The 57,671-nt window shown below is 35.7% G+C and carries 53 protein-coding genes (1 of these 53 running past the window's edge); 26 read left to right on the top strand and 27 right to left on the bottom strand.

All coding sequences use genetic code 11. From position 1 onward, the window contains the following. The coding region (locus J7604_RS18705) for a hypothetical protein (RefSeq protein WP_293899000.1) at window positions 1–307 on the top strand (307 nt) is incomplete at its 5' end. A gap of 48 nt (window positions 308–355) precedes the next feature. Here J7604_RS18705 and J7604_RS18710 read toward each other — a convergent pair. From J7604_RS18710 to J7604_RS18725, 4 genes are all read right to left on the bottom strand, one after another. Then, the gene (locus J7604_RS18710) at window positions 356–1,240 is read right to left on the bottom strand and encodes a hypothetical protein (RefSeq protein ID WP_293899003.1); all 885 of its coding nucleotides are present in this window, start codon (window positions 1,238–1,240) and stop codon (window positions 356–358) included. After that, window positions 1,228–3,471, bottom strand: coding sequence for a Piwi domain-containing protein (locus J7604_RS18715; protein ID WP_293899006.1), 2,244 nt, complete (start codon window positions 3,469–3,471; stop codon window positions 1,228–1,230). Before J7604_RS18715 ends, J7604_RS18710 begins: the two co-directional genes overlap by 13 nt. Window positions 3,472–3,530: 59 nt before the next feature. Then, entirely contained in the window at window positions 3,531–3,710 is a 180-nt protein-coding gene (locus J7604_RS18720) for a DUF3606 domain-containing protein (RefSeq protein WP_293899009.1), read from the bottom strand. 187 nt (window positions 3,711–3,897) lie between these two features. After that, window positions 3,898–4,410: a hypothetical protein gene (locus J7604_RS18725; RefSeq protein ID WP_293899012.1), complete on the bottom strand. Its 513-nt coding sequence runs from the start codon at window positions 4,408–4,410 to the stop codon at window positions 3,898–3,900. A gap of 84 nt (window positions 4,411–4,494) precedes the next feature. Between J7604_RS18725 and J7604_RS18730 the strand changes: the two genes are divergently transcribed. After that, entirely contained in the window at window positions 4,495–4,695 is a 201-nt protein-coding gene (locus tag J7604_RS18730; protein ID WP_293899015.1) for a hypothetical protein, read from the top strand. A 37-nt stretch (window positions 4,696–4,732) separates the two neighbouring features. Here the strand turns inward: J7604_RS18730 and J7604_RS18735 are convergent, their stop codons facing one another. From J7604_RS18735 to J7604_RS18805, 16 genes are all read right to left on the bottom strand, one after another. Beyond that, a complete protein-coding gene (locus J7604_RS18735; RefSeq protein WP_293899017.1) occupies window positions 4,733–6,226 on the bottom strand; it encodes a DUF2779 domain-containing protein in 1,494 nt (497 codons plus the stop codon). Then, the gene (locus J7604_RS18740) at window positions 6,223–6,966 is read right to left on the bottom strand and encodes an IS1595 family transposase (RefSeq protein ID WP_293899019.1); all 744 of its coding nucleotides are present in this window, start codon (window positions 6,964–6,966) and stop codon (window positions 6,223–6,225) included. Before J7604_RS18740 ends, J7604_RS18735 begins: the two co-directional genes overlap by 4 nt. 463 nt (window positions 6,967–7,429) lie before the next feature. Continuing rightward, window positions 7,430–7,921, bottom strand: coding sequence for a hypothetical protein (locus J7604_RS18745; RefSeq protein WP_293899021.1), 492 nt, complete (start codon window positions 7,919–7,921; stop codon window positions 7,430–7,432). Window positions 7,922–8,317: 396 nt separating this feature from the next. Continuing rightward, window positions 8,318–8,623 (bottom strand): hypothetical protein, encoded by a 306-nt coding sequence (locus tag J7604_RS18750; protein ID WP_293899023.1) that lies wholly within the window; start codon window positions 8,621–8,623, stop codon window positions 8,318–8,320. 127 nt (window positions 8,624–8,750) lie between these two features. Then, a complete protein-coding gene (locus J7604_RS18755; protein WP_293899026.1) occupies window positions 8,751–9,197 on the bottom strand; it encodes a hypothetical protein in 447 nt (148 codons plus the stop codon). A gap of 147 nt (window positions 9,198–9,344) precedes the next feature. Continuing rightward, window positions 9,345–9,842 carry a GNAT family protein gene (locus J7604_RS18760; RefSeq protein WP_293899029.1) on the bottom strand — a complete coding sequence of 166 codons (498 nt, stop codon included), beginning with the start codon at window positions 9,840–9,842 and terminating at the stop codon, window positions 9,345–9,347. A gap of 87 nt (window positions 9,843–9,929) precedes the next feature. Then, window positions 9,930–11,747, bottom strand: a complete 1,818-nt coding sequence (locus J7604_RS18765; RefSeq protein ID WP_293899031.1) for an SH3 domain-containing protein — start codon at window positions 11,745–11,747, stop codon at window positions 9,930–9,932. A 193-nt stretch (window positions 11,748–11,940) separates the two neighbouring features. Continuing rightward, the gene (locus J7604_RS18770) at window positions 11,941–12,534 is read right to left on the bottom strand and encodes a hypothetical protein (RefSeq protein ID WP_293899034.1); all 594 of its coding nucleotides are present in this window, start codon (window positions 12,532–12,534) and stop codon (window positions 11,941–11,943) included. An 18-nt stretch (window positions 12,535–12,552) separates the two neighbouring features. Next, window positions 12,553–12,699: a helix-turn-helix transcriptional regulator gene (locus J7604_RS27075; protein WP_367113589.1), complete on the bottom strand. Its 147-nt coding sequence runs from the start codon at window positions 12,697–12,699 to the stop codon at window positions 12,553–12,555. A gap of 179 nt (window positions 12,700–12,878) precedes the next feature. After that, window positions 12,879–15,911 carry a M4 family metallopeptidase gene (locus J7604_RS18775; RefSeq protein ID WP_293899036.1) on the bottom strand — a complete coding sequence of 1,011 codons (3,033 nt, stop codon included), beginning with the start codon at window positions 15,909–15,911 and terminating at the stop codon, window positions 12,879–12,881. A 770-nt stretch (window positions 15,912–16,681) separates the two neighbouring features. Further along, on the bottom strand, window positions 16,682–17,308 hold the full coding sequence (locus tag J7604_RS18780; protein WP_293899038.1) for a hypothetical protein: 627 nt from the start codon (window positions 17,306–17,308) through the stop codon (window positions 16,682–16,684). A 160-nt stretch (window positions 17,309–17,468) separates the two neighbouring features. Further along, window positions 17,469–18,254, bottom strand: coding sequence for a nucleotidyltransferase domain-containing protein (locus J7604_RS18785; protein WP_293899041.1), 786 nt, complete (start codon window positions 18,252–18,254; stop codon window positions 17,469–17,471). 199 nt (window positions 18,255–18,453) lie between these two features. Further along, the gene (locus J7604_RS18790) at window positions 18,454–19,032 is read right to left on the bottom strand and encodes a hypothetical protein (RefSeq protein WP_293899044.1); all 579 of its coding nucleotides are present in this window, start codon (window positions 19,030–19,032) and stop codon (window positions 18,454–18,456) included. A 45-nt stretch (window positions 19,033–19,077) separates the two neighbouring features. After that, window positions 19,078–19,626 carry a hypothetical protein gene (locus J7604_RS18795; protein ID WP_293899047.1) on the bottom strand — a complete coding sequence of 183 codons (549 nt, stop codon included), beginning with the start codon at window positions 19,624–19,626 and terminating at the stop codon, window positions 19,078–19,080. A gap of 27 nt (window positions 19,627–19,653) precedes the next feature. Continuing rightward, entirely contained in the window at window positions 19,654–20,724 is a 1,071-nt protein-coding gene (locus J7604_RS18800) for a M42 family metallopeptidase (protein WP_293899050.1), read from the bottom strand. A 170-nt stretch (window positions 20,725–20,894) separates the two neighbouring features. Then, window positions 20,895–22,445: an acyl-CoA carboxylase subunit beta gene (locus J7604_RS18805; RefSeq protein ID WP_293899053.1), complete on the bottom strand. Its 1,551-nt coding sequence runs from the start codon at window positions 22,443–22,445 to the stop codon at window positions 20,895–20,897. Window positions 22,446–22,679: 234 nt separating this feature from the next. Here J7604_RS18805 and J7604_RS18810 point away from each other — a divergent pair, with 234 nt between their 5' ends. Together J7604_RS18810 and J7604_RS18815 are read left to right on the top strand one after the other, a co-directional pair. After that, the gene (locus tag J7604_RS18810; RefSeq protein ID WP_293899056.1) at window positions 22,680–23,621 is read left to right on the top strand and encodes a phosphatase; all 942 of its coding nucleotides are present in this window, start codon (window positions 22,680–22,682) and stop codon (window positions 23,619–23,621) included. Window positions 23,622–23,979: 358 nt separating this feature from the next. Further along, a complete protein-coding gene (locus tag J7604_RS18815) occupies window positions 23,980–25,683 on the top strand; it encodes a hypothetical protein (RefSeq protein WP_293899059.1) in 1,704 nt (567 codons plus the stop codon). A 63-nt stretch (window positions 25,684–25,746) separates the two neighbouring features. Here J7604_RS18815 and J7604_RS18820 read toward each other — a convergent pair whose 3' ends face one another. Beyond that, a complete protein-coding gene (locus J7604_RS18820; protein ID WP_293899062.1) occupies window positions 25,747–27,369 on the bottom strand; it encodes a DUF4139 domain-containing protein in 1,623 nt (540 codons plus the stop codon). Between the two features lie 69 nt (window positions 27,370–27,438). Next, entirely contained in the window at window positions 27,439–29,097 is a 1,659-nt protein-coding gene (locus J7604_RS18825) for a DUF4139 domain-containing protein (protein WP_293899065.1), read from the bottom strand. 227 nt (window positions 29,098–29,324) lie between these two features. On the opposite strand from J7604_RS18825, the gene J7604_RS18830 reads away from it, so the two are divergent. Continuing rightward, a complete protein-coding gene (locus tag J7604_RS18830) occupies window positions 29,325–30,389 on the top strand; it encodes an Ldh family oxidoreductase (protein WP_293899068.1) in 1,065 nt (354 codons plus the stop codon). Window positions 30,390–30,475: 86 nt separating this feature from the next. On the opposite strand, the gene J7604_RS18835 is transcribed toward J7604_RS18830, so the two are convergent. The 3 genes from J7604_RS18835 to hemA all read right to left on the bottom strand — a co-directional run bounded on the left by J7604_RS18835 (window position 30,476) and on the right by hemA (window position 35,980). After that, a complete protein-coding gene (locus J7604_RS18835) occupies window positions 30,476–32,470 on the bottom strand; it encodes a WG repeat-containing protein (RefSeq protein WP_293899071.1) in 1,995 nt (664 codons plus the stop codon). An 18-nt stretch (window positions 32,471–32,488) separates the two neighbouring features. Then, window positions 32,489–34,621, bottom strand: coding sequence for a WG repeat-containing protein (locus tag J7604_RS18840; protein WP_293899074.1), 2,133 nt, complete (start codon window positions 34,619–34,621; stop codon window positions 32,489–32,491). Window positions 34,622–34,693: 72 nt separating this feature from the next. Further along, complete coding sequence (gene hemA / locus J7604_RS18845; RefSeq protein ID WP_293899077.1) at window positions 34,694–35,980, bottom strand: glutamyl-tRNA reductase; 1,287 nt, start codon at window positions 35,978–35,980, stop codon at window positions 34,694–34,696. A 144-nt stretch (window positions 35,981–36,124) separates the two neighbouring features. Between hemA and J7604_RS18850 the strand changes: the two genes are divergently transcribed. The 5 genes from J7604_RS18850 (at window position 36,125) to J7604_RS18870 (ending at window position 40,666) form a co-directional block, all read left to right on the top strand. Next, entirely contained in the window at window positions 36,125–37,321 is a 1,197-nt protein-coding gene (locus J7604_RS18850; protein ID WP_293899080.1) for a HAMP domain-containing sensor histidine kinase, read from the top strand. A gap of 214 nt (window positions 37,322–37,535) precedes the next feature. After that, a complete protein-coding gene (gene atpD / locus J7604_RS18855; RefSeq protein WP_028979883.1) occupies window positions 37,536–39,041 on the top strand; it encodes a F0F1 ATP synthase subunit beta in 1,506 nt (501 codons plus the stop codon). Window positions 39,042–39,130: 89 nt separating this feature from the next. Then, on the top strand, window positions 39,131–39,379 hold the full coding sequence (gene atpC / locus J7604_RS18860) for an ATP synthase F1 subunit epsilon (RefSeq protein ID WP_293899272.1): 249 nt from the start codon (window positions 39,131–39,133) through the stop codon (window positions 39,377–39,379). Window positions 39,380–39,615: 236 nt separating this feature from the next. After that, window positions 39,616–40,257, top strand: a complete 642-nt coding sequence (locus J7604_RS18865) for a hypothetical protein (protein ID WP_293899087.1) — start codon at window positions 39,616–39,618, stop codon at window positions 40,255–40,257. A gap of 13 nt (window positions 40,258–40,270) precedes the next feature. Further along, window positions 40,271–40,666 (top strand): hypothetical protein, encoded by a 396-nt coding sequence (locus tag J7604_RS18870; protein ID WP_293899090.1) that lies wholly within the window; start codon window positions 40,271–40,273, stop codon window positions 40,664–40,666. Between the two features lie 97 nt (window positions 40,667–40,763). Here J7604_RS18870 and J7604_RS18875 read toward each other — a convergent pair whose 3' ends face one another. Next, entirely contained in the window at window positions 40,764–41,417 is a 654-nt protein-coding gene (locus J7604_RS18875) for a DUF3575 domain-containing protein (protein WP_293899093.1), read from the bottom strand. A gap of 121 nt (window positions 41,418–41,538) precedes the next feature. On the opposite strand from J7604_RS18875, the gene J7604_RS18880 reads away from it, so the two are divergent. The 15 genes from J7604_RS18880 to rodA all read left to right on the top strand — a co-directional run bounded on the left by J7604_RS18880 (window position 41,539) and on the right by rodA (window position 56,136). Beyond that, on the top strand, window positions 41,539–42,204 hold the full coding sequence (locus J7604_RS18880) for a heme exporter protein CcmB (RefSeq protein ID WP_293899096.1): 666 nt from the start codon (window positions 41,539–41,541) through the stop codon (window positions 42,202–42,204). A 28-nt stretch (window positions 42,205–42,232) separates the two neighbouring features. After that, window positions 42,233–42,919: a cytochrome c biogenesis protein CcsA gene (gene ccsA / locus J7604_RS18885; protein WP_293899099.1), complete on the top strand. Its 687-nt coding sequence runs from the start codon at window positions 42,233–42,235 to the stop codon at window positions 42,917–42,919. A gap of 3 nt (window positions 42,920–42,922) precedes the next feature. Next, window positions 42,923–43,162: a CcmD family protein gene (locus J7604_RS18890; protein WP_293899102.1), complete on the top strand. Its 240-nt coding sequence runs from the start codon at window positions 42,923–42,925 to the stop codon at window positions 43,160–43,162. A 2-nt stretch (window positions 43,163–43,164) separates the two neighbouring features. Then, window positions 43,165–43,578 (top strand): cytochrome c maturation protein CcmE, encoded by a 414-nt coding sequence (locus tag J7604_RS18895; protein WP_293899105.1) that lies wholly within the window; start codon window positions 43,165–43,167, stop codon window positions 43,576–43,578. A 16-nt stretch (window positions 43,579–43,594) separates the two neighbouring features. Then, window positions 43,595–46,150: a cytochrome c biogenesis protein CcsA gene (ccsA, locus tag J7604_RS18900; protein WP_293899108.1), complete on the top strand. Its 2,556-nt coding sequence runs from the start codon at window positions 43,595–43,597 to the stop codon at window positions 46,148–46,150. A gap of 17 nt (window positions 46,151–46,167) precedes the next feature. After that, the gene (locus tag J7604_RS18905; protein ID WP_293899111.1) at window positions 46,168–46,947 is read left to right on the top strand and encodes a Rossmann-like and DUF2520 domain-containing protein; all 780 of its coding nucleotides are present in this window, start codon (window positions 46,168–46,170) and stop codon (window positions 46,945–46,947) included. A 4-nt stretch (window positions 46,948–46,951) separates the two neighbouring features. Further along, window positions 46,952–47,464 (top strand): HAD family hydrolase, encoded by a 513-nt coding sequence (locus tag J7604_RS18910; protein WP_293899114.1) that lies wholly within the window; start codon window positions 46,952–46,954, stop codon window positions 47,462–47,464. Between the two features lie 10 nt (window positions 47,465–47,474). Further along, complete coding sequence (locus tag J7604_RS18915; protein ID WP_293899116.1) at window positions 47,475–48,353, top strand: geranylgeranylglycerol-phosphate geranylgeranyltransferase; 879 nt, start codon at window positions 47,475–47,477, stop codon at window positions 48,351–48,353. Window positions 48,354–48,393: 40 nt separating this feature from the next. After that, window positions 48,394–48,984, top strand: coding sequence for a phosphoribosylglycinamide formyltransferase (purN, locus tag J7604_RS18920; protein ID WP_293899119.1), 591 nt, complete (start codon window positions 48,394–48,396; stop codon window positions 48,982–48,984). Between the two features lie 18 nt (window positions 48,985–49,002). After that, window positions 49,003–50,529, top strand: coding sequence for a bifunctional phosphoribosylaminoimidazolecarboxamide formyltransferase/IMP cyclohydrolase (gene purH, locus J7604_RS18925; protein WP_293899122.1), 1,527 nt, complete (start codon window positions 49,003–49,005; stop codon window positions 50,527–50,529). Between the two features lie 89 nt (window positions 50,530–50,618). Continuing rightward, window positions 50,619–51,644: a rod shape-determining protein gene (locus J7604_RS18930; RefSeq protein WP_028979898.1), complete on the top strand. Its 1,026-nt coding sequence runs from the start codon at window positions 50,619–50,621 to the stop codon at window positions 51,642–51,644. A 7-nt stretch (window positions 51,645–51,651) separates the two neighbouring features. Next, window positions 51,652–52,491 (top strand): rod shape-determining protein MreC, encoded by an 840-nt coding sequence (mreC, locus tag J7604_RS18935; RefSeq protein ID WP_293899127.1) that lies wholly within the window; start codon window positions 51,652–51,654, stop codon window positions 52,489–52,491. Continuing rightward, complete coding sequence (locus J7604_RS18940) at window positions 52,488–53,003, top strand: Rod shape-determining protein MreD (protein ID WP_293899130.1); 516 nt, start codon at window positions 52,488–52,490, stop codon at window positions 53,001–53,003. Before mreC ends, J7604_RS18940 begins: the two co-directional genes overlap by 4 nt. Next, on the top strand, window positions 53,004–54,836 hold the full coding sequence (mrdA, locus tag J7604_RS18945) for a penicillin-binding protein 2 (protein WP_293899133.1): 1,833 nt from the start codon (window positions 53,004–53,006) through the stop codon (window positions 54,834–54,836). Between the two features lies 1 nt (window position 54,837). Further along, window positions 54,838–56,136 carry a rod shape-determining protein RodA gene (gene rodA, locus J7604_RS18950; protein WP_293899136.1) on the top strand — a complete coding sequence of 433 codons (1,299 nt, stop codon included), beginning with the start codon at window positions 54,838–54,840 and terminating at the stop codon, window positions 56,134–56,136. Here rodA and J7604_RS18955 read toward each other — a convergent pair. Further along, window positions 56,133–57,188, bottom strand: a complete 1,056-nt coding sequence (locus tag J7604_RS18955; RefSeq protein ID WP_293899139.1) for a hypothetical protein — start codon at window positions 57,186–57,188, stop codon at window positions 56,133–56,135. The genes rodA and J7604_RS18955 overlap by 4 nt on opposite strands. Window positions 57,189–57,344: 156 nt before the next feature. Here J7604_RS18955 and J7604_RS18960 point away from each other — a divergent pair, with 156 nt between their 5' ends. Then, on the top strand, window positions 57,345–57,671 hold the beginning of the coding sequence (locus tag J7604_RS18960) for a two-component regulator propeller domain-containing protein (protein WP_293899142.1). Its footprint extends 1,959 nt past the window's final position; 327 of the gene's 2,286 nt are visible here — the first part of the coding sequence; the start codon lies at window positions 57,345–57,347; its stop codon lies off the right edge, out of view.

Consider the following 57,671-nt stretch of genomic DNA (forward strand, 5'->3'; position numbering starts at 1 on the left):
TCATTCAATCTATCCTAATAATTTACTTTACCAAGAATTTATAAAAGAATTAGAGGTAGCATTAAAGGAAGTAGATACTGGGTTCGAATTATATAATCATTCGGTGGATGATACTGTAGAGGTTAAAAATTGCTGGCATCCGATTCATATAAGAAAACCGATGTTAGAGGTTTTCAGAGGAACACAAACAGCAGAAGAACAAGATAAAATTTTTATCAAGAATGTAATGATGATTTTACCCATGATTACAGACTCGGTAACTTTTCAAAAGTTAAGAAAAGAATTTGAAAAGAAACTAATTGGTTAACATTTTGAAATCATTTATATCATGCAACTTGATAAAGAAACCGTTAAATTAATATCCCCATAATGATCTAAGTCTTATCATGATCCATTCTATGAGTTTTTTCCTATTGTCAAAGACAGTCATAAGGGACGTTCCAGCAAAAGACAGAACAGAGAAAGATAAGTCAAACCACTTCTTATTGTCCTCAGAAGCATTATTGTATTTGTAGAAGAAGTAAATTGCTAAACAAACTGTAGATAGTAATAAAATATTTACTATCCACTTAGCTGTTTTTTCTGTTCTTTGTAGAAATTTTCCGTGAAATGATTCTAATTTTTTAGTCACTTCAGGGTTTGATAAATCCTTTTTAAGAATAATAATATCAATAGCTTTTAATCCAATGATATTTAAAAAGTCAATATTAGAAAAGGGAAACAATTTTTGATTTAAGCTTTGATATGTATTGTTAGAATGGACTTGTTTAAGATCTGATATTCCTGTTATATGAAGAAAGACTACCACAATGGAACCAATATTATCTGGACTATCATAGTTCCCATTTAAAATATTTATAAATGTTGTTCTAATTTTAGAACTTTCATCTTGTCCCAAATTGGTGGGAATTAGAAGGACTTTTTTAAGCCAAAATACTTCCAAAGAAAATTTCTTAACTGCACAAATCAGCAAGAATAAAAAAACATTATCGTAAATCCAGTTTGTTTGATTGTCAGGATTCCTTCTCTCAAAGGCTGAATAAAAGGATTTAAAGTTTAATGAATCATTATTGATTAAACTTAAGATTGTCTGTTTCTTAATGTCTGGAACATTATTCGGAGAGTGAACTTGTTCAATTTTCAAATCATACTCAAAAAGAAATTTTACAAATTCAGAAATTTCATCCTTCACAATCAGATCCTTTAAATAGTCTGATTTTAATTCTATTAAAGAAACCATTTCTTATACTTTAAATCAGTATTAATAACTTCAGGTTGCCAACCATTTATTTTTCTTAACCTTGATAACAGCTTGGCAATTATATCAGAATAATATATTGTTACTGGCATCTGGATGGACAAGAAACTCCTCCATGAAAGATTTGTAAAACTGTAAATTTGCTGAGTTAAGTAATTTAGATCTTGAAATGTAGATTTTTCGTTTAGCTTTATTAGAATGGGTTTGCTTAGACCTTGTTTAACTGTTTTAATATCTTTAGGTCCTTTCATCTGTAAAAGACAGTTAAAATTATCTAATATGAGATTAGTACCTCTTTCAGGAATGTATTGACCTTTTGTATTAATACCTGTTTGAAGACTGTCAAAAAGTATATAGGGATGAGCTTCAGAAATTGTCAAGAATGCATAGACAATATGATATTGAGAGAATTCTTTAATCAATTTATCCACGACAGTAGCTTCAATATCTTTAATTGGTTTGAAAATATGGAATATAATTCTCACAGTATCTCCAGGATTCCAACCATCTTTAGATGAAAGATAGTGAATTGAAGTTCTTAGATTTTGCAGCATTTCTTCAAAGTATTCATCATAGTTTACATCTCTGCACTTATTCCCAAATAAATAACGTCCATCTGCATTAAAAAAAGTTGTAATACCAACGATCTTTGTTTGTGTTGCTCCTACATATCTATTCTTTCTAATCATACTACTTCCAATACCAACAATAATTTCCCGGTCTATATTTTGATTCGAAGGTAATATCCATGGTGTTCCTCCCATTTTAGCATAGATCTGGAGAGTCATGGCATTTAGCACAGAATCAAGATAATTATCAGACTTCCTTACATTCTGATTTGTAATAAACTGGACAGGAATATTTAAAGAAAGAAGATGAGCTTTAATTTGATAATAAGGATTGCTTTCAATGGAAAGAGTTTTGAATTCATTTTTCGTTTCCACGATTGCTAAATCGAAAGGCCTTCCTAAATTATTTTTAACATACTTATTTATTGTAGACAGATAAGAGCTTATGCTATAATTTTCAACTTCATCAATAATAAACTCTGTTTTGTGGATGTGATACTTTGTTAAAAAACCTTTGGAAAAGTAGGTAGAATTAGGAATTCCGTCTTTTAGTTTAGCCAGAAAGCTTGCGAAACCTCCTCGATTATTTTTATGGCAAATAACTAAGATCTTTGGTTCTTTTGCTGAAAAAAATTGAGAATCGTAAGGCCCATATTCATTTAAACCTTTAAAGTCTGAATTTTTACTTGTCTTTATCGAGCTTGGATCGAAAATATAAGTTGGATTATTTAATTTATAATGGTTATCTGGAAGGATAGATGTATTTGAAACTTTAAATGTAAAGCCATCTTGATTCTGAAAATCAATCTTTGATATCAATTTTCCTGTGCTTGATATGTCATCATAATATTTCTTAGCATTAAATCTTTCTATGTTTTTACTGCTAATTTCCTCAAATATCTTATTTGTCTTTTCTTCGCCTAATTTAAACCTCAAGTAGTTCTCAATATTATATTTGGATTTATTTATAAACAATTCTTCCAGTGGCAGTGATATATCTCCACGGTTTGTATCAATTATTGCGTTCTTCCCATCAGTAGATTTGAAAGTGCCTATTAAAGATTCATCAGGTGCAATTATATTTTTGAGTCCGTCGATCGGAATAGAATGAATAATACTTAAATCACTTAAGTTAAATTTTTCTTTATATAGATCTAAGCAACTTCTGGTGAAGGACCATTTATAAAAAGAATTAATAACAAAAGCATGGGAACGTTTATCGTTGATGGTAATTACCCTTGTTTGAATTTCCGTTTGTTTTTTATAACCTATAACTCCTCTTAAATTCTCAGGTAAAAGGTCATGAACAAAATCGTGTTTGCTCTGCCTTGACATAAAACTAAAAGGGTAAAATTCCAATGGAATTATTTCAGGAAAATTAGCTTTAAAACTCCTAAAAAATATATGCTTTATCAAAGAGCTTATGATTTCTTCACTTTCGTCAACCTTTAGTGTAACAACATTACCGATATTCAGATCATCCCCTTCATTTCGTGAAATATAAATGTAGTTTTGATTTTTAAAAAATGAATGAGTTTGGTTATAGTCCTTTCGCAGTTTCTGTAAAAGGCCATCTTCATAGGGGATTCTTGAGATTTGAAATGAATCGAAATCAATTTCAATCGGAAATATATTAGTGATCATTGTGGAGAAGTTTAAATCAATCTTTAAAAATATAGGAGGGTTGTGCCCTCCTACAAGTCTCATTTTTTTCCTAAATGCTTTTTTACAGCAGCTACAGATGTTCCTGCTTCAACAACAGCTGTAATCAGCTCGGTTTTGGAAACACCTAATTCTTCTGCCCAAAAATTAAGTTCCCAGGCCTCATGTATATTAATCCTGGTTGCATCTTGGGGTCTTTTTTTCTTTAAATTGTCTGGCATCTTTTTTTATTAGCTTGATATACAAGTCTTAAGCCAGGTGTTAAAAATAAGACAATTTGTCCTGTTGGATTTGATTTTGTTTGTAGAGTATGTCAATTGGTCAGTTCCATGAAATACTAAAGGACATTCTATCAGCTTATCTTTGACCAAAATCTACTGTAAAGCAATGATAATTAATAGGTTTTAGTTAATTTAGGTATTGTTTTATTCTCCTCGTGAATTCCGACAAATTCAGGAAGCTTTTATTGTTTTTCTTTATTACTGGGGCCTCTTCCTCCATAAATGATTCAGCAATTTCTAATACATCAGAATATTCAGGAATCACAATTGTATTAAGCTCCCCAATTATCGCATTAATCACTTCTCCAGGAAGATTTATCTTATTGTCCCTAATCATTACCTCTGCACTTCTTAGCCAGTATTCGATATTTACTCGCTTTACACTCTTCCATTTTCTCATAAGATGGTTAACTGCTTCCTTATTCTCGTCTACGTCCGGAATATAACAGTGCTTAGTATAGTAAGATCTTCTACTTGTATCTTGATTCGTAGGACAGTTATTGAAGCTAAGAATTAATGTGGAATAAACAGCATCAATTATCTCTTGATCCTCTGCCTTGCCTTCATGAGCAAGCATTCTGACTTTACATATGTAAGCTGACAGCTGACGGTTATTAGAAATAAGACTTTTAAGTTCCATAATTAAAAAGGTTTTGGTTGATAAAATTTACTTGGAAAAAACACAGTTTGTGATATAGCTAAATATATGTAAAAACTGTGAGTAATGAAATATTTCAAAACTTATGAAAGCTTTTTTTATCCGAATAAGAAAACGAAGAAAAAGAAAAAACAAAAGGCTATACTTTCATACGAAGATAAATTGAAAAAAGAGGAGGAGGAGTATAATACATCTCAACAAATGGCATCAAGAGCAACCGATTTATTAGGCATAACTCCTCAACCTAATTCTGGTCCTCCTCAATAATAGCTTTACTCTGAATAGGTAAGGTTATTTAAGTAAGCTATGCCTCCTTACTACCATCAATAACAATGGTCTCCAATATCTTCAATAATTTAGCGAGTCCATAAGTATTCAGTCTACCATATTCTGATAAATCCATTTTAATATTACTCCTTTCTGTATTCCCGATTTTGGTTGTTAGTAACTTTTCGTAAGCTCTGCTTGCAGTGGCTGAATCTGGAATAGTTAAACTTTTAAATGATACTTCAGGTAGCCAGGCAGCTATTAAACTCTTTAATTCGTGACTTCCATTCTGATTGTAATGATAAAGATATCTATTTTCAAAAGGCTCTTTTAAATCCTTCAATCTATCAATAACCTTAAAAATTTGTGCTTCATATTTTGGGTAAATTCTACCGAGTTCTCTTAATCTTGCTTCTGTATATTTTTTCTCATAAACTATAATTGTCCCATTGTCTCCTAAATCTTTCAATAAGCTTTTAATAAATCCATCTCGTGGATCCTTTGAACTGACCGAAATAAAGTCTTTATGCTTTAAGCAAGATGAATGAGATGCTACTTCATATAAGCTATATTGAAATGGTATATATGTATAAGGCGAAGTTTTTTTGAATAATGGAATCGGAAATTGAAGAGTCTTAATTTGCAAGAAAAATATTGGAAAGCATATATCTCCCATATATCCTTCAATTGCTCTCTTATTAATTACATATCTTTTCTGAACAAGGCAATCGATTTCCAACCATAGTTTCTCCGTTAATTTTACTTGATGAGGAACGTTTCCCAATTTTACCCCTTGGTCATTTAGCATATACATTTTAATTTCCCAAGATTTAACCAAATTCAAGGGCGAATCTTCTGGAAGATCTTTCCAACAATAACTTTTAAATTCACAGTTAAAGGGATTTGTGCAAAATATTCCAGGAGATACATTAGGAATTTTATTTGAATTTAAAACCTTATGTGAAGCCATTAAGATCCTTTTTACCAAAGGCAGTGCATGTCTTGCTTTATTAGAAAGGTTTACTATTTTAAACAATTTAGATATATTCAAAACTTCTTCAAGGACATATTTCTTGTCTATGTGAATTAGGAAGCAATGCAGTTTTAGATGAGGATATTTTGTGTGTATTATTTGTGATTGAAAAGCCAAGTCTAAAATATGCTCTGCTACACATTTTGTTGAAAGTTTTATTTCATACAACTCCCAAACAGTATCTGACTTAATAATTAGAATGTCGGAAAAACACTTCTCACTATTATGCTCAAAGCAAGCATTGTATATTACCTTTATTCCTTTTTGGATTCTATACTCGGTATTTTGCACCAAGTCTCCTTGGCATTCTTCTTTGACATTAAATCCATTATCAAATAACTGTCTTGCTAAGTTTTTAACAAGCTCCGACCTATGTAAAATAGTATCAGAATATGCACCCTGATACTTATACTCAGGGTGATAATATTCTAAATATGCAGCCTTACTACATCTTCTTGTTTTAAGAAAAACATTCTTAGTTATTTCCTTCCTATTCATGCTGCTTCCTCATTACTTAATAATTGACGGTCTCTTTCAAATAATGGAGGTAATGAGTTTAGTAATTTGTCAAATTTTTCCTCCACAGATAAACCACAGTTGGTATACCTGAAACAATGTTCGTGTGCATACAATGATGAATAGGGTTCTGTAATTTGTCTATATGTACCTTTAATATTGGGTTTAATATGCCCAAAAAATCCTTCAATTCGGTTAGTGGTTATATTACCCTTGCTATATTCATGTTTAGAGTGGTTAACGACAAAGTGATTATATCCAAGACTTTTCAAGTTAGAATAACCTCTCCATTCATCTGTGTATATCGTCGTGCCAAGTTCAACATTTTCCATTATAGTTGATAACAATGTTTCTTCATCTCTATCAGTCAGCATAAACATTCTACATCTTAGGGTTCCTCTTTCTAACAAACCTAAGAATGGGGTAATGGCATCAGAACCGAATCCTCTCTTTTTCTTGATGTGTCTCCCAAGTCCTTTGGTTCCAGTAGGTATAGCTACCTCATCTATTTCTACTTCGCCTTTAAACAGGTCTTTTGACTGACTCAAGCCCATTAACTCTCTCACCACTCTTAATATCCGTACGCCCGTTTGTTGACTTAATTTATACTGTTGGCAGATTTTGTTTCCAGAGAATCCTGAATTATGAAATATCTTATCAATAGCAATTCTAAATACTATTCGTAAATTTAAGTGTGTCCTTTCAAATACAGTATTGCTCATCACAGCCACTTGTTTCTTACATTTGTTGCATTGATATTTCGATCGACCAGATATTTTTTTGTAATGTGTAAGTATATCTGCTTGACATCTTATACAACCTCCAGTCTCTTTGATAGCCCTGGCCATAAAAATTGCCTCTAAACATTTCTCATGTGTTGAGTATTTTTCTGTTAATAGTTCATAAGGACTTAAAGATGTTTTCTTAATTTTATTTGTATTCATTGTTATTACATGATTTAGAAATTTTTTCAAGAAATTTTAAACCCTTTGTCTACTTATCAGTTAATAGGTACACAAAGGCTAAGGGCCAATGTTTAAACAAAAAAGTCCCTGCCTGTATGCAAATACAGGATAAATGAGCTGAACACTTAAAGGGATTCTAAAAATTCAGGCGTAATTGGTCTCAACAATTACGCTTTTTTTATTCCCTTTAGAATAATCTATTTAATGTCTTCCTTATCTATTAAAGCTTATAAATAACACCTCCTTTTCTCTCTGTTCTTTCCATTTTTTCAATTGTTCCATTTTTGGCCAGAGCACTCGCAGATACATTTAACCACTGCTTTAATGTTTGGTCTTTTACCCTACGCCTAACAAAGTCTAAGTCTAAATTTTCAACTTCTGAAAAGACCTCGGCAATTGTAGCTTCACCACCGAGCTTTTTGAGTCCCCAAAGAAATAAATCATAGCCATTAGCACTCTTTAATTTCTCAATGTCATTATGCTTGCTCTTTTTCTCTACTAAAAGTTTGGGAGAATGAGAAGAAGATTGAAGCATTGTCTCATCGTCTTCATGACTTATTTCAGTCGGATCAAGCATTTCATATGCTTCTTTGATTAGTTTTATTGCTGAAAGGAGATACTGATTTCTCTTTTCAAGTGAGCTGAGTGCTTCCTTTAAATGCCTTCGAGCTTCTTTATTCCCATGTTGAGGATCTTTAAGAATGTTGTTCATATAGATTTTCTATTGTTGAAGAACAACTATTACAAAGAGGAATTGTTTGGGGTGTATATTGAAAAAGTTATATATTAAAATATTCTAAAGTTTTGGCTATATACTTAATTAACAGATTATTATACATGTATTTAAAAATATCAAATATTCAAATTATTATAAATTTACCGACACTAAACTATGGTAACTAATTCTAATACAACGTTTTTGACAACTTACCTGAGATTGTAATAATGAATTTTCTATATGGAAGATTAATTTGGAGAATATTATTACAAAGGCCTTCCTTAATGAAATGATATAAAAAGAATTATAAAAATAGATTTAGGTAATGTTATACATGCCTAAAGTGATATAAAAAATGTTTAAGCATCCATATCAATATTATATATAGATTTATGCTTTAAGTAGAGAATTGACATATATTATATACAATGAAAGGACTGAAGCACAGATGCGAAGAATTGTCATCATAATATTTACAAACAGATTTTCTTTCTTTTCATAAGAACTATAGAAAAAATATATTGAGGTAAGAACTGACAGGGATATGATGGATAAGAAAATAACAAAATATTCATCCCGGTCAGCATTCTGCCTATTAACAATCCAATGAAGCGTTACAAGTGCTCCTAGTCCAATGAATCCAGTAACAAACTTTATAAATTCTTTAAATTTATTTCTGAGATCATATAATAACATATTGCAAAATGATAAGATATATCAGTAAAAATTTTACAGTAATTATATAAAAATAAACAAAAAAGTGTAGGTTTTAAAGAGCTGAGCAGCAATTATTAGCATTAACTTGCAACTAATTAACCTATTGTTATTTGTGATTAAAATTATTTGCGTCCTTTATCGGAAACATAATCATATTATCGAACTGAATTTCTTTATTACCTAACTTGATAATATTATGAGATTTAAGATCCTTGTTAATGAGGCAAATGTACAATCTGTCTCCATCCTTTATATTTTTAAATATGGATGTGTCGAAACGCTCATTAAACTCAGAAAGATCGTAAGCAACAATCTTATTCAATATTTTACCTCTCCTTGTTATGAATATTCTTATATCCAAATTTTCCAGTGTGTCGTTTCCTGTAGGCTGTATTTCTAATATAACCTCAGCATTCAGATGTATTGTATCCTGAGGATCAGGCTTAACACCATTAATAAATACTTCAGAGCTTATATTATATTTATCCTGTGATTGTACATGGATAGTAGCACAAAGCAAAAGTGGAATTAGCAAAAACTTATTTTTTTTCATTGTATTTAAATTCTCATACAATATGGGTTATTGTCGCATAGAAGTCTTCAAGTGCTTTTCTATCAACACGAATAGAGAGAGACTTAAAAGCACACACCTAGTTTTTTATATCACCCTACACTGGAAATCCTAATGTGATTTATCTTTTTATTCTTTATTACTCAGCTCCAGATACATTGAGACTGCTCTCCATTGCTTATTATTAATTGAAATGATATCCTCCCAATTGTCACGAATATAAAATCCAGCTTTTTTATAGCAATTAATCGCATTTACATTCCAATCATAAACGATCAATTCAATAACATTACTTTCTGATGCTTGACTTATTTGCTCTATCATTCCTTTAACTATATTAAGTCCTATTCCCTTATTCCGACTTTCTTTTTGCCCAATCAGAATTCGGCTTAGTCTTGGAATTTTATTAGTATAGTTTAATTCGCAATGTCCTATATATTCACCAGACTCAGTTAATTTTATTTTTAGTGGTTTCCTATCTTTTGAATTAACATATTCATCTAATTGAGACTTTGTAAGAGGGTAAGAAAAATATGGACCTGCAAATTGCATTAAATCTTCTTCGTTTTCTATCCAGGATATTAAACGGTCAAAATCATCTGATGTAAATGGTTCGAATGTAATCATATCTTTAATTAAATATAATGGAAAGTATCTAGAGATGTGTTTTTTTTAATGCATTACACTATACTCATGATTGATTTAATGGGAGATTTAATACTCTTCATTTTCGTATTCTGTAAATTTCCATGTATTTTCAAAAAGAACTTTTTTACTCTTAAATGTTAGTTTCTGAGGCCCTTTGTCAAAAATCGTAGAAACAGAGTCCCAGTAAATCTTTTGATCTGTTGGGTTATAAACAAAATGATAACTTTTTCTACCATATATACTTTGCCTCCATTCACCATTTTTAAATGCTGAATAAGAAGTAATCAAAATACCAGAATCATCTAGCAAAATGCTTACTCTCGGTTCATCATCACCTATAAAATGATCATTAACTTTAAATAGCTGAAGAGAGTCTTTGCTAGTACCCAAAGCCACTCCGATTTTAGTTTTATAAATATACTGATCATATCCATCAGAGTCTTTTTTGGTCCTATCCATTCTTGCCTGAAAGACGACATCCTCAATATTGTCCTTATTTATATCACCGAATTTATATTGGATAAGTTTGTATTTAGGAAACTCACGTTCAATTATTTTCTTTAAATCCAAATGTTTAGATGGCACCTCGACGAGCTTATCTCCATTATAACTCATTATGGAAATAAGATAATAATCAAGTGCATCAACATAATTTTGTTCACAATCATCTGCGGGCATAATATCAATCATTTCGGATGAATAGGAATGCTTAATTACTTTGCCCGGAATTCCATGTTGGTATGAAGGAAAAATATGCTCTACCCCTTCGCTTAGCGGACCATCACCAACACCGCCATCAGAACAGAAAAGCTTAAGCTCTTTACCATTCCAAAGATAGTATACATCTCCTCCCCACTCTCCGCAACCATGTGCTATAGATTCTATTGCCACAAAATCATTTCCTTGCCCAAATCCTAAATCGCCAAAAGAATGAAGTGTTTCATCATAGATATCGTAATTTAACATTACATGATTAACTATGCTTCCCTTATTTAAAACAAACAAAGCATTATGACATAAAAGATAGGAGGTATTCTCATCATCATTGTCTTGGATTTGTTGTTTAGGACTGGAGATTGAACTTCCCCAAACGTATCCTACTTTTCCTTTCCATTTTATTTTGAACCAGTAGTTTTCCTCCTTATTAACTGTATCTAACTTTGCCAGTTTTTCAATTTGTTCTACTAGTGTATATTTCGATAGTTGTCCTATTGTTTTAGAAGATACACTTGGTAAGACTCTTAGATTCACCTTATCACGGTTGATTATAGAGCCTAAGGAATCTTTTAACTCTTTTCGGGAAGATAGATGATTAGCATTAATATTTTCTTTATCGCATCGACCTGCTTTGTTCACCTTTACCCCATCAAATGAATACATTAAATCTGAATCACTTAACTTAAAGTAAAGATTGTTTTTTTCTGAAGAAAGAGGCTGTATTGGGTAGATATGAGAATATAGGTTATATGGCTTATCGGGATATGTCCCCGATATAATCAAGCTGTCACCTGCAAATATTTTATATGCTAATCCTTTAGAATCATTTTTAACCAGTAATCTATTTCCGTTTATATGACCAAAAGTATTAATAGCAAGATTTATACCCCAAATATATCCGGAAGTGCCATTATAAAGAATCGGCATCCAGTACGCAATAACGCCACTGATCGTATCGATTTTATAAGTTTTACTGCAAATAATTACTTCTGTTCCTTGCTTTAAGGTTGCTATTATTTTAGCATTTGGTGAAGGACTTTCTCTCACATTAGCTTCTCCTGAATACACAACTTTTCTATCATTTCTTGAATAAAGTTGACCGTAAATGGATGAATGAAAGAATAGAATAATTAAAATGATAAAAGTTTTTCTATATAGTATCCGCATTTTGCAAGAGACGTAATTATTAATTTGTAAAAAAGCAATTATTGAAATTCAGTTATTGGCCATAACGTTTAGAGTATGGCATTGACTGATTTTATAAATGCTACAATGACCAATCTTATGAAAGATAACAATTTTGGATCAAACCAAACCTAAAAATGACTTAAAGCTTTTGTTAAAAGCTGGACTTTTTCTTTCATCTTTTTTTATAAAAAATTGCTAAAGCACTGTCTCGTAGAACAACTTCATGTGTAATAGGAACATCATTGTAAAGATGTTTTAATGACAACGGAATTAATGCATAATCAAATTTCCAAAGCTTAGACTTGTCGTTTGTCCTTAGCCCATCAAAATCCTGTCCGTCCTGAGCCTCGTCAGTAAAATAAACACCTGTATATCTAAACTCTTTAAACATTTCAAAACTTAATGATTCTACCAAATCATAACTCTTCTCAAAATACTCTGCTCCTCTTAAGTCTTCTGTTTCAATGAGCAAATCACAGCATATCCAATTGTCCTTGAATGAAGGGCCAAGGGCTGGTGTGTGAACCATCAGCAATGGTCTGACTTTTACGTCTGAATATCTTGTGCTGAAATAGCCAGCTTTAGTTATTGATGAGTAGACATATCCGTCGTCTTCAATTTTCCATTCAAAACTTTTGAATTCATCTTCAATTTCTTGATTCCAAAGCCCGATCTGTCTAAGCACAGCTTCAAACCTGTCCAGTGTTGGTTTGTAGTCTGTTCCATTCAATTTCTCGAACGTTTGTATGTTACTTAATTCTGGCATATTTGTATTCAGATCTAATTATAAAAATCCATAAGGTATCGACTTAGAAAGCAATTCTACGATATTTTTTACATCCATCTTCTTAAGCATATTCTTCCTGTGATTGTAGACAGTATGTTCACTTATATTAAGTATACAACTGATTTCAGTGCTTGATTTCCCTATTTGATTAAGTTAAGAATTTCCCTCTCTCTGGGACCGCCTTGCAATTTAAACTTAATTGTTCTTTTTTGAATGATAAGTTTATGAGAAGCTGAAGGTTTACCCTCTTTTGATATTGTGACACACAAAAAAAGGGTTGCCATTCCCGGCAACCCTCTTCATTCATTTAACTAAAATGAAATTTAATATTTTATTACTGTTTTTGTTCTGGAAACGTTTCCGTCGTTACACTTCAACACATAGAATCCAGGAGTAAGTTCTGTAGAAATCGAATAACTTGCACCTGATACAAGGTTTTTGTCGGCATAAACCACGGATCCAACAGAATTTATCAACTCAACAGAGTAGGTTTTTCCTGCTGCAAAATCTGCCCTGAAAGTAAGTTCACTGCTAAATGGATTAGGATAAGCTGCTATTCCGTTTTCTGCAATTCCAGCTCCTTCTAATGGCATATCAAGGTTATACATACGTGTATTGACCGTTGTACATGTTCCTGCAATAGCTGTTGGATTGTTGTCGGTATTTGATGGACTCGATCCTCTGTAGCCACTGTTTAATGGAAGTGTTGGCGTTGGAGCAATTCTGTCATTAATTGTTTCTACTGTGCCAGTTTCATCAAATGGATAATACGCTACCAGACCTGCTTCACTTCCATATAAAGCCCTGTTCATGTTATTCTGAATCTGTGTCTGTGTTCTCGCAGCATTCCAAATACGAAGTTCTTTAATGGAACCGTTAAATGCATTATATACAGTAGGCAGCTGGTTAGCATCATAATATCCTCCTATATAGGTAACATTCACTCCATTGCCTGTAGGACCAAAGTCTCTCGTATTAAGTTCGGTTGCAAGTAGGACACCATCCATGTACATTTTAGTATCAGTTGAGTTTTTTACAACTGCTATATGATGGCACTTATTATCCCTTAAATTTGTAGATATACCTACTATTGAATTCATTGATCTGAAAGATACATAATCAGGACAGGTAGAGCAGGTTGCCCTGTTGGTCCAGAATTCTGCAGAACCAGTAGGTCCATCACCATAATTTCCCAGCAGGTACTCGGCCTGTCCACCATAGGTTGCAAGCGGAGCAGATGGGTTTGATTTGATAATAATCTCATAAGTAAAGTCTCCAAGGCCCAATCCCATTTTCGAATGCGCAGGAATTATCGCAACATCATCTGTTCCATCAAACGAAAGACCATTCGGAGAAAGTGGCTTTGGATAAGCATCGCAAGTTGTTGCATTAGCCACAGCATCAAGCACAGTGATAGACTTTGTAAGAGGTACGCAGACATCTGAAGTAAATTCATTTAAAGAGATTGTTCTTGCACCTGGAGTTGTACCATTGAAATTGATAGTAATTGAATTAGTTGCAGAACCAGAAACAACACTGGTATTTGGAGGTAATGTCCAAGTATATGTTGATCCCGTATTAGCAGTTATAGCAAAATTAACATTGGTCTGATATGGACATACAGATGTAGGACCTGTGATCGAATTAACTGGATTTGCACCTACACCAACCGCATACCAAGCTTTTGCTACCTGCAATGCTTCATTCGAACATTGTCCATAAAGATCTTCAGCCGCAAGTATTGTAAACTGACGAGCCTGAGCATAGTTTGTATTTGGTGTAAAATGATAAACTAGAGCTCTGTAAGCAATTTTAGCTGCAACATCACGTGTGATAGAAGATACTGAAAATGCGTTACCTAAATCGTTTGTTCCTGAGCCCCCGTTTGCCAGCAGATAAAACCAGTAGTTTGCAACACCGCTGTTTCCATGCACTCCGCAATAGTCATTTGAAGCGTCTGGTACGCAGCTTGAAGTATTTTGCCAGTAGGTACCGCCATATGTATCTGGCTGGTTTCTTGCATTAGGATTTGACATTGAGCGCAACATTCCCGAAGCCCAGACCTCTTCGCCCATGGTATAGTTTCCTGTCCCTTTTGCATAAAATTCAAAATCAGTACCAAGAATATCACTCCATGCTTCATTCAGTGCCCCAGACTCTCCTTCATATAAAAGTCCCGCAGTGTTCTCTGTAACACCATGTGTGAATTCATGACCAATTACGTCCATTGAAGTAACAGAACCAACAGTTTGTGTTCCTGAGAATCCGTCTCCTCCATCACCAAAAACCATTACACCGCCACCAAGCCATGCTGCATTGTCCGGATCAAGGTTAACTCCATCCATTGTGTTGAAATGAGCCACACCCAAGATTGACGTATTCTGATTGTCGAATCCATTACGGCCGTGATTACACTTGTAGTAATCATAAATTTTCCCGAGTCCGTAATGTATTTGAAAACCTGTTTTATGATGAAGATCGCTTGGCCAGGTTGTACCAGTTGGTTTTCCATAATAATAAGTCTGTCCAACATTGTCCAAATAAATGGTTTCAATTATCTGAGTGCTGCTTCCGCACGTATTGCGGCAGTCATCATAAAGTACATCTATTCCCGACAATCCTGTTGAAGGTGGAACCACATTGTCATTGATTGTTTTTGAACCTTCATATCTGGTCTGTACTGTTGGATTGCCACACTTATGTTGTCTGCTGATTTTTTTAACTATTGCACCAGTCTTTGCATTTACATATACATAATAACGACCTCTTGCCGGTGCTTTTCCAAAAACATCCACCTTCCACGCAAGCACATGTTGCTGAGCAGCATCAAGTGTAATGATAAGTATCGGTGCCTCAATTTTAAATCTTGCATCTGTAAATTCAGATGTTGATCCGATAGCAGAAAGTGAAAGTGTTTTTGCTTGAGCAGAAGTTGTAACCGGGGTAACATCCGTGAGAGTAATATTTTTTGTAAATACAGATGCAGACTTTACTAAACCACTTTTAACATGTGTTTTTACCACAGCATTTTCTACATCAACTCCGGAAATATTCTGGATGTAACTATTGTGAGTAAAGCCCTTGGTATCTGTTTCTGTTTTCAGAAGTTTGAGCGGAGAATTTGATGAACCTAACAGGTTTACCTTACTGTTGAAATTTGTCACAAAAGCCGTAGATGTCACAAGTGAGGTAGTTTTAAATACCATCACTTGCTGGCTAGAGCCTGGAACAATGTTTACAGTATAGCTGGAATAAACTGGATTGTTATACTGGGCCTGAAGATCAGAGGTGGCCATCCCTCCTGAAAATGCCATAATAATCGCAATGGCTTTCCTAAAAAGTAATTTTCTGTTCATAAATAATTGTTAATTGTTTTATAAAAAAGTTAAAATAAAAGCACTAACAGGATTAATTAAAACATATGGATGTCACTTTTGAGTGACTCTAAAAATTTATCGGATTTAATCTGTAATACAATTTTGATGAAACCGAAAAGGCTAGTCCGTTAAGAACTTTAAGCTTTCTCATTTCTTATGTATTTCAATTCGCTCCTTTGAATTAATTATTATAACTCAAAGCTACACCCTCACTTCGCATCTCATTTGCGAATTGAAACTAAATCATTAATCCGGATATCTTTTTCTTCAATATTTTAAAAAGCTTGCTTGTTGATTTATAAAAAGTTGCACTAAAAACATCTACGACCAACCACTAAAACAAATAGACTAACTTGGCATTTATTATCACAAACATAACAATTATGTAGATATTAATGCATATTTCCAGGGAAGTTTTTTAAAAAAAAATCAGTCAACAATATCCACAAAGAGATATGCCTTTTGATTCTACAATCATATAAACAAGTTCATAAATTGTTTACTCAAATTCGGAACTTGACATTTAGGAGATAACTAACTATTAAGAGTAATATATTATTAATGCCATCTATTCATCTATATGGCAATGGTAAGACTTGTAGCTGTGGTGTAGGCTTGATCTGTTTCTCTATTATATAAATTCATCATCATGCCTTATAAAAATATAGTAAAAGTGCGGCGAATAAAATACAGTTCTTAAGCTACCTCATTCACCCCCCATTGCTGCAGCCTGATGTTAGCAGCAGATTTTATTTATCAAGATCCAAGCTGTCTTTTTTCTGACTTTCCAATGTATTTATTGTAGTATCCGTAAAATCAATTGTATCAATCGGCACTGATTCATCAATTTCTTCATCACCCGATCCTATTACTCTTTTACATTTAATTCCTTTTGTATTAGTAATTGGCTTGATTCTTCCATTTTTAGTATCAGCATACCAAGCTTTGATAATTTTATCGTAATCATTCTCATCATCTGTATCAATTACCAAGGCTATTATTTCTTCATTTGAAACATTGCCCTGACTACAATTACCATAAGCTATAAATTGATTCTCTTTAACATTATCAATGTAAATGGTGTCGAGAATCTTAAATTTTACTTTCCCATTTTCTGACGGTTTAGAGATCTCGTCAAGAATTATAATGTGTTTATCTTTTTTTTGCAAATGAGTAAATCCGAATCTAAAATCTCCTTCTTCATCTTTACTAGATTCTATTACAGATCCACCTATTTCATCATAACCCTTAAAATCTGGGAGTTCATTTGCGTCTCTAAAAACCTTGCCAAACATAGGATTATCCTTATTTCCAAAGTTTTCGCATCCAACTAATATAAGTATGACTAATAAGGCTATTAATATATTTATTTTCATCAATTTGAATAAGCAGTTTAGGTTGTTGATGTTGCGGGTTTGAAAGTAATGTTCTATCATCCATTGCAGGCCCAGCATGCTTTATTAAATTATAATAAAAAGGAATGTTTTTTATAACTAGAATGAAATTATCATCCCCCTCCCATCATATTAGAAGTCGTCAATTAGCACTTTTTTCAATTTCACCTAAATAACATAGTACTTCTTTTTGGGCTTCATTTCTCAATTCTATTTCATTATTAAAAAGCTCATCCCTTAGTTGCTGATAAAGTCGTACAGAGTTTTTTACGCCATCTAACAATGAAGCTCTATTATAGCTTGGCATTGTAAGTTTTAGTTCAGCTAAATCTTTTTGCGATAATTCTTTTTCTACTTTCCTGACACCACGTGGTAAATTACCATTCTTAATATGTAATAAAGGTCCAAATACGACCATTCTCAAAAACCCGAAAAAATCATATGCTTCGAGGTATTCTCCTCTTCCAATTTTAAGTAATACATAGTGTATCCATGTCCAAAAACGATCCTCAATCCATTGATAGTCGGGATAAGGAAATTTGGGAATGGAGAGATTTATAGCATTTTCTAGTAGCCCACCTTTATCCAGAAGTAGTGTTGGTGTTTCAATACGATAGTTAAACTCTTCAAGCGTTAAAAATTTAATATCAACATGAAGTAATGGATTCTTATATAGACAGATTAACAATCGTGCTTCTCCTACATGTTCTCCTGTAAATCCTGATATAAAATCGCCAATGCTTTTTGCATAGTCAATCATTCTATTTTTATCAGACGAAATTTTTTCTTTTGTAACAAGGATCAAATCCAGATCCGAGAATTCGTCAATTTCATTTGTTATCCATGAACCTGCAACAGCCAATCCGATCACATTTTCATCCAATTCTAAAACTTGTTTCGCTTTATATGCAAAGTTTTTTTGTATCATATTTGTGAAGTTTATGTCTAATTATGGTTACTGTTAAAGTGTAAATTGTCGAGGTGGCGGTTTTATAGAGCTCCTTTATCCTACGGCGGCTATTAGCACGCCTTATAAAAATTAATAAAAAAGTGTAGTGAACAATGTACTACATTTAAATTTTCTGATTTTCGACTCTAGCTGCAATCTGATGTTAACATTAGGCATTTTATTCTTTTTCATTATTGCCCGCATTCAACCCCTTTATATATTTATATGGATCCTTCAAAAAGCGATAGTTATTAGATTTTTTTATTAGTTCAATAATTTCTTCAATATTGGGATTCGCTAATATTCCATTCCTATCCATAAATAACCAATCATACTTTTTCCCAAGGTCTAGCATATTTAACAAGAAGTATAAATTCTCTTCTCGCAAATCTGTCCTAAATGATAATTCTTCAATTTTACTTGTTTCTTGATTAAGACACATAAAAGCATCAATATCCAAGCTCTCTGCATAGTATTTCCAGCTATGCACTATTTCATTATTGCCATATTGTGCTCTTGATATTAATTGATCTATCTCTAAAACAATTTTATTTGAATCAACATCAGCTAAGTTCCAATATTCTTTAGTCATTGATTCAAAGTAACCAGAATTTGTATTGATAATAATCCTTTCCGGAATTCTTCCACATTTCATGAGTAGACCAACTCTCGGAATCACCACTAAATAAAATTGATAGATTGCCATATTGATTTTTTTACCCTTCATACACGAGCCCAGGGAGTAGAGAAATTCCATCGTTTTAGAAAAAGTGATTAGGTTTTGGAAATTCAACCATAACAATCACATCATAGGATTTTCCTTCTTCCTCTTCTTATACAAATGCCAAAGCACTCCTATCAGCATTCCGGCAATTCCTCCCATATAGCTGAAGTTGTGCATGGTTTCAACAGCTTTAAAAGATACAGGATCCGAAATACCTTCAGGAAATGAAGAAATATGGTGCGTTGAATTTATTCCCGTTAACAATCCTGTTAGTCCAGAAAAAAAAGCAATGATCATTGTTACAAAATAAGCCTGAAGTGTATGCTTGAACATATCTTTCTGATCTTTGTGCATAAAACCAGCCAATGCCAGTATTATTCCTAATAGAACTCCAACTTTCCAGGAGTTCTGAAAGCCGATAATAGCAGCTCCGATACGCTCATTTCCTGGCTTTGTCCAGTTAGACATATCTGCACCAAAAACTTGAGGGAATCTGAACTTCAGAAAAAATTCAGGAGAGACTGTATAAGAAATCTGATCGTGCATAGCACCATAAAGGCCCGCTACAAGTGGGGCAATCATTAACAGCAACATCAGTGTCAGAGGTTTCATATAGTAGTTATCCATACAGTCTCTCCTTTAATATTTATAAATTTATTTTATATATCTGAAGTCATGACCAGCAGGCAGCTGAAGCAGAAATTCATACATTAGATTTATTACATTTTCGACGTCCTGCTTAGAAACCATTTCAACAGTAGTATGCATATACTTCAATGGCAATGATATCAATGCAGAACAAACACCACTGTTGGAATAAGCAAATGCATCTGTATCCGTACCTGTTGCTCTATAAGCAGAAGCACGCTGAAAAGGAATGCCTTTCTCTTCTGCAGTTTTGATAATCATTGAAAGAAGATTGTTCTGAACAGCAGGACCATAAGTAAGCACAGGACCTTTTCCGCATGATAAATCTCCGTTCTGAATTTTATTGTATGCAGGCGACTGCGTATCATGACAAACATCTGTAACAATAGCAACATCAGGTTTTATTCTGTGAGCAATCATCTCAGCACCACGCAATCCTATTTCTTCCTGAACCGCATTTACAACATAAAGAGAATAAGGAAGCTGATTACCATTTTCCTTAATTCTTCTTGCAACTTCTGCGATCATGAAGCCTCCGATTCTGTTATCAAGTGCTCTTCCAGCATAAAATTTATTATTCAATTCAGTGAAGTCATCTTCAAAAGTTGCCACGCAACCTACATGCACTCCTAATGCTTCTACTTCTTCCTTAGACTCACAGCCAAGATCAAGGAAAAGGTTTTTCATTGTAGGCGGTTTGTCGTTTTCATTATCTCTCACATGAATGGCAGGCCATCCGAAAACGCCCTTCACTACTCCTTTGGAGGTGTGAATATTAACTCTCTTTGAAGGTGCGATTGCATGATCGGAGCCTCCGTTTTTTCTCAGATAGATGTATCCATCTTTTGTGATATAATTTACAAACCAGGAGATCTCATCTGCGTGTGCCTCTATTACCACTTTATAAGGAGCTCCAGGATTTATAACCCCAACAACAGTTCCATAAGTATCTGTAAAGTATTCATGAATGAATGGCTTGATATAATCCAGCCAAAGTTGCTGCCCCGTCCATTCGAAACCTGTGGGAGAAGCATTGTTAAGATACTTCTCTAAAAATGTCCTGCTCTCTTGATTCATAATTTATATGTCTTATAGTTACTCTTATGTCTTTTAAAGGTTTAACCTAGATTAATCATTTGAAAAATATTGTTGTTAATCAATTCATTAGAATTTATATTAAAGTAACTGCCTATATTGATTAACAAGACTTTTCAACTAATAATTATTTTGAATTTTGAATTTAAAATTTACAAAGGGATATTTCCATGTTTTTTCTTTGGCCTTGCTACTGACTTATTTTTGAGCATTTCGAAAGCTGAAATCAATTTTTTCCTTGTTTCCTCAGGCATGATAACTTCATCGATATAGCCCCTGCTTGCGGCCAGGTAAGGGTTGGCAAACTTATCGGTATATTCATCTATTTTTTCCTGCAACTTTGCTTCGGGATTCGGAGCCGAGGCTATTTCTCTTTTAAAAATAATTTCAGCAGCTCCTTTTGCCCCCATTACCGCTATCTCAGCAGTAGGCCAGGCATAATTCAAATCAGCACCAATGTGTTTGGAATTCATCACATCATAAGCTCCTCCATATGCTTTCCTTGTAATTACTGTAATCCTTGGAACGGTTGCTTCTGAAAATGCATAAAGAAGTTTAGCTCCATTAGTAATAATTGCATTCCACTCTTGTTGAGTTCCAGGAAGAAAGCCAGGAACATCTTCCAACACAAGTAAAGGAATATTAAAACAATCGCAGAAACGCACAAACCTTGCAGCTTTTGTACTTGAATTAATATCTAGTACACCTGCTAATACTGCAGGTTGATTTCCCACAATACCAATACTTCTGCCTGCCAGTCTGGCAAAACCTACGACAATGTTTTCAGCAAAATTCTTATGTACTTCAAAGAACGATTCCTCATCCACTATATGATTGATCACGTCTCTCATATCATAAGGTTGATTCGGATTATCAGGGATAATTGAATTTAATGAAGGACGAAATTCATTTCCCGAAGCGTAAGCATATGAAGGGGCATCTTCGTCACAATTCTGCGGAATGTAACTCAGTAATGTTTTAATATAATCAATGCATTCTATTTCATTGGCGCAAGCAAAATGTGTAACTCCACTCTTCACACTATGAGCAGATGCCCCTCCAAGCTCTTCGGCAGTTACATTTTCATGTGTTACTGTTTTTACTACATTTGGACCAGTAACAAACATGTATGAAGTGTTCTCCACCATCATAATAAAATCTGTAATTGCGGGAGAGTATACAGCACCTCCTGCACATGGCCCCATAATTGCAGAAATTTGTGGTACCAAGCCTGATGCAAGAGTGTTTTTATAAAAGATATCTGCATATCCTGCTAATGAAACAACTCCCTCCTGAATTCTGGCACCACCTGAATCATTAAGGCCGATTAACGGAGCACCGTTTTTCATGGCCAGATCCATTACCTTACAAATCTTTTCGGCATGTGTCTCAGACAATGAACCGCCAAATACCGTAAAGTCCTGGCTGAATACATACACCAGTCTCCCATTCACTTTTCCAAATCCGGTGACAACACCATCCCCAAGGTATTGCTCATTTTCCAGACCAAACTCCCTGCTTCTGTGCGTAACAAACTTTCCGGTTTCCTCGAAACTTCCTTCATCCAGTAGCAATCCAATTCTTTCTCTGGCAGTAAGTTTTCCTTTGGAATGTTGAGCATCATTACGCTCTTTGCCCCCACCCTTTATTGCATCCTGATTTTTCTTCTCAAGAAGTTCAAATTTTTCTTTGGTTGTTTTCATTTTAGCTCTAAAGATAAACTTAGAATTCAAAATAAATTCTGAATCCATGAAAATATCAAATTTCTTCTTTCTTTGTGAGAAAGCAATCAAATTTCAACAAACATCCTGATATTCAAAATAGTAAAATCATTGCATAAACATTTTTAAAAATCCAGGCTTACTTATATTGGTAAATTTCATTTTCCATCCCCAAAAACACGGGTAATTCCTTATCTTGTCAAGATATTTTTATATATGGCAACTAGAAAAATTGCGGTTATCGACTTGGGAACGAATACATTTCATCTGCTGATTATAGAGACGGAATCAGATGGATATAAAGTTCTGTTTAAGAAAAAAACTTCTGTAAAAATCGGGCAGGGAGGGATAACAAAAGGAGTAATCAGTCCGGAAGCCTTTGACAGGGCGTTTGCTACGCTTTCCGAATTCAGAGAAAAAATGGACGAGTTTGGGGTAAATGAAATATTTGCCACCGGAACCAGTGCAATAAGAAGCGCTAAAAATGGTGAAGATTTTATCCGAGAAATAAAAAACAGATTTGATATTTCTGTCCATGTCATCTCTGGAGAACGTGAAGCTGAGCTTATTTATCATGGAGTTAAAAATGCACTAAACCTTGGGATTGAGAAAAGCCTTATCATGGATATCGGAGGGGGCAGCGTGGAATTTATCATTTGCAATTCTGATAAAATTTTCTGGAAGGAGAGCTTTGAAATAGGAGCTCAAAGAATGCTAGACCTCTTCATACCTTCCGATCCTATTCAAAAAGATCAGGTAAGTCAGGTTGTAAATTATCTTGAAGAAAAATTACCAGCCCTAACTGCTGCAGTCCAAAATTTTCAACCAGACCTGCTGGTCGGTTCTTCCGGAACCTTTGATACACTTGCTGATATAGACTCTCTTAGAAAGGGGATTTCATTGAACGATAAGCAAAAGGAATACGATTTGCCTCTCGATAGCTTCAGACAGACATTTCAGGAGGTTCTGAAGAAAAACAGAGCTGAGCGCATGGTTATCCCCGGCATGATAGAAATGCGGGTCGACATGATTGTTGTAGCCTGTATACTCATTAACTATATAGTTGAGAAATATCAGCTTGAAAAAATCCGAGTATCTGCATATGCTTTAAAAGAAGGTGTGCTATCTAAGGCAATTAATTATGAATCGATAAGCTGAGAAAATAAAAAAAAGGCGATGCTTAATCATTGCCTGTTGCTTTGCCCTCTTTAAAGAGAAAAGCCTAACTTTTGAAATCTAAAACTTTTTGCTTTCAATATTTAACTTTTTAGCTCTTATCTTTTCCTTATCTCATCAGCATAGGTTGTGGATTTCCTACAAAACAATATCCCTTTCTTAGGCATAAAGCGATTACCTTGCATGAAAAACAGTCTTCATAAGACTGCATAGCGTGATGAAAATATACTTTTGAAAAAAAATATTTTCTTTTTAAGATTTTTCTTATCTAATTTCAGATACTCAAAAAGTTTAATTTTTTTTTACGTATAAAACCCTACAATTATTTTTTTTAAAACCAATGAAAAAAACAATTTTACTTTACTTTCTTTTTATATCAGTCATTTCAATAGCTCAGAAAATTGACCTTGATAAGGAATACATCAACATTAAATACATGGATTTACCGAAATCCGGAGTGCTTAACGAGCTGAAAACCTATTCAGTGAATCTTTACTCTGATCCCGAATACCTCGGGAAGCTGCAATTAAAAGATGTAGATATTGAGAATGCCGTATATCTTCAGGGATTTGAGTATGTAAAAGATTCACGCTCTGCCGACATCATACTTGATGTAATCATCGATAAATATGAAACAATTTCTGAATCCATAGAAAATACAACTTATGAGTCAAAGGATGCACAGGGTAAATTAATTCAAATGCCGGGTTATTATGTCTTATCGAATATGATAGCTCCGACATTCGTGAAAGTAACAGACAACACAAATGGAAGGGAGATTGAAAATATTGGATTTGCAACAGTTAATCAGCCTGTAATTCTTAAATCCCAGACTTTTCCGAACAAGCAGGAAGCAATTAACTATATTCAGAAAACACTTCCTGCAAAGAGATATGATTATTTCGTAACGACTTACAAAGGGCTCTTTAACAATACATTTGTCAATCTGCGTGCTAGTCATTGCTTTCAGCCAACTAGCGTGAACGATATTATGTGGAGAGTTGACCTTAAGAAGAATCCTGAATTCGCACAGTTTAATGAAGAACTCAATAAGACAGTAGCAGCATTAAAAGCTATCACACACACCCAGTCGCTTGAAGCGACCAGAACGGTACTTGCTCCATCTTTAAAATATTGGCAAGACAATGCTTCTAAAATAGATGCTACTGACAAAAAGATGAGAAAGATCAAATATGCATACCTCATAAATCTTGCGCTTTCTCAATTCTACCTAGAGCAGCTTGACGACTGCGAAAAAACCTGTAACGAGATCATTGCAAATGACTATGATGCTGGAGATGGTAAAAGAATCCTTTCTAATGTGACTTATTTGAAAAAATGTTTTGCAGCCAACAATACAGTTACCAGACACCTTGAAAGGCCCGGAATGAATTCAACATTAAAGTTTCGCCCGGCAGGAAACATTATGCAAATTACCCGCCCGAAGCCAATAATACCAAGAGAAAAACCGCCAATGGGTTATGTCGCATTACCTGGTTACCTAATCGACTTTGATAACAACAGAATTGATGGCGAACTTTGGATATATAACCTGGAAAGTGAGGAGAGCTTTATTTCTGAACACCATAAAGCATTATTTGTGATGGACACTCCGGACGGACAAAGGAAAATGAATATCACCGCTGACAATACAAGTAAACTGGTTCTAAATAAAGTAACTTTTGAATCTATAAAATACAGAAATCCATCGTTAGGTTCTGAGCGTTATCAACTATTCAGAATAATGCATGAAAATGATAAAGTGAAAGTATATAAACATTATGCCACTCCCATCCTTGATAACAACAATTATATGCCTTTTAAAATGAAAGAAGGTGCTAGCATATGTCTAATGAAAAAGAGTGATCAGAAGATTGAGGTGATGGGGCATTTGCTGCCTAACAAAGTTGCCGATAATACCATTAAATTCTACAATGATTGTCCTGCAGTAAAAAGTAAAATTGAAGCTGGCGAATTCAAAAATATGCAATCAATAAATTCGCAGATAAGTGTTGCGAAGTTTTATGCGGAAAGTTGTAAGTAACCAATAACAGCAATAAACAAAAGGAGGTCAGAAATATTCTGACCTCCTTTTGTTTAGATAAATCTATAGCCCGCCTACTGTCTTATTCTTAGGATACTTCACTGAATATTTGAACAATACCTTCTTTGTCTCTCCCGCTCCCAGGCTTAACTTCCATTGAAGCTTACCATTGTCTTTATTATAAGCAGCTCCACCTGTATCTATTGCTTCTACTTCGATCTGACTGTTTTGAGAAACAGGAATCTGATCTTCTACAAGTATATCTATACTCTCCTTCTTTGTATTTCTCACTTCAATTTCAAAAGCATATTCTTCTTTTTTATTAGCTCCTATAAAGTTCTTCTTTGTGAAGTCTTTTATCTTATTTCTCTTTACAACCACTTTCTTATCTCTTCCCAATGAAAGAGCAAGAGTATCATTAGTGTTGTTAACATCAATGAAAGACTCACCGACAAAGGTTCCTTCAAAGAAGATATTTGCATTGCCTGACAATAAATTCAGTTCATCCCAATCGGTTATATGGCCCACCAGAAACGCATCCTGATCTATCTTAGGCACAGCAGTATATTGATAACTAGCTTTTACTTCATGACTTTGAATGTCTACAAGTTGTGGAGTATTTCCAGTAGGGATTGTATATGGCAAAGCGATATCAAATTCCATGGATGTGGCATTTTCTACAACAGTGGTGTAATCACTTACAGACATTGCGGGGGCTGGAGCAGCAGAACCTGCAGCATAACCATCCCATGACATTGATTTGACTTCTTTCTTTTTATCGGTCTCGTCTTCGCTTTTGTATCTAGGAGTTCTGACCACCGGCTTTGGTTCATAGAAATCAAGATACCATGGGTACAACTCCGGTTTTGCTCCGCCAAGAGCAGGATTAGAAGATGACAGTTTAACCTTGACTTTATTCCAGTCTAAACCTGTGTTCTGATATACCTGAGCCTTATAGTTTAGCTGCACAGTACCTTTGGTATCTTTTACCCTTATATCATACAACGGATACCATCCTGCATCTGCTACAACATACTGTAGTTCAAGCTGGGCATAACCTCCTGATTTAGATGAAACCGAAATTGTAACTTTGCTTGTATTCTTATTTCTTTCATTAAAAAGATCATTGAATTGCCTTTGAAACCTGTCCGCTTTCTCCTGAATCACTTTTAGCTTTTCATCAATATCAATAACCTCATTTTTAATTTCTTCAAGTCTCTCTCTGTAGAAATCTGCAACATCCTCTAATTGATCAGCAGTAATAGTATGCTGCTCTCCTTTCAGGCTTTGGTTTGCAAGAATCATTTGTTCTTCCTTTGCATACACATCATTCAAACTTCTCAGCTTTCTCGCTTCTTTCTGATAAAAGCGAATCGAATCTTCAAGAGCGATCATTTCTTTGCTCTTCTTCTGTGGATCTACAAAATTCAGTTCATGCTTTACTGCCATGATCACAAAATCACCTTTCCCCGAAACCTGAATACTTTGTTTGTCAATGCCAGCAGGAAGCCCGTCAATCAAGAGCTCATTAGAGCCAGGATCCAGCTGAGTATTTATAGAGCTCGTCACCTGAGCTTTATTAAGGAACACTGTAACCTGTTTTATTTCCGCTTTCAGGTTTTTCTTATCCTCAGCAAATGCCTGTAACTGCATAAGAATGCAGGCCACAATAAGAAGTCTTTTCATACTATTTTGCTATTAATAACTATAAATTATTCAATGAATATCGGTAATAGAATTCAATATTTTAAATTCTTACAAACCGGAAACTATTTTATTTTTAGGATATTTCAATGAATATTTAAATAAAACTTTCTTTGTTTCTCCAGCCCCGATATTCAGCTTCCACTGAAGCTTTCCGCTAACCTTATCAAAAATAGCTCCTCCTCCATCTATCAGCTCTACTTCGATCTGATTGTTTTGTGATACCGGAATCTGATCTTCAACCAGGACACTTATGCTTTCTTTCTTGGTATTTCTAACTTCAATTTCAAAAGCATGTTCTTCTTTCTTGTTCAGTCCGACAAAGTTTTTCCTGGTAAATTCTTTTAATTTATTTCTCTTAACCACCACTTTACTATCTCTTCCTAAAGAAAGGGACAACGTATCACTTGTATTTTGCGCATTTATAAAAGATTCGCCCACAAAAGTACCTTCAAAGAATATATTGGCATTTCCCGAGAGAAGATTTAGAGTTTCCCAATCCGTCACATGAGCCACCAGAAACGCGTCTTGGTCAAGCTTTGGAATAGAAAAATATTCATAATCTGCTTTTACTTCATGACTTTGAATGTCGACCAGTTGCGGATTATTTCCTGAAAGGATTGTATAAGGCAGAGCGATATCAAACTCTACAGATACTGTATTTTCTACTACTTCAGTAAAATCGCTGATGGGTTTGGAGAATGTTAATTTATTTTTTCTGCTTTTAGTCACTATTACCACTTCTTGCAATACTAAGTCAGCTGTATCTGCATCAATTCCTTTGTAAACCACTTCCTCATCCTTGGCGACCTCCGGTTCTAAAAATTCGTTCATACTTCCAATAGGAGGTTCAATATAAAAGTCAAGGTACCATGGATCCAGATCTGGTTTTGTTAATCCCAAAGTTGGGTTAGCTGTAGAAAGTTTGAGTCTCGCATTATTCCAATCCAAGCCAGTGTTCTGATACACATGAGCTTTATAGTTAACTTGAACAGGACTTTTGGTATCTTTAGCTCTTATATCATATAAGGGCGTCCAGCCTGCATCGTTTACCACATACAGAAGCTCTAGTTGAACGTTTCCTGCAGACCTAGCGGAAACAGAAATTGAAATTTTGGAGGTATTTTTATTCCTTTCGTTAAAAAGATCATCCAACTGTTGCTGAAAGCGTGTGGCTTTCTCATTAAGTTCTTTTAATTTATCATCATTGTCAATCAGAGTAAAACGAACATCTTCCAGTCTTTCTCTATAAAAATCAGCAACATCCTCAAGCTGATCCGCTGTAATCGTCTGCTTTTCACCTTTTATATCTTTATTTGTCAAAATCATTTGTTCTTCTTTCAAAAGCACGTCATTCAGACTTTTCATTTTCCGGGCTTGAACTCTATAAAAACGAATTGAATCTTCCAATGCAATCATTTCTGTACTTTTCTTCTGAGGATCAATGTAATTCAAGTCATGCTTAACAGACATAATCACAAAGTTTCCTTTACCGGAAACCTGAATGCTCTGTTTGTCAATACCAGCAGGCAATCCATCTACAATAAGCTCATTAGTACCTTCTTCAAGACTAGTCTGAAGTAAACTAGTCACTTGGGCTTTGTTCAAAAAAACAGTTACTTGTTTTATATCTGCTTTAAGATTCTTCTTATCATCTGCGAAAGCCTGAATCTGAGCAAGTAGTAAAATAAAAATGCAAAGTCGTTTCATGATTGGTATTGAGGTATTTAATAATTCGAACAAGATATTTTCTTAGGTAAAAGGTAAAAGCTAAAAGTTAAATGTAAAGCTATTCAAAAGTTTCTACTAAAAGCAATAGATGTGCGCCCAAAGACGCAATTCTAACAACGCTCATAAGCATCAACTTAGTGGAGCTTTAAAATTTTTTATAGAATTTTTTCTATTAATTTGATAGTTTAGCAGACAAATTCAGCATTATGTACGCCTACCATCAATTACTTTCCTTTACTGAAAATATTCTTAAAAAAATGGGATGCCCGGAAATTGACGCCAAACTGGGAGCCAAAGTTCTATTATCTGCCGACCTCAGAGGCGTTGATTCTCATGGAGTAGCAAGACTATCCGGTTATGTGAGACTTTGGGAAGCCGGGAGAATAAATGCAACGCCAAAACTTAAGATCGTCCACGAAACTCCATCTACCGCAGTGGTCGATGGAGATAGAGGATTAGGTCTGGTCATTGCTCCACAAGCCATGCAAATTGCCATGGAGAAAGCAGAAAAAGCCGGAACAGGATGGGTATCAGTAAAAAACTCTAACCACTTTGGTATTGCAGGTTATCACGCGATGATGGGCTTGGAGAAAGACATGATAGGCATCGCCATGACAAATGCCAGTCCACTCGTAGCGCCTACGTTTTCGTTAGAAAGATTATTGGGAACCAATCCCATAGCCATTTCTATACCTGCAGACAAGCAACCTGCTTTTGTTGCCGACTTTGCTACTACAACTGCAGCCAATGGGAAGCTTGAGATCCTACAGAGAAAAAATCTTGAAGCTCCATCTGGCTGGATCCAAAATAAAGAAGGAGCACAAAGCACTAACCCTCATGAGTTAAAAGATGGTGGTGCGCTACTACCACTGGGAGGGGACAGAGAACATGGCAGTCACAAAGGTTATTGTCTTGGTGCGATAGTTGACATTTTCTCGGCAGTATTTTCAGGAGCGAATTATGGACCTTGGGTGCCTCCATTTGTTAGTTTCCTTGCACCACCTGCAGATCCTGTGGGAGAAGGTATAGGACATTTCTTTGGAGCAATGCGCATAGATGCCTGGAGACCAAAAGAAGAATTTAAATCACATATGGATAACTGGATCACCAGATTCAGATCAGCAAAAGCAATAGAGGGAGAAAAAGTACTTATACCAGGAGACCCTGAAAGAGAGATGGAAGCAGAAAGAATGGGAAAAGGGATCCCTTTATTAAGGCCAGTAGAAAAGGATTTGAAAGAACTTGGAGCAAGGTTTGGGATAGAACTTTAATAAAGCGAAAAGCAGAAAGCAGAAAGCGTAAAGTATTTGAAGAGAAAGACTCTTTTACTTTCAGCTTTGCGCTTTAAGCTTTCAGCTTACTTCACTTGCATCACTTCAAGCTTGCCCTTCTTTCCCGCAAAAAAATTGCCTGTTGCAGAATCATATATCACTGCATCATTCTCAATCGGCAAAACAATATTTTCATTATAGTCTAATACTCCCCAAAGACCGTCTTTCTTAACTTTTATCTTGTTATCACCAAGCTCTTCTATCTCATCATACTTAGGAGCAAGAGCCTCTTCACCGTTTTTATCTGCCAGACCTAGCTTATTGTCTTTATAAAGCAAATACCGTTCGTATTTCGTGGACACGATCTTATCAAAATGAACAGTATGCAGCTGCTTCCCTTCCTTGTTTATAAGGTTCCATTTTCCACCTTCTTTGACAATAGCTGAACCGTTTTTAAAATCAGTTACCGATTCATAATATGGTTGCGCTTTCAGAACTTCTTTATTATCCAATACTCCCCATTTATCTCTTATCACAACTGGAACCATCCCCTCTGAACAATCTCTTGCCTGGCCATATTGAGGCGAGATCCACATGTTTCCTTCTCCATCAATAAATCCAAATTTCTTGTTTACCACTACGCGAAATAAGCCATCTTTAAATGGGTAAATTTTTTCATACTTATAAGTAAGCGGCACTGTAAAGCGATTACTCATATTTATAATTCCCCATTTCCGGCTCAGAGAAACAGGAATATATCCATTGGGAGAAGGAGGTTGTATTGCATCATACTTTACTGGAACCACTTCTTTTCCGGAAATATTTATAATACCAAATTTACCGGCTTTAGATACAATCCAAAGATCATTGCTTATCTTCTCAAATGTATCATAGCTGTTTCTTGGAACAATCCAGCTCGCCTTTTGAGCCGCATCTACTTTAAATATACCTTTTTTATAAAAAGAGAAATCTTCCGGTTCAACAATGGTTTCACCGTTCTTATTCAGTACAATCTTTTGATTTGAGACGGTTGTAACCTCAAGCAAACCATCAGGAGAGACGAACACATCTCTGTATTTACAGGGTATTACCAACTCTCCCGTTTTGTCTGCATATCCCCATAGTGTCTTTTTTCTTACAGCACAAAGATTCTCCGAAGCAAAGCCTGCTTCATCAAAATCATGCTTACCAAGCAATTTCCCTTCATGATCATATAGCTGAAACCTGTAACTATCCCGTATCTTTTTGCCGGCAATGATAAATGCTGATTCAACAATAATCTTATCAAAAGAAAATGGAAGTACTTCCTTCCCGTTCAAATTCACAGCTCCCCACTTATCTTTTAGTGCAGGAGCCACTCCTCCTTTGAAAGAACCGATTTCTTCATATGCAGGACCTGTCAGTACACTTCCATCTATAGAAACGAGACCATAACTTCCAATCAATGAGTAGATGAAAGTATTTCCCGATGCGGGTTTCAGCGAGTCAAATTCAAAACTTGCCACCACTTTATTCTTGGCATCTTTAATCTGCCAGCTGTTTATTCTATGCACCCTGAAGTTTTTACCATCAAGATATTGAATGTAGTTATAGCTGAAGTTAACAGCTTGGTTTCCGTTACCTTCGATAATCCCCCATTTGCCTTTGTGCTGAACTATGATCCTTCCTTTATGAGAAAATCTATAGTTATTATACAGACATTCTGTGATCTTCTTTCCGTCCTTCTTCAAAAATCCCCACAGGCCCTGATCATTCTTCACCGGAATGATATTCCTTGAGATATCTCCTATTTCCTTATATTGAAATGGTATTACTTCTTTTCCCTTCTTATTAATCAAACCCGACTTACCGAATAAACCAACATTGGCAAGTCCTTGTCTGAAAGGTTTGTAGATTGTGTCGTACTTATAATCTATAACAAGCTTTCCTTCCTCATCCACAAAGCCAAAGCGAATGCCTTCAGGAACCTTCTTTTTCACAGCAGCAAGTCCCTCGCTATATATCAGCGAAGACTTTTCCTGTGCAAATGAAAAGGAATATGAAAGACAACAAATCAGTATGGCAAAAATTCTTATTGGCATTTAGTAAGGAATATTCTGTTATTTTTTATCTGAAGTAAACTCCATAGATGTCTTCTCTTCTGGCTTTGATTGCAGGAAATATCTATTATTAATTTTATCGTAAGCTACATCTTCATATTCTAGTGGAATAGTAAAATTTCCCCCTTCATCAATAAATCCCGCTTTACCATCTTTCTTCACTTCTATAACACCATTTTCGTAATCCTTTAGCTGATCATATCTTGGAACTATCAATTCCTTTCCATTAACATCAGCCAATCCTACTTTACCATTCTTAAAGACTTTATATCGGCCTTTGCCGCAAACAGCTATTTCATTGTAGACGTTCCCGTTTATATCTTTTCCTGTAGAATCAATAAACTTCCATTTATTAGCCCCAGTAGAGACTCTGGCCACTCCCCTCCTCATAGGGCGCACCTGAGCATAATAAGGCTGAACGGCTATGTTTTCATTTTTATCTACAAAGCCCCATTTTCCCAGCAACACAACTGCAGCATAGCCATCTGAGAAATTTTGATATTTAGGATACTTTGGGGCAACTCTTATGTTTCCATTTAAATCAATAAATCCATACAACCCTTTCTTCTTAAATGCTGCATGACCATTTTCAAAAGATCGTATTTCAGTTACATCATCTTTAAAGCTGAACACAAATACCCCAGAGCCGTCTATTAGTCCGATATTTTTCCCCTTTCTTATAAAGAAAAGTTCAAGAGTATCTGAGACAGTTGCCAAGGAATCATATATTGGTTCTGCGATTTCTTTCCCTTTGCTGTTGATCAACCCAATCTGACCTTTATAGTTTTTCACTTTTATAAAACCGTTGGGAAATTTTTCATAAGAAGCAAATTTGTATGGATTGAGATTACAAATAGTCTTCCTTTTTAAAGTACCACTACTATCTCTCTCTTCATTAGTTTCAATAAGTCCAAGATTAAATAAATCAAGTTCCCCTTTGCAGATTACCCATTGCTGATCTGAATCAATAACTCCCATTTCAGGCTTATCAATGAATTTCATACCAGCTTCAAATAAGTCTCCCCTTTTGTATCCTATAGAATCATATTCAAATGGAATTATAGTACTACCGTTCAAATCCACCACGCCCCATTTGTCATTTTTATTTTTTAAAGCGAAAGAAATACTATCAAGGACATGTACCGCTTTTTCATTTCGGAATATAACCTCTCTGCTATCCTTATCAAAAACTGATTCACCATCCTTTGAATAGAGCTTCAACAGAGACTCGTACTTGGTTTTCTCAATACGGTCAAATATTGCAGGCAGTATCACTTTGCCTGAGCTATCTATCAGTCCAAAAAGTTTTTCTCGTTTAACTATAAAATGCTTTGGTTCCAAAATTAGGATGTCTGTATATACAGGAGGAGCAATAACCTCCTTTCCTTTTAAAATACCGACATATTCATTTCTGAAAAATCTGTTGAATCCAAGTTGAAAAGATTGTAAACTGTCTGCACGAATTGTAAACAACACCTTTCCATCCTCCATAATTTCCCACACCCGGAATTTCTTTCCTTCGATTCCGGAATCCTTGATATTAATTTGTTTTTGCTCAAAGGGTAGAAGCAACTTACCATTAAGGTCAAAAACCCCTTGCTCAGCTTCAATATTGGTTCCTGATACAAGATTCCCTTCTATTTTAAAATCTGAAAGCTTTTCAACATTTAAACGAATCCCCCCAGCATTGTAAAAATCAAAATAGCCACCCATATTACAGGAAAATACAGCTTTTGAAATTCGGGCTATAGAATCATACTTCAGAGGAGCTACAACATTTCCGTTCTCATCAATCACCCCTTTAAGGATTTTACTTCCTTCGTAATTTCCGACTATAGCGCAACCATTCTGAAAAGACTCAACCAATACATGAAATGCAGGGGCAATAACAAACTTCCCCTTCTTATCTACAAAACCAATTTGTTCCGCATCACCCGGCCACACTACTTTTACTGGTGTAAAATCATTATAAAGCTGAGGGATGGTTTCTTTAGGAAGCAAAAACTGACCTTTCTTATTTTGCTCAAGTTTTTCTCTCTGTACAATAATTAAGGAATCTCCTACACCTGCCAGGGCCATTGCCTGAGAAATGAGAGCGCATAGTAAGAATAAAAGTGGCTTTAATAAATTCATCTAAGGGTAAAACTATAAAAAAAGCAGGGAAGTTTGCCCTGCTTTAGTTTTTTAAACGAATATTTTAAACCCTTAGTTCTTTTCTTTTATTCTAAGTTCTTCAGGCTGCTGTTCCAGGTTAAAGAGATCATTCAGAACATCCATGAGAGTTTCTGCTTCACCTCTTTTACATGCAGCTTTTAACTGAAGTACCGGTAGTTTAATGATTTTTTGCATCAGACTTTTGGTAATCATGTCTACTTTTTTGCTTTCTTCCTCATTCAGTTGTTTCAAATACCTTGACATCTCTTCCTGACGAATCTGCTCCAATGCATTCTTCAATTTATTGATGGTTGGAGAAACCACCATTTCCTTAGCCCAGTCATTAAAGTCAAAAATACTTTCAGTGATAATCTCTCTTACCATCGGAATAGCATTGACTCTTTTATCCAAAGCTTCGTTAGCTCTGTTTTTGATGTGATCTATGTTGTATACCAATACCCCTGGAATCTCTTCCACCTTACTCTCTACACTTCTTGGTACTGATATGTCAATAAAATACTTATAAGATAAAACTTCCAGCTTGGCAACTTCTTCTTTGGTAAAGAGTGGCTCGTCTCTGAAAACAGAAGAAATAATTACATCAGCGTCTTTTGCTGCTTCCCAAAGATTTTCAAATGGAATAACTTTTACACCACATTCCTTTGCTAGTTCTTCTGCTTTAGAATATGTACGGTTCGTAATAGTGATATTTTTAAGCCCGGTTCCTGAAAAATTTCTGCAAACATCTGCTCCCATTTCTCCTAATCCGACGATCAGAACTTTGGGTTCTGCCAGTTCTGCTGCCAGTTCTTCCGCAAGCTCAACAGTGGCATAACTTACAGAAGCCGCACCATCTCTGAAAGGAGTAACCTGAACAACTTTTTTATTAGTAAAGAAAATGGTATGCATCAGTCTGTGTAAAAACGGACCAACTACTCCCATATCTGCAGCCCATTGGTAGGCATGTTTTACCTGATTGGTAATCTGCATATCACCCACAACCTGAGATTCTAGACCAATACTCACATTAAACAGATGCAAAACTGCTTCTGAATGATCTTCAATGATCTGAAAATATTCGTAATACTTTTCTCCGTCAGTTATTCCTTTCTGAAGAAAAGCCAGTTTTACAATTTCCTTGCTAAAATCTGAATTGGAAGAATAATAAATTTCAGTCCTGTTACAGGTAGAAAGAATTAATATTTCAGAAGCGTCAGTGAACTCTTTAAGGTTCAGCATCAGTTTCTTACATAAATCCTCATTTAAAGAGAGCAACTCTCTGACTTCCAGGGGAGCCGTTTTATAGGATAAACTAACCGCTTTAAAATTACTAATCATTCCTTTTGTACTGTGGGATTGCAAAAATAACCTTTAAATTTCTAAATACGAAAGCTAATGTAAGAAAAAGGATATTTTAATTGTAGTAATATAAGACGGAGCAAAAATGTTCCGGTTTCTTTTAGAAAAAAGTATTTTTGAAAAATGGAATTTACTCAGCTAAGAACGCTTGACATTTACCAGAACAGATCGAAATTCAAACTGATCATATTAGTTATCGCTGTGGTTATTGGGGCAGTATCAATATATTACACTCAAAGTCTTGTTAACAAACTGGCGGACAGGGAGAAAAAGTTAATCGACTTATACGCCAAAGGACTTAAAACGGCTATCAACCCTGAAAATAGCGGAGGCTTAACCTTTCTGTTTCAAGAAATTATAGAAGCCAACAATTCAGTCCCCGTTATCCTGACCGATGAGCATAAATTACCGATTAGCGAGAAAAACCTGTTTATTCCCAGTGGTCTTACCGAAGCCGAAAGGATAACTTTCATGAAGAAAGAAATTTCTGAAATGGAAAAAGAACATGAGCCAATCGTTGTAGAATTCGGTCCTGGGCTTAAAAATTACATATTCTATAAAAATTCATACCTTCTAACTCAGCTTGTTTATTACCCATTTATTCAGCTTACAGTCATTGCAATATTTGCCATCATTGCATATCTGGCCTTCAGTTATTCAAGAAATGCAGAACAAAATAGGGTTTGGGTAGGGCTAGCAAAGGAAACTGCTCATCAGCTTGGCACTCCATTATCCAGCTTAATGGCATGGTTGGAATTATTGAAAAGTAATCCCAAATATGAGGGAGAAGAGGCGCTTCTTGAGTTAGATAAAGACATAGTTCGCCTTGAAATGATTACGGCAAGGTTTTCCAATATCGGATCGGTCCCTACATTGACTGACGAAAATGTATATCAGGCAGTTAAATTAAATATTGATTATCTAAAATCCAGGATTTCCAGCAAGGTCATATTCTCCATCATCCCCGATGTAGAAGTTTCTGCCACCGCAAAAATCAATAAACCTCTTTTTGAATGGGTTATAGAAAACATTTGTAAAAATGCTACCGATGCAATGAATGGAATTGGCAGAATCGACATCAGAATTTTAAGAATGAATGACGGAAAAATTGCTATTGATATTTCAGATACAGGAAAAGGTATCCCAAGATCAAAAGTTCAGGAAATTTTTAAACCCGGTTATACTACTAAAAAAAGAGGATGGGGACTTGGCCTTACTCTTGTGAAAAGAATTGTAGAAAATTACCATAACGGCAAAATATTTGTACTTTTTTCGGAATTAGGAAAAGGAACCACATTCAGAATAATCCTTAACTCCTGACTCCCACCCCTTTCCCTTCAATCAAACATTTCAACCAATAACTACTTCTATTGAGTAGAAAATGAAACCTTATTAATAAGAGGCGATTAAAAATTCGAAAGAACTACTGATGTTATGGATAAATAAAATATTGCTCATTTTGGAATGATTAAATAAACCAGTAGTTTTGCACTCGCAAATTTAACCATACTTTACTTTAACAGCTTAAATTATAATGGCAAATATCGGTAAAATAACACAGGTAATTGGACCTGTGGTAGATGTGAGCTTTGAGGGGCCTAATACAAAACTTCCAAGAATATTGGATGCCCTTGAAGTTAAGAAACTGAATGGCCAGGTAGTTGTACTTGAATGTCAGCAGCACCTGGGAGAAGACAGGGTAAGAACCATCTCTATGGAGAGTACAGACGGTCTACAGAGAGGAATGGAAGTTATAGACAAAGGCGCTCCTATCCAAATGCCTGTTGGTGAAGATATAAAAGGAAGACTTTTCAACGTAGTTGGAGAAGCAATTGACGGTATTCCTCAACCAAAAGGAGACAGAACCCTTCCTATCCACAGACACGCTCCTAAATTCGAAGATCTTTCTACATCTACTGAAGTTTTATTTACCGGTATTAAAGTAATTGACCTTATCGAGCCATATGCAAAAGGAGGTAAAATCGGTTTGTTTGGTGGTGCAGGTGTTGGTAAAACCGTATTGATCCAGGAGCTTATTAACAACATCGCAAAAGCATACTCTGGTCTTTCAGTGTTTGCAGGTGTTGGAGAGAGAACAAGAGAAGGGAATGACCTTCTTCGTGAGATGATTGAAGCTGGTATCGTTAACTATGGTGACGAATTTAAACACAGCATGGAGCACGGTGGATGGGACCTTGCAGCTGTTAGTACAGAAAAACTAAAAGATTCTAAAGCTACATTCGTGTTCGGTCAGATGAACGAACCTCCAGGAGCCCGTGCTAGAGTTGCTCTTTCTGGTCTTACTGTAGCTGAATATTTCCGTGATGGTGACGGACAAGGACAGGGTAAAGATATCCTTTTCTTCATCGATAACATCTTCCGTTTCACTCAGGCAGGTTCTGAGGTATCCGCTCTTCTTGGTCGTATGCCATCTGCCGTAGGTTACCAACCTACTCTTGCAACAGAAATGGGTGCAATGCAGGAAAGAATTACTTCAACAAAAAGAGGTTCTATCACATCTGTACAGGCAGTTTACGTTCCTGCAGATGACTTGACTGACCCTGCTCCGGCAACTACCTTCGCTCACCTTGACGCAACAACCGTATTATCAAGAAAAATCTCTGAGCTTGGTATTTATCCGGCTGTGGATCCACTTGATTCTACTTCAAGAATTCTTACAAGAGACATCCTTGGTGATGCTCACTACAACTGTGCTCAAAGAGTAAAAGAAATTCTTCAGAGATACAAAGAACTTCAGGATATTATTGCCATCCTTGGTATGGACGAGCTTTCTGACGAAGATAAACAAGTTGTTCACAGAGCTAGAAGGGTACAAAGATTCTTATCTCAACCATTCCACGTTGCTGAGCAATTTACTGGTCTCAAAGGTGTTCTTGTAGACATCAAAGATACTATCAAAGGATTTAATGAGATTATGGATGGTAAATACGATCACCTTCCTGAGTCTGCATTCAACCTTGTTGGTAGCATCGAACAAGCAGTTGCTAAAGGAGAGAAACTTCTAGCAGAAGCAAAATAATTAATGAGGAAGCAGGAATGCTATTTTAAAATGGCGTTCCTTTTTCTTTCAATATCCTCATTAAAATTCCACTATAAAACATTAGAATGATGTTTCTAGAAATCATAACTCCTGACGAAAAGGTATTCAGCGGCGAAGTTGTCGCAGTGAACCTTCCCGGAACTGAGGGCCCATTTGAAGTACTTAATAATCACGCAGCAGTAATTAGCACATTGGACAAAGGAAATGTTAAAATTTCCGAAAGCCATAATCAAGTGAAAAATGTTGTAATAGATGGCGGATTAGTAGAGGTACTCGACAATAAGATCATTGTACTTGCTGAAGCAATAATTGGCTAACCAATACTAAACATAAAAAAAGGCAGACTCCAAACGAGCCTGCCTTTTTCTTTTTGCAGCTTTTAGTATATAACTAAAATCTCTTCACATTCGTAAAACTGATTTTCAGGACATTTTTAAGTAAAATCTGATTTTACAAATAAAATATCACTTACAGGTAAATTGCATAATCAATATCAATTAAATCCAACTATTATTCATAACTTTATACTAGAATAATATTTTCAAAAAAATAAATGAAAAGGCTTTTATACCTTTTTGCACTTTTACTTCCTCTCTCCTGTTTTTCATCAGACTTTGAAAAAAGGCCTACTCATTATCATTTCCTAAAGCATTTTAATACAGAAGAGAACCCCTCTAAGGGCTTCAATATAAAACTTTCCCCTGCATTTTTCTGGAATACTGCCTCATTAGAGTTTGAATATCCGTTAAGCAGTAAATTCTCCCTGGGCATTAATCTTTTTGCAAAACTCGGGAGTACAGGAAGTGGAAAAAATAATATAAAAGTAAAAGAAGAAAGCTTCCTGAAAGACGGCTACCTTGCCGAGGGGCTTATCCGGTTTTACCCAAAAGCTTCGGCTCCCGAAGGTATATTCGTACAGGGAAGTTTAACTTATGGCAATCTTATTTATTTTGATGGAAATACCCGTCCATACACATTGCATAATCATTGGAGAAAACTTAAAAACGTAAATAGTAACGTGCCCATTGAAAAGCCCAAACCTCTGGGAGGCGGACTGGGCATTGGCTATCAAACAGTTATAATTCCGGAACACTTAATAGGTTGCCTAGTTCTCGGAATGCAGGTAAATAGCGACTCGGGAAACAAGACTTTTTTCTCAATTTACCTTGCTCCATCTCTGGGAATTAAATTTTAGCTAAATTTATAGAATGAAACGTAAGTTATACATTTTCGTCCTGACTCTAACCTTGCTTTTCTCCTGTAAAAAGGACGAAAACTATGCGGACCCACGTCTTGTCGGAAAATGGACTGATTTCAATACTGCTTATACATTTAGTGAGGACAAAACTTTCTATTCTCTTTATCTCAGAAGTGGAATGGGAAGCGACACTATTTTGGTAGACAGCATCTTCGGAACTTATTCCGTGAACAAAAAAAAGAATGTTCTGAATTTCTCAATGCACGGTTATCGAAAAAAAGACAGCCTTAAAACAATCGTAATGGACAATAGAAATATGCCGGCCTGGAATTATTCATTTGATAATGATTCTACTCTTACCTATCGCACAAGCACTGCTTATAGCAAACTATTCAAGAAAAAGTAGAGCATTATAAAAATAGATTTCTTTACGTTTAGCTATCATAAAAAAGCCCCTCGAATTTCGAAGGGCTTTTTGTTTTATTAATAACGATTGTTAACATTTAAAATGCAGCTCCGATTTTAAATCCGATCCTTACTCCCGGTCTTTGTCCATCTTCTTCCACCCCAATATAGGAAGCTGCCTTTTTAGGATCTGTTATAATTCTTTTATTCTCATAAGTAACTGGCTGCAAAGTTCTTAATTTCATCTGAGGACCTATATAAAAATCCATAACAAAAACCTTTGCAAAAATAAATTGAAACCCTCCTAAGACACCTCCACCAGCTTCTGTATAGCTGTATGTGGCATTATAGTCATTGTTAGGAGTTGTATTGTCATTAAATTCAACATCATATTTACCATATCTTCCAAATGCTGAGATGTAAAATCCTTTAGGAGCTGCCCAGGTTGTGTTTGTTAAATAGTATTTAAGTTCTGGTACAACGGTATATCCAGAATAAATTTTTCGATCCTCAGACCTTGTATTATCATTATCTGTCCATGTAATTCCATAACTATCTTGAATATGACGATAGCCGCCGGTAACCTGAAATGAAACCTTATCATTAATCGCCCTTTCATAGGCCAAATTCAAGCTGGCAGCAAATAGTTCTGGAAAGCCTATTTTAAGAACATTCTTAGGATCAGCTTTTTGAGCAAAAGAATTTACTACAGCAAAAAATAATAAGCTCAGAGTTAAAAGATTTTTTTTCATCGTTTTAAAAGTTCTATATTACAAATATACGTTTAGCGACCGGATTTTCCTTTAAATAGGTATTTAAACTAGAAAAATTTACTTTTTTGATCAATGGGTTTTCCCCATCTTTGCACACGAAATGCTTGCCCAAATACTTGCCCTTATAAAAAAAGATCTCACTCTGGAATGGAGACAAAAATATGCCTTCGGAGGAATCTTGTTGTATGTTGGCGGCGCAATTTTTATATGCTACCTGAGTATCGGAGTCAGAACATCGCAACTCTCTCCTTCTACCTGGAATGCAATATTCTGGATCATAATGCTTTTCATTTCCATAAATGCGGTATCTAAAAGCTTTTTTCAGGAACGACAACAGCGATTTATTTATTATTACACCATAGCAGATCCTCAGGCTTTTATTGTTTCCAAAATCATTTACAATGCTATTCTGATGATTTTTCTGGGAATTATTGCATTCGCATTTTATGCCTTAGTGATGGAAAATAGAGTTGAAGACAATTTGTTGTTTATATTCAACATTTTGCTGGCTTCGCTATCATTTGCCTCAGCTCTTACGATGATCAGCGCAATTGCAGCAAAAGCTGGAAATAACGCTACACTTATGGCGATTCTTGGCTTTCCGGTAATTCTCCCTCTACTATTGCTTGTTATCAAAATTTCCAAAGCTGCAATTGATGGGTTGGATCGCTCGTTAAGTATTGATGAAATTGCAATTGTACTTTCTATAAATGTAATTATAATAACTGTAACATATTTACTATTTCCTTACCTTTGGCGAAGCTGAAAAAGGTAATTTCGTAGATTTCGGCCTCATGACAACAAACTCAAAAAAAGGTCCACTCAACTGGTGGAAAATACTGACAATTATTCTCTTGTTCTATACACTGATTGCAGGTTTTTTATTTCCCGTTCCAAGACTTCCAATCCTTAATGAATCTATAAGAAACTTGTATTTCCACGTTCCAATGTGGTTTGCAATGATCATTATGCTTGGTGTTTCTGTGGTAAATGCCATATTATACCTTTCCAAAGAAGACTGGAAACATGATAAAACTGCTGTAGAAGCTGCTAATACGGGTATCGTATTCGGGATATTAGGAATTGTTACTGGTATGCTTTGGGCTAAATTTACCTGGGGCGAATCATGGAGCGGCGATCCGAAACAAAATGCATCTGCTATAGGGATACTTATTTACCTGGCTTATTTTATTTTGAGAGGTTCCTTTTCAGATCCTGTAGAAAAAGCTAAGATCAGCGCGATTTACAACATTCTTGCATATCCTGCATTTCTCGCACTAATCTTTGTACTGCCAAGACTTACAAGTTCTCTTCATCCCGGAAACGGAGGCAACCCAGGTTTCAATGCTTACGACCTGGACAACAAAATGAGAATGGTCTTCTACCCTGCCATTATTGGTTTTTCACTTTTAGGCTGGTGGATTACAACTCTAAGAATACGCTTTAAAAATATCGAACACCTTATCAAGTGGGGGAATTAATCTATGAAAAAATTGTTTTTTCTATTCGTCTTGTTATTCTCTTTGAATTTTGCTGCACCTGTTTTTGCCCAGAATGCCATTTCTTCTGAAAAAGTGGAAATGGCTGATGCATTCAGAAAAGAAGGTAAAATTTATGTTGTAGTGGGAACGTTTGTACTAATTCTTACAGGTATCATTGTATACCTCGTGGTGCTAGACAGAAAACTAACCAAACTGGAAGACGAAATCGAGCATCAAAAATAACCATGAAAAAGACTCATATTATAGGGCTCATTGTTATCGCTATTTGTATCGGTGTAATTGTTTCAACATCCGGGGATACAAGTGCCTATGTTACATTTAAAGAAGCAGCCGAAATGGCCGCTGACGGAAATAAACACAAAGTTCATGTAGTTGGCAAAGTAAAAAAAGACACCAATGGCCAATTGACAGACTTCTACTACAAACCTGAAATGGATCCGAATTACTTCGCATTCAAACTGATTGATCAAAATAACCAGGAACAGGAAGTCGTATATCTCAATCCTAAACCACAAGATTTTGAAAGAGCTGAACAAATTGTGGTGATAGGCAGCACTCAGGATAAAATCTTCAAAGCAGATAAAATCCTTATGAAATGCCCTTCAAAATATGAAGAAAAAGAACTGAAGGCTAATTAATTAAACTATCGAATTCATGCGTGCATATCTGGGCGACCTTGGCCACCTTTGTGTCATCATTTCATTTATATTTTCCATCCTTGCTACTATTTCCTTCGGAAAAGCCACAGTATCTATAGATGCACTTAAAAAAGATTCCTGGCTCAGATTTGCAAGGGGCATCTTTTTCATCCATTCACTCGCAGTATTTGGTATAGTTGCAGCTTTATTTACCATCATAAGCCAGCATTACTACGAATATCACTATGCCTGGAGCCACTCTTCCAACAATCTGCCATCCGAATACATGATTTCGTGTTTCTGGGAAGGTCAGGAAGGAAGTTTTCTGCTCTGGACGTTCTGGAATGTTTTGCTAGGTTTAATCCTTATTAAAGTAAATAAAACATGGGAAGCTCCTGTCATGACGATCTTTTGTCTTGTCCAGCTCTTCCTTTGTTCAATGATTCTGGGAATTGTAATCCCCGGTCTTGATTTTAAAATTGGCAGCTCTCCATTTATCTTGCTAAAAGATTACATGGGAGATATTCCTGTTTATCAAATTAATCCGAATTTTATCCCTGAAGATGGTACAGGCTTAAACCCATTATTACAGAACTACTGGATGGTCATTCACCCTCCTACTCTATTCCTTGGCTTTGCTGCAACTCTAGTTCCTTTTGCATATTGTATGGCGGGACTATGGCAAGGCAGATACAAAGAATGGATCAGACCTGCTTTTCCTTGGGCACTATTCGCTGCTACAACACTCGGAATCGGGATTTTAATGGGTGGTTATTGGGCATATGAAACACTGAACTTTGGCGGTTACTGGAACTGGGACCCTGTAGAAAATGCAGTGTATGTGCCATGGCTAGTGATGGTTGCAGCCATACACACCATGCTCATTTTCAAAAACAGTAATAAGTCTCTTCAGGCATCTGTTATTCTTATCACTGCCCAGTTTATACTAATCCTTTATTCTACCTTTCTTACAAGAAGTGGCGTGCTTGGAAACTCTTCAGTGCATTCATTTACTGATCTAGGGCTTTCGGGACAATTATTGCTTTTCCTTTTTGCACTTATAATTGTAGCGGTAATCTTCATAATAGTTCGCTGGAAAAACCTTAAAGGAGAGGATAGTGAAGAAGTATCTGTTTACTCCCGTGAGTTCTGGATATTTATCGGAGTAGTAGTTTTTTGTCTTGCAGCATTCCAAGTCCTTTACACAACTTCAATTCCTGTTTACAACAAACTTCTTGGCTGGATTGGAATTGAATCTAACATCGCCCCACCTGCAGATCAGATTGAACATTATTCCAAATTTCAAATCTGGGCAGGGATACTGATTGCATTGATTTCGGCGATAGGCCAGTTCTTCTGGTGGAAAAAAATGGATAGCAAAAAGTTGTGGGAAGAAATCAGCATACCTGCTATCATTACTTTACTGGTTTCCAGTGCACTCATTTGTCTGACGATGATGAATAAAATTGACATCACTCCGACTTATATCCTTTTATTTACAACTGCACTATTTTCAGTAATTAGCAATATTTCCATATTCATCAAGATAGTTAAAAACAACTATAAACTGACCGGCGGTGCTATCGCCCACATCGGTGTGGCGCTGATGTTATTCGGAATACTATTTTCATCAGGATATTCGAAAGTCATTTCCCTTAACACCACAGGCTTAATTTATTCTAAAGAAGCTGGAAATGACTTCAATAGAGACAATATCCTTCTCTGGAGAAACGAATGGAAAGAGATGAATGACTATAAACTGAAATTCATCGGACCAAGACTTGAAGCCAAAGATTACCCTGGCTATATCAAAAAAGAGCACCTTATTCTGCTTGATGACAAATACAAGGCACTTGCTAAGAAGACAATTGAACATGAAGGGAAAAAGTATTTCGACAAAGGAGATACGATAGAAATATATCCAGAAAACACTTACTATGAAGTTTTAATAGCGAAAGCAGGCGGTGATACATTTACAATTTATCCTAGAGCACAGGTTAACCCTACTATGGGATTACTTGCATCACCTGGCATTGAACACTTCTACGATAAAGATCTTTATGCACACGTATCTTCCATTCCTTCTCCTCAGGAAGAAAAAGAATGGTCTCCAACTGAAGAATATACCATTAAGCCTGGAGATACAGTGTTTATCAATGACTATGTAACAATCCTTAATGAAGTAGAAAGGGTTAATTACGTTCCTGGAATGCCATTAGCTCAAGAAGATGCAGCGGTAATGGCTCATTTTCATGTACTTGACAGGGAAAAAAACCATAGTATTCACCCGATTTACATAATTAAGGTAAAAGAAGGACTAGCCGGACAAATTCCGGACGTCAATGAAGACCTTGGGATCAAAATCAGCTTTCTTAATATCGATCCTACTAAAGAGGTATTTACATTTGCAGTCAATACCACCCAGAAGGATTATATCATTCTGAAAGCAATTGAAAAGCCTTTTATCAATATCCTTTGGATTGGAACTCTTGTTCTCGTTGCAGGTATGCTACTTGCTATGATCAGAAGATATCAGGAGTTTGCCAAAATGAGGGATAAAAACACTGAATAATTTTTAAATCTGCGAGCATGGGCTATAGGATATCTATGATCGGTTCGGGCAATCTGGCCAGTCATCTGGCCCCTGCTCTTGAAAATGCCGGGCATTTTGTAAGTGAAGTATACTCAAGAAATCCGACTTCGGCGAAAAGTCTGTGTAGCATGTTATACAATGCTACCAGTGTTTCTAGCCTGGATTTCTCTCATAGCAAATCTGCAATTTTCATCATTGCCGTGAATGACGATGCCATAGAAGAAGTAGCTGCTCAGATTGCTCTTCCTCCAAATGGCACTTTGATACATACTTCAGGCACCAAATCAATATCAATTTTATGCGGGTTTGAGCATTTTGGAAGTCTCTATCCTCTGCAAACTTTTACCAAACGTAAAAAAGTTTCCTGGGAAGAAATTCCGATTTTAACAGAAGGCTCCGACGAAGAAACCGCTAAACATATTTTAGCCTTAGGGAAAAGCATTTCGGCTAAAGCATTTCAGGCCTCCGAAGAAAAAAGAAAGCTCGTACATCTTTCGGCCGTTTTTTCAGCAAATTTTGCAAATCATTTGCTATATATGTCAAAATCTATACTAGACGAAAATGATATAGACTTTACAATACTAAAGCCTTTGCTTACCGAAACTCTGAAAAAGGCCTTTGAAATAGATCCTATCAAAGCTCAAACTGGTCCTGCAGTAAGAAAAGATATCTCAACTATCAGAGACCACCTGAAAATTCTTGACAATAAAGAAGATTTTAAGAAAATTTATAAAGACATTACTGAAAATATAATCAAAGTTCATTCACAATCTTAATTCCATGGATAGCCAACATTCTGATTTTTCCAAAATCAATACTTTTCTTTTTGATGTAGATGGAGTTCTTACTGATGGAAGCATTCAGGCCTTCTCTACAGGAGAGCATGTTAGAAATTTTTATATTAAAGATGGATATGCCATTGAAAAAGCGCTTCAAAGCGGTTATAACATCATTATCATAACAGGGGGCTTTGAAGAAGGAGTTGCCAAAAGGCTGAAATTTTTGGGGATAAAAGATGTTTTTATGGGAGTAAAAGACAAACTTGCAGTATACAATGAATATCTGCACGATAAACATCTGGACAAAAGTTCCATTTTATACATGGGCGATGACCTTCCTGATCTTAAAATGCTTAAATTGGTTGGTATGCCTACCTGCCCTAACGATGCAGTTGGAGATATAAAAAATGTTTGCAAATACATTTCTCCATACAATGGAGGACGCGGTGCTGTCAGAGATGTTATTGAACAAGTAATGAAAGCCCAGGGCAAATGGCTTATCGACCAATGGTAAAACCTCATTTATGCCAAGACCTGTAAAACTGCATTTAAAAACATACTTCAAGGGGTTTATTAAACTCATCCGGTTTAATAATCTCCTTATTTTGTTTTTTTCTCAGTTGTTTGTCTATTTTTTCCTTATTAAAGGTATTAAACCTTTCAATTTTTCCTTCTTACTACTCACATTAGCAACAGTTTGCATAGCTGCGGCTGGATATATTATCAATGACTACTACGATATCAAAATTGACATCATCAATAAACCAGGAAGAGTTGTAATCGGGCGAATATTTAAAAGAAGAACAGCAATGATCTTCCATTTTATCCTTAATGGAAGTGGCATTATTGTGGGATTGATGATGGGATTACGATTAGGGGTTATTATTGCCTTTTGCAGTTTCCTCCTATGGTTATATTCTAACCAATTAAAAAGACAACCCCTTTCAGGAAATATAGCTATATCCTTTTTAACTGCATTATCAATTATGCTTGTTGGTGTATTTGCTAAGGAGCGCTACATATCTGTGCTAGTTTATGCAATCTTTGCTTTTTTCATTTCTCTTATCAGGGAAATAGTCAAAGATATGGAAGATGTTAAAGGTGATGCAAATTTTGGATGCAAAACATTACCCATTATTTGGGGGATCCGCAAAACAAAGTCATTTCTTTTCATCGTCGGAATACTTTTCATTGTCACCCTAATCATAGGTTACTTTTGGCTGATGAGGGAGAACCCTTTTAATATGTACTTTATCGGATACAACCTTATTTTTGTCATTCTCCCTTTTTTTGTATTCCTAATTTACCTTTCAAAGGCAGATACAGTTACAGATTTTAAGAAATTAAGCACTTTTTGTAAGGTAATAATGCTTACAGGAGTACTAAGTATGCTTTTTGTCTAATCTTATTATATATTTGCATCCTTAAAATCAAAAGAATCCCTTGCCCGTTAAAATTGCAATATTTTGTTCCGGTTCCGGTTCAAATGCACAAAAAATTATTGAATATTTTCAAGAGCACAAAAGTGCCGAAGTAGTATTGCTGCTCTCCAATAATAAAAATGCCTACGCTCTGGAGCGCGCAAAATCGCTTGGCGTATCTACACGTGTATTTGACAAAGCACAGTTTTCACAATCACAGATAATAGTAAATGAGCTTAAAGAATTAGGGGTAAATTGGATTATCCTGGCAGGGTTTCTATGGCTCGTTCCAGAGAACCTAATTGAAGCTTATCCTAATTCAATAGTAAATATTCACCCTGCACTACTTCCATCCTATGGAGGAAAGGGTATGTACGGCATGTATGTTCATGAAGCAGTGGTAAAGGCAAAAGAAAAAGAAAGCGGCATTAGCATACACATGGTAAACAAAGAATACGATAAAGGAACAATCGTATTCCAGGCCAAATGCTTTCTTACTGACGAAGACACAGCAGAAACTCTTGCAAAAAAAATACAAGCACTTGAGCATGAACATTTTCCTAAAGTAATCGATGCTCTTATTTGTTCAAAAACATATAATCCCATTTCCTGAAATTTTAAAAAGTAAATAATGAATCCAAGAAAAATTAAATCTGCTCTTATATCAGTTTATTATAAAGACGGACTTGACAGAATAGTTAAACTTCTTGACAAGCAAGGTGTTAAAATCTATTCCACTGGAGGCACCCAAAAGTTCATTGAAGACCTGGGGATAAAAGTTACTCCGGTAGAGGAACTAACTACATATCCGTCAATTCTTGGAGGAAGGGTAAAAACACTTCACCCTAAAATTTTTGGTGGAATTCTTTTCAGAAGAGATTTTGAACAAGATCAGAAAGAAGTAGCTCAATATGATATCCCAAGCCTCGATCTTGTAATTGTAGATTTATATCCATTTGAAGAAACAGTTGCATCGGGTGCATCTGATGAAGACATTATTGAAAAGATTGACATAGGAGGAATTTCTTTAATCAGAGGAGCAGCTAAAAACTTCAAAGATGTTGTAATTGTCGCTTCTAAAGATCAGTATCCCATGCTTGAAAATATTCTTGTAGAAAGAAAAGGCGAGACAGATTTGAATGAAAGAAGACTTTTTGCAGGAAGAGCATTTGACATCTCTTCTCATTATGATACAGCAATCTTTAATTATTTCTTTAGCGGAGAAGAAATAAAACATTTTAAACAAAGTGTAAGAGACTTCCAAGTTCTTCGTTATGGAGAAAACCCTCATCAGGCTGGCGTATTCTATGGTAAGCTTGATGATATGTTCGAAAAGCTGAACGGTAAGGAGTTATCTTATAATAACCTATTGGATGTTGATGCCGCGGTTGGACTGATTGATGAATTTGAAGGAACAACAACCTTCGCAATCCTGAAACACAATAATGCTTGTGGTATAGCTACTGCAACTACTCCAAAAGAAGCATACCTGAAGGCTTTGGCCGCAGACCCTGTTTCTGCTTTCGGAGGTGTAATCATCACCGGGTCCAAAATTGATATGGCAACAGCAGAAGAGCTAAACAAGCTGTTCTTCGAAGTATTAATTGCTCCGGATTTCGAAAAAGATGCATTGGAATTACTTACTTCGAAAAAAAATCGAATCTTATTACGAAGAAAACCCGTTACACTCCCTTCAAGACAGTTTAAAACACTTCTTAACGGAGTTATAGAACAGGAAAAAGATTTAAAAAAGGAAACAGAGGAAGAACTAAAACCTGTAACCAATCGTTTTCCATCCGACAAAGAAAAAAGAGCTTTGTTGTTTGCCAACAAAATCTGTAAACATACCAAATCCAATGCTATCGTATTGGCAGTAGACGGACAGATGATATCAAGCGGAGTAGGTCAGACCTCAAGAGTAGATGCTCTTAGACAAGCGATCGAAAAAGCCAAAAGTTTTGGATTCTCCCTGGAAGGAGCAGTGATGGCATCCGATGCCTTCTTCCCTTTCCCTGACTGTGTTGAGATAGCTGACAAAGCAGGTATTAAAGCAGTAATACAACCGGGAGGGTCAATTAAAGATCAAGAGTCAATAGACTATTGTAATGTACATGATATAGCCATGGTTCTAACTGGATTCAGGCATTTCAAGCACTAAAAATGAGTTTAATTTCTTTTGATTTAAAAACAAATTTGTAAATTTCACAGTATTAAAAGGATTAGTTTAAATCAGGATTTTTAATAAGCATGGGATTATTTGATTTTTTCACCAGTGATATCGCAATTGACCTGGGAACAGCAAATACCTTAATCATCTATAAGGACAAAATTGTGGTTGATGAACCATCAATCATTGCCCTTGACAAGATTACAGGTAAGGTAAGAGCCATTGGCCGGGAAGCAATGCAAATGCATGAGAAGACTCATGAGAACATCAAAACTATCAGACCTCTGAAAGACGGTGTAATTGCCGACTTCCATGCTGCAGAGCATATGATCAGAGGCCTTATCAAGTTAATTGATGGAGGAAAAAGGTTCTTCGGTGCATCTCACAGAATGGTCATTTGTATCCCTTCAGGAATCACTGAGGTTGAAAAAAGAGCTGTACGTGACTCTGCAGAACATGCAGGCGCAAAAGAAGTTTATATGATACACGAGCCGATTGCTGCCGCTATCGGTCTTGGAATCGACATTGAACAACCAGTAGGTTCAATGATTGTTGATATCGGTGGAGGAACAACAGAGATTGCAGTAATTGCGCTTTCAGGTATTGTTTGTGAGCAATCGATCAGAGTTGCAGGTGATGTCTTTAACAAAGACATCCTTGATTATATGAGAAGACAGCACAACTTACTTATAGGTGAAAGATCTGCAGAAAGAGTAAAAATCGAAGTTGGTTCGGCACTAACAGAGCTGGACAATCCTCCAGAAGATTATGAAATCAGGGGAAGAGACCTAATGACAGGTATTCCGAAAATTATAAAAGTAACTTATTCAGAAATTGCTTTTGCACTTGACAAATCAGTTTCAAAAATTGAAGAAGCAGTGCTGAAAGCTCTTGAAATTTCTCCGCCGGAGCTGAGTGCCGATATCTATGATAATGGTATTCACCTTACAGGAGGAGGAGCTCTTCTAAGAGGACTGGATAAGAGATTGGCAATGAAAACCAAACTTCCGATACATGTAGCTGAAGATCCACTTCGCGCTGTAGTAAGAGGGACCGGAATGGCCATAAAAGAATTTGATAAATACAGAGCAGTATTGATGACTTAAAATTTAAATGCACAGGTTATTTCATTTTTTATACCAGTATAAGGCATTTCTTTTTTTTCTGATTCTCGAAGCCATATGTGTATGGCTGATAATCAGAAACAACAGTTATCAAAGCGCATCCTATTTTAATACTTCAAATTACGTTGTTGGGGAAATTCTTGAAACCTCCAACAACGTAACTGAATATTTTAATCTCAAGGATGTAAACACGCAGCTTGCAGGAGAAAATGCAAGGCTGAAGCGATTACTTACCAAAGAGTATCAAAAAAAGGATTTCATTATTAGTAATAAGTCCGAATTTTTAAAAGCAAATCAATACAATTACATCCCGGCCAAAGTTGTTAATAATTCCACCAGCCGGTTTACCAATTACATTACAATAGATAAAGGTAGTCTTGACGGAATCAAACCTGGAATGGGCGTAATAGCTCAGGACGGAATTGTGGGGAAAGTTAAATCTTGCACCGAAAATTTCTCAACAATTATTTCGTTGTTACATGAGAAATGGAGTGTTTCTGCTAAAATCTCTGATGGAGAAATAGACGGAATTGTGAAATGGCAAGGAATGGATCCTGCCATAGCAGACCTGCAGTATGTAGGTAGGCATCACCATTTCAAAATCGGAGACAGTGTAGTTACTTCAGGCTACAACACTTTGTTTCCTCCCGGAGCTTTGATAGGAAGAATTCAGGATTTCAAAATAGATCAGGGGAAACCATTTTACAAAATCAATGTTAAACTGGCGACTGACTTTACAACTTTGAAATACGTATACGTAATCGAAAATTACCTTAAAGCCGAAAAAGATTCTTTGGAAAACCAAAGCAATTATTCATCTGACGAATGAGAAGCAGAACTATCATAATGCCCATACTTCTGATTATCCTGTTTTGGGTATTACAAATATTGATATTCAGAAATTTTGCCTTCTTCAATATGGCATTTTGCTATATCTATATTGGCTTTATACTCATGCTGCCATATGAGATACCGCATATGCTGACCATGGTTATAGCTATGGCATTTGGTTTTACAATTGATGTATTCTATGACACTATAGGCATGCATATGGCTGCCTCCGTTTTCATAGCCTACATCCGTCCATATGTAATAAATGTGCTCACCCCTCGAGGTGGTTATGATGCTACCATGGAAATCTCCATCCAATCACTTGGATTCCAATGGTTCGCTTCTTACGCTGCGGTGCTCATATTTATTCATCATACGCTTCTTTTTGCCATTGAAGCCTGGGGACTTAATGTCTTCTTTCAGGCCATAGGCAAAATTGTATTAAGCTCAATATTTACCTTCGGGGTTTTCACCCTGCTACAGTTCCTGCTTTTCTCCCGCAAACGATAAATGTTCAGAGATAGAAAAAATATTGTTCAGTTGATTTTCATATTGACTGGAGCAGTCTTTATTGTAAGACTGTTTTTTATTCAGGTACTGGATTCAAGATATAAATTTGAAGCCCAGAACAATGTCATGCGCCGTATTATCGAGTACCCTTATCGTGGTCTGATCTATGACCGAAACGGAAAGATACTCGTATTCAACACCCCTGTTTTTGACCTGATGGTCGTGCCAAAAGAGGTACAAATAAAAGATACGCTCACCTTTTGTGAACGCTTTGGAATCACTAAAGAAGAATTTGTTAAAAAAATAAAAGAAGCAAGGGAATATTCAACAGTAAAACCCACCGCTTTCCTAAAACAACTCTCTATTGCTGATTTTGCTAAAGTACAGGACTTTCTTATAGACTATCCCGGATTTTATCCTCAGGCAAGAACAATTCGCTCCTACCCACACCACAGTCTCGCCAATGCTCTAGGGTATATTGGAGAAATTTCCAAAAAACAACTGGAGAAGCAAGAAAATAAGTATTACCTACAGGGAGATTACATTGGTATCTCTGGCCTCGAAGCCAATTACGAAGAGCTGTTAAGAGGACAAAGAGGTGTAAAATACATGATGGTGAATGTTAGGGGAGTTGAAAAAGGTTCTTTTAGAGATGGTATTTACGATACCATTTCTATACCCGGAGAGAATCTTTATACAAGCATTGATCTCGAACTTCAGCAATATGGGGAGAGGTTGATGGAAAATAAAATTGGCAGTGTAGTAGCAATTGAACCGGCAACAGGAGAAATCCTGGCATTTATTTCCAGCCCTACCTATGACCCTAACATTCTAACTGGAAGGCACTTTTCAGAAAATTACAGAAAACTTGAGAAGGATAGTTTAAAACCATTATTTAACAGACCTTTAATGGCGATGTACCCTCCAGGATCAATCTTTAAGATAGTTCAGGCACTTGTTGGACAACAAATGGGAATTTTAACGCCCAATACTACGTTTGCATGTAATAAATCGTGGGGGCCAAATTGCCACAGCCATCCCTCCCCTCAAAATCTTATGGGATCACTGCAATGGTCCTGCAATCCATATTATTATATGGCATTTAGAAATATGATTCAACAAGGGAAAGATGAAAATAAATTCAAGGATTCCAGAATAGGCTATATACAATGGAGAGATTTGATCATGTCATATGGATTTGGTCATAAATTGGGAGTAGACTTACCTAATATGAAAGCAGGATATATTCCATCCCCGGAATTTTATGACAAATGGTACGGTTATAATGGCTGGAAACATTCGACGATACGATCTCTTGATATTGGACAGGGAGAAGTAATGATCGTACCGATTCAAATGGCGAATATGGCAGCTACAATTGCCAACCAAGGGTTTTATTATGCTCCACATTTTGTGAAACATATTGGTAAAAACAAGGAAGTTCCGGAGCAATATAAGGAAAAACATTACGCCAAAGTTGATAAAAAATATTACCCTGTGATAATCGATGCTATGGAGATGGTTGTTAACGGAGGTACAGCTGCAGTCTTCAATAAAATTGAAGGAATGAAGGTCTGTGGTAAAACCGGAACAGTTCAAAACCCTCACGGGAAGGACCATTCTGTATATATCACATTTGCTCCTAAAGAAGATCCTAAAATTGCCATTGCGGTGTTTGTTGAAAATGCAGGATTTGGAGCAATGACAGCGGCGCCTATTGCAAGATTAATGATGGAAAAATACCTGAACGATACCATCACTAAACCACATATTGAAAAATACATCCTGGAAAAAGATTTTATCCATAGGAATAAGACAGTTTTGAAAAAATAATATGCGTCAAGACGATAATTTATCAAAAAGTATAGATTGGCTATCAGTAGCATTCTATGCTTTTTTCGTGATTGCAGGTTGGTTGAATGTGTTCGCCGCTGTATATGATGCGGAAGCACATCAGAATATATTTGACTTTTCTCTAAACTCTGGTAAACAGTTGGTCTGGATCGGAACATCTGTGGTCCTCATTATACTGATTCTTGTAATTGACTATAAGTTTTACAACACCTTTGCATACATTATGTATGGGTTGATGATCTTACTACTTATCGCCACTATTTTCCTTGGAACAGAAGCGAAAGGTTCCAGATCCTGGTTTGAAATAGGCTCTTTGAGAATTCAGCCAGCGGAGTTTGCCAAGTTTATAACTGCCCTTGCACTTGCTACCTATTTAGGGAAAATCAATATTAAATTCGAAAAACTGCAAACCAAACTCATGTGTGCCCTGATCATCGGGCTACCGGGGATATGTATATTACTACAAAACGAAACAGGATCAGTGCTGGTTTTCAGCTCATTTATTCTTGTGCTCTATAGAGAAGGGCTTTCTCCAATCATACTTATACTTGGTCTTGTCAGTGTTATTCTATTTATCCTGGCTCTTATATTTCCTCCAATTTCCATCGCACAGGTAGTAGTAGGATTAGGTATTCTTGCTCTTATCTATATTATCACTTCAAGAAAGAAAAGTACGAAAGTACGGACATTAGTAATCAGATCTTCTTTTGTGCTGGTAGGCTGCATTATTTGCATTGCAACTGCATTCAGCGTAGACTTCTTTGTAAACAAAGTTTTACAGGACCACCAAAGAAAGAGAATTCTTGTTCTGGTAAATCCAGACATCGATCCCCTTGGGGCTGGGTATAACGTTACTCAGTCCAAGATTGCAATTGGCTCCGGTGAATTTCTTGGAAAAGGATTTCTTGAAGGTACTCAGACCAAATTTGACTTTGTACCAGAACAAAGTACTGACTTTATCTTTTGTACTATCGGAGAAGAACATGGCTGGCTTGGAAGCACTATCCTTATCGTAATGTATGTGCTTTTTATGATGCGGCTTGTTTATCTGGCAGAGCGGCAAAAGGATAAATTTGCCAGAATTTATGGCTACTCCGTGGCAAGTATTATATTTTTCCACTTTATGGTAAACATAGGCATGACTATCGGAATTTTCCCTGTTATTGGTATTCCGCTACCGTTCTTCAGCTATGGTGGATCATCCTTATGGTCGTTTACCATCCTGCTATTTATATTTTTAAAGCTGGACGCACACAGAAGGCAATTATTGAGTCATTAATAGAATTTGCGGCTGACAATTTCAAAAAAGTCCTGAACAGTCTTCCGGTTCAAATCCCATTTCCATTTTGGAAGGTATTTGTCCTTTAATAATTGTTTGGCTTCTTCCAGCTCGGAACAGTTATTTAATTCTGTCAATGCTGTTTCATATTCACCACTGTGACCTGCGAATAATTCGCTTATAAAAATAAACTTCTGATTAAGGGGAATGGCTGATTTGATATCGAAGATCTTGCTTTTCACATGCATCCCTGAGCTTGATACGTTTTGCTGTTTAAGCATATCATTCAAAGTAAGTTGTGATCGAGAAAATGTCTGATTAAGTGTTGTATTTTCTTTTGCGGGGCTTGGAGTTGTTTCCAAAACAGGTGGAATGTCCACCGATTTTTTAATATTACTACTCTCTTCTTTTCTTTCTTCAACTTTCAAAGGAACAACTTGATCTTCTAAAATGAATTCCTTGGGATTAATTACAAGCAATGATGAAAACTGCTCAAGTATAGGCTGAATTGAATCGAAATAATCAGAGTGTTCAGAATAGAGGATTGCCATTTCATTAAACTCATTTTCTTGAGTATCTGGCTTCAACTTATTAATAATACTTTCTGAGAATCTCTTGTGCACCTTAAAGAATTTAAGATTTCTCTTTAACCCTTCAATACTTTGTCCAGACTGAATGAGTTCAGTTTTTAAATATTCTTTAGGATTAATGATGTAGATAATAGATTCATAAATAGCTTTTTGAAGCAGAGGGCGAAAAAACTCCTTCTTTATAAGAATATGATTTGAAAGAATATTTAAAAATACTTCAACGCCATTCTTAACTTCCTCATTTTCATAATCAAAATAAGGACTTCTAAGTTTGGTAGTTTCCTCCTTCCACTTATCCATTAAAACTTTTAATACAAAAAAATTAACCTGATCAATTTTACAAAATCGGACAATCTGGCTGCCAGATATAGTTAAATTATTAGAGAAAAATTCAGAAGTAAGCTTCTCGGCCAATGCCACTGAATAAGACTCACTTTTTGGTAAATTAACTCTTACAGACATACTCAACTCTTTGTTTTGTAAAACGGATTCTGCTTTATTTTTTTATATAAAACCAGGATTTTATCAAATTTGAAAAAAAATATTCACTTTTCCTTTTTAGGTGAATGTAATAATTATTGTTTTTCGAAGTTATATTTGGGCAGGTGTCTTTTTATTATGAAATCTAGATTTATACTTTTAATCTTCCCTTGTCTTTTATTACAAGCAGGAACCTCTTTCGCTCAATCCACCATCCCATTAGGAAGCTGGAGAACTCACTTACCATACAATTTCTGGACAGGACTTACAGTCACAGGTGACAAAATATACGCCACGGCCAACCAGCGCAGTTTGGCGGTAATTGACCAAACTGATAACAGTATTTCTCCTTTATCAAAAATTAATGGACTTACTGGTGTTGATTATACAAGAATAAAATTCAATGAATTCACCGGACAAACATTAATAACCTATGCAGATGCCAACATTGATATTATTGAAAAG

This window comes from Sporocytophaga sp. (assembly GCF_017745095.1).
GTDB lineage: Bacteria > Bacteroidota > Bacteroidia > Cytophagales > Cytophagaceae > Sporocytophaga.

Coding starts and splice junctions, on each gene's coding strand:
- J7604_RS18765 (WP_293899031.1), bottom strand. CDS start 11,747: ATGCGGATACTATATAGAAAAACTTTTATCATTTTAATTATTCTATTC.
- J7604_RS18770 (WP_293899034.1), bottom strand. CDS start 12,534: ATGCCAGAATTAAGTAACATACAAACGTTCGAGAAATTGAATGGAACA.
- ccsA (WP_293899099.1), top strand. CDS start 42,233: ATGACAACAAACTCAAAAAAAGGTCCACTCAACTGGTGGAAAATACTG.
- mrdA (WP_293899133.1), top strand. CDS start 53,004: ATGTTCAGAGATAGAAAAAATATTGTTCAGTTGATTTTCATATTGACT.
- purH (WP_293899122.1), top strand. CDS start 49,003: ATGAATCCAAGAAAAATTAAATCTGCTCTTATATCAGTTTATTATAAA.
- J7604_RS18800 (WP_293899050.1), bottom strand. CDS start 20,724: ATGAATCAAGAGAGCAGGACATTTTTAGAGAAGTATCTTAACAATGCT.
- J7604_RS18905 (WP_293899111.1), top strand. CDS start 46,168: ATGGGCTATAGGATATCTATGATCGGTTCGGGCAATCTGGCCAGTCAT.
- atpC (WP_293899272.1), top strand. CDS start 39,131: ATGTTTCTAGAAATCATAACTCCTGACGAAAAGGTATTCAGCGGCGAA.
- J7604_RS18755 (WP_293899026.1), bottom strand. CDS start 9,197: ATGAAAAAAAATAAGTTTTTGCTAATTCCACTTTTGCTTTGTGCTACT.
- J7604_RS18955 (WP_293899139.1), bottom strand. CDS start 57,188: ATGTCTGTAAGAGTTAATTTACCAAAAAGTGAGTCTTATTCAGTGGCA.
- J7604_RS18835 (WP_293899071.1), bottom strand. CDS start 32,470: ATGCCAATAAGAATTTTTGCCATACTGATTTGTTGTCTTTCATATTCC.
- hemA (WP_293899077.1), bottom strand. CDS start 35,980: ATGATTAGTAATTTTAAAGCGGTTAGTTTATCCTATAAAACGGCTCCC.
- J7604_RS18745 (WP_293899021.1), bottom strand. CDS start 7,921: ATGAACAACATTCTTAAAGATCCTCAACATGGGAATAAAGAAGCTCGA.
- J7604_RS18825 (WP_293899065.1), bottom strand. CDS start 29,097: ATGAAACGACTTTGCATTTTTATTTTACTACTTGCTCAGATTCAGGCT.
- J7604_RS18710 (WP_293899003.1), bottom strand. CDS start 1,240: ATGGTTTCTTTAATAGAATTAAAATCAGACTATTTAAAGGATCTGATT.
- J7604_RS18790 (WP_293899044.1), bottom strand. CDS start 19,032: ATGGAATTTCTCTACTCCCTGGGCTCGTGTATGAAGGGTAAAAAAATC.
- J7604_RS18910 (WP_293899114.1), top strand. CDS start 46,952: ATGGATAGCCAACATTCTGATTTTTCCAAAATCAATACTTTTCTTTTT.
- J7604_RS18850 (WP_293899080.1), top strand. CDS start 36,125: ATGGAATTTACTCAGCTAAGAACGCTTGACATTTACCAGAACAGATCG.
- J7604_RS18870 (WP_293899090.1), top strand. CDS start 40,271: ATGAAACGTAAGTTATACATTTTCGTCCTGACTCTAACCTTGCTTTTC.
- J7604_RS18940 (WP_293899130.1), top strand. CDS start 52,488: ATGAGAAGCAGAACTATCATAATGCCCATACTTCTGATTATCCTGTTT.
- J7604_RS18915 (WP_293899116.1), top strand. CDS start 47,475: ATGCCAAGACCTGTAAAACTGCATTTAAAAACATACTTCAAGGGGTTT.
- J7604_RS18785 (WP_293899041.1), bottom strand. CDS start 18,254: ATGATACAAAAAAACTTTGCATATAAAGCGAAACAAGTTTTAGAATTG.
- J7604_RS18795 (WP_293899047.1), bottom strand. CDS start 19,626: ATGGATAACTACTATATGAAACCTCTGACACTGATGTTGCTGTTAATG.
- J7604_RS18725 (WP_293899012.1), bottom strand. CDS start 4,410: ATGGAACTTAAAAGTCTTATTTCTAATAACCGTCAGCTGTCAGCTTAC.
- J7604_RS18740 (WP_293899019.1), bottom strand. CDS start 6,966: ATGAGCAATACTGTATTTGAAAGGACACACTTAAATTTACGAATAGTA.
- J7604_RS18865 (WP_293899087.1), top strand. CDS start 39,616: ATGAAAAGGCTTTTATACCTTTTTGCACTTTTACTTCCTCTCTCCTGT.
- J7604_RS18720 (WP_293899009.1), bottom strand. CDS start 3,710: ATGCCAGACAATTTAAAGAAAAAAAGACCCCAAGATGCAACCAGGATT.
- J7604_RS18780 (WP_293899038.1), bottom strand. CDS start 17,308: ATGAAAATAAATATATTAATAGCCTTATTAGTCATACTTATATTAGTT.
- mreC (WP_293899127.1), top strand. CDS start 51,652: ATGCACAGGTTATTTCATTTTTTATACCAGTATAAGGCATTTCTTTTT.
- J7604_RS18890 (WP_293899102.1), top strand. CDS start 42,923: ATGAAAAAATTGTTTTTTCTATTCGTCTTGTTATTCTCTTTGAATTTT.
- J7604_RS18820 (WP_293899062.1), bottom strand. CDS start 27,369: ATGAAAAGACTTCTTATTGTGGCCTGCATTCTTATGCAGTTACAGGCA.
- J7604_RS18760 (WP_293899029.1), bottom strand. CDS start 9,842: ATGATTACATTCGAACCATTTACATCAGATGATTTTGACCGTTTAATA.
- J7604_RS18895 (WP_293899105.1), top strand. CDS start 43,165: ATGAAAAAGACTCATATTATAGGGCTCATTGTTATCGCTATTTGTATC.
- J7604_RS18830 (WP_293899068.1), top strand. CDS start 29,325: ATGTACGCCTACCATCAATTACTTTCCTTTACTGAAAATATTCTTAAA.
- J7604_RS18875 (WP_293899093.1), bottom strand. CDS start 41,417: ATGAAAAAAAATCTTTTAACTCTGAGCTTATTATTTTTTGCTGTAGTA.
- J7604_RS18775 (WP_293899036.1), bottom strand. CDS start 15,911: ATGAACAGAAAATTACTTTTTAGGAAAGCCATTGCGATTATTATGGCA.
- J7604_RS18810 (WP_293899056.1), top strand. CDS start 22,680: ATGGCAACTAGAAAAATTGCGGTTATCGACTTGGGAACGAATACATTT.
- J7604_RS18730 (WP_293899015.1), top strand. CDS start 4,495: ATGAAATATTTCAAAACTTATGAAAGCTTTTTTTATCCGAATAAGAAA.
- J7604_RS18880 (WP_293899096.1), top strand. CDS start 41,539: ATGCTTGCCCAAATACTTGCCCTTATAAAAAAAGATCTCACTCTGGAA.
- J7604_RS18840 (WP_293899074.1), bottom strand. CDS start 34,621: ATGAATTTATTAAAGCCACTTTTATTCTTACTATGCGCTCTCATTTCT.
- J7604_RS18735 (WP_293899017.1), bottom strand. CDS start 6,226: ATGAATAGGAAGGAAATAACTAAGAATGTTTTTCTTAAAACAAGAAGA.
- J7604_RS18715 (WP_293899006.1), bottom strand. CDS start 3,471: ATGATCACTAATATATTTCCGATTGAAATTGATTTCGATTCATTTCAA.
- atpD (WP_028979883.1), top strand. CDS start 37,536: ATGGCAAATATCGGTAAAATAACACAGGTAATTGGACCTGTGGTAGAT.
- J7604_RS18930 (WP_028979898.1), top strand. CDS start 50,619: ATGGGATTATTTGATTTTTTCACCAGTGATATCGCAATTGACCTGGGA.
- J7604_RS18815 (WP_293899059.1), top strand. CDS start 23,980: ATGAAAAAAACAATTTTACTTTACTTTCTTTTTATATCAGTCATTTCA.
- rodA (WP_293899136.1), top strand. CDS start 54,838: ATGCGTCAAGACGATAATTTATCAAAAAGTATAGATTGGCTATCAGTA.
- ccsA (WP_293899108.1), top strand. CDS start 43,595: ATGCGTGCATATCTGGGCGACCTTGGCCACCTTTGTGTCATCATTTCA.
- J7604_RS18750 (WP_293899023.1), bottom strand. CDS start 8,623: ATGTTATTATATGATCTCAGAAATAAATTTAAAGAATTTATAAAGTTT.
- J7604_RS18805 (WP_293899053.1), bottom strand. CDS start 22,445: ATGAAAACAACCAAAGAAAAATTTGAACTTCTTGAGAAGAAAAATCAG.